General features: G+C 59.1%; 54 protein-coding genes, 1 tRNA gene and 2 rRNA genes (2 of these 57 only partly in view). 24 read left to right on the top strand and 33 right to left on the bottom strand.

What is annotated here, in order from left to right:
* Positions 1-1,157, bottom strand: the 5' portion of a protein-coding gene (locus tag VM554_00790) for a sigma-54 dependent transcriptional regulator (protein ID HVJ06897.1). Its footprint begins 250 nt before the window's first position; 1,157 of the gene's 1,407 nt are visible here — the first part of the coding sequence; the start codon lies at positions 1,155-1,157; the stop codon falls past the left edge of the window.
* 56 nt (positions 1,158-1,213) lie between these two features.
* Complete coding sequence (locus tag VM554_00785; GenBank protein ID HVJ06896.1) at positions 1,214-2,131, bottom strand: HAMP domain-containing sensor histidine kinase; 918 nt, start codon at positions 2,129-2,131, stop codon at positions 1,214-1,216.
* A 407-nt stretch (positions 2,132-2,538) separates the two neighbouring features.
* On the opposite strand from VM554_00785, the gene rph reads away from it, so the two are divergent.
* Together rph and VM554_00775 are read left to right on the top strand one after the other, a co-directional pair.
* On the top strand, positions 2,539-3,309 hold the full coding sequence (gene rph / locus VM554_00780; GenBank protein HVJ06895.1) for a ribonuclease PH: 771 nt from the start codon (positions 2,539-2,541) through the stop codon (positions 3,307-3,309).
* Between the two features lie 883 nt (positions 3,310-4,192).
* A complete protein-coding gene (locus VM554_00775) occupies positions 4,193-4,465 on the top strand; it encodes a helix-turn-helix transcriptional regulator (GenBank protein HVJ06894.1) in 273 nt (90 codons plus the stop codon).
* Positions 4,466-4,752: 287 nt separating this feature from the next.
* Here the strand turns inward: VM554_00775 and fba are convergent, their stop codons facing one another.
* The 5 genes from fba to VM554_00750 form a co-directional block, all read right to left on the bottom strand.
* Entirely contained in the window at positions 4,753-5,784 is a 1,032-nt protein-coding gene (gene fba / locus VM554_00770) for a class II fructose-bisphosphate aldolase (GenBank protein ID HVJ06893.1), read from the bottom strand.
* A 220-nt stretch (positions 5,785-6,004) separates the two neighbouring features.
* The gene (gene guaA / locus VM554_00765; protein HVJ06892.1) at positions 6,005-7,552 is read right to left on the bottom strand and encodes a glutamine-hydrolyzing GMP synthase; all 1,548 of its coding nucleotides are present in this window, start codon (positions 7,550-7,552) and stop codon (positions 6,005-6,007) included.
* 229 nt (positions 7,553-7,781) lie between these two features.
* The gene (locus tag VM554_00760; protein HVJ06891.1) at positions 7,782-8,717 is read right to left on the bottom strand and encodes a hypothetical protein; all 936 of its coding nucleotides are present in this window, start codon (positions 8,715-8,717) and stop codon (positions 7,782-7,784) included.
* Between the two features lie 5 nt (positions 8,718-8,722).
* Positions 8,723-11,425 carry a leucine--tRNA ligase gene (gene leuS / locus VM554_00755; protein ID HVJ06890.1) on the bottom strand — a complete coding sequence of 901 codons (2,703 nt, stop codon included), beginning with the start codon at positions 11,423-11,425 and terminating at the stop codon, positions 8,723-8,725.
* A 49-nt stretch (positions 11,426-11,474) separates the two neighbouring features.
* A complete protein-coding gene (locus VM554_00750) occupies positions 11,475-12,362 on the bottom strand; it encodes a deoxyribonuclease IV (GenBank protein ID HVJ06889.1) in 888 nt (295 codons plus the stop codon).
* A gap of 73 nt (positions 12,363-12,435) precedes the next feature.
* Between VM554_00750 and nagA the strand changes: the two genes are divergently transcribed.
* Positions 12,436-13,593: an N-acetylglucosamine-6-phosphate deacetylase gene (gene nagA, locus VM554_00745; protein HVJ06888.1), complete on the top strand. Its 1,158-nt coding sequence runs from the start codon at positions 12,436-12,438 to the stop codon at positions 13,591-13,593.
* 25 nt (positions 13,594-13,618) lie between these two features.
* Here the strand turns inward: nagA and VM554_00740 are convergent, their stop codons facing one another.
* Positions 13,619-14,554: a BadF/BadG/BcrA/BcrD ATPase family protein gene (locus VM554_00740; GenBank protein ID HVJ06887.1), complete on the bottom strand. Its 936-nt coding sequence runs from the start codon at positions 14,552-14,554 to the stop codon at positions 13,619-13,621.
* Between the two features lie 155 nt (positions 14,555-14,709).
* Here VM554_00740 and VM554_00735 point away from each other — a divergent pair, with 155 nt between their 5' ends.
* Positions 14,710-15,630: a proline dehydrogenase family protein gene (locus VM554_00735; GenBank protein HVJ06886.1), complete on the top strand. Its 921-nt coding sequence runs from the start codon at positions 14,710-14,712 to the stop codon at positions 15,628-15,630.
* A gap of 264 nt (positions 15,631-15,894) precedes the next feature.
* Here VM554_00735 and VM554_00730 read toward each other — a convergent pair whose 3' ends face one another.
* Genes VM554_00730 through VM554_00720 form a run of 3 tightly spaced genes read right to left on the bottom strand, consistent with a single transcriptional unit; the run spans position 15,895 to position 17,867 of the window.
* Positions 15,895-16,674 carry a DUF3106 domain-containing protein gene (locus VM554_00730; GenBank protein HVJ06885.1) on the bottom strand — a complete coding sequence of 260 codons (780 nt, stop codon included), beginning with the start codon at positions 16,672-16,674 and terminating at the stop codon, positions 15,895-15,897.
* Between the two features lie 60 nt (positions 16,675-16,734).
* Positions 16,735-17,217: a hypothetical protein gene (locus VM554_00725; protein ID HVJ06884.1), complete on the bottom strand. Its 483-nt coding sequence runs from the start codon at positions 17,215-17,217 to the stop codon at positions 16,735-16,737.
* A 14-nt stretch (positions 17,218-17,231) separates the two neighbouring features.
* Complete coding sequence (locus tag VM554_00720; protein HVJ06883.1) at positions 17,232-17,867, bottom strand: sigma-70 family RNA polymerase sigma factor; 636 nt, start codon at positions 17,865-17,867, stop codon at positions 17,232-17,234.
* A gap of 431 nt (positions 17,868-18,298) precedes the next feature.
* On the opposite strand from VM554_00720, the gene VM554_00715 reads away from it, so the two are divergent.
* Positions 18,299-18,375 (top strand) — tRNA-Val (locus tag VM554_00715).
* A gap of 129 nt (positions 18,376-18,504) precedes the next feature.
* On the opposite strand, the gene VM554_00710 is transcribed toward VM554_00715, so the two are convergent.
* The 4 genes from VM554_00710 to VM554_00695 all read right to left on the bottom strand — a co-directional run bounded on the left by VM554_00710 (position 18,505) and on the right by VM554_00695 (position 23,581).
* Entirely contained in the window at positions 18,505-18,672 is a 168-nt protein-coding gene (locus VM554_00710; protein ID HVJ06882.1) for a hypothetical protein, read from the bottom strand.
* A gap of 81 nt (positions 18,673-18,753) precedes the next feature.
* Positions 18,754-21,483: a methionine synthase gene (gene metH / locus VM554_00705; protein HVJ06881.1), complete on the bottom strand. Its 2,730-nt coding sequence runs from the start codon at positions 21,481-21,483 to the stop codon at positions 18,754-18,756.
* Complete coding sequence (locus tag VM554_00700) at positions 21,480-22,607, bottom strand: homocysteine S-methyltransferase family protein (GenBank protein HVJ06880.1); 1,128 nt, start codon at positions 22,605-22,607, stop codon at positions 21,480-21,482. Before VM554_00700 ends, metH begins: the two co-directional genes overlap by 4 nt.
* Positions 22,608-22,822: 215 nt before the next feature.
* Positions 22,823-23,581: a hypothetical protein gene (locus tag VM554_00695; protein ID HVJ06879.1), complete on the bottom strand. Its 759-nt coding sequence runs from the start codon at positions 23,579-23,581 to the stop codon at positions 22,823-22,825.
* 118 nt (positions 23,582-23,699) lie between these two features.
* Between VM554_00695 and VM554_00690 the strand changes: the two genes are divergently transcribed.
* The gene (locus VM554_00690) at positions 23,700-24,971 is read left to right on the top strand and encodes an aminopeptidase (GenBank protein ID HVJ06878.1); all 1,272 of its coding nucleotides are present in this window, start codon (positions 23,700-23,702) and stop codon (positions 24,969-24,971) included.
* A gap of 79 nt (positions 24,972-25,050) precedes the next feature.
* On the opposite strand, the gene VM554_00685 is transcribed toward VM554_00690, so the two are convergent.
* Positions 25,051-25,317, bottom strand: coding sequence for a hypothetical protein (locus tag VM554_00685; protein HVJ06877.1), 267 nt, complete (start codon positions 25,315-25,317; stop codon positions 25,051-25,053).
* Positions 25,318-25,507: 190 nt separating this feature from the next.
* On the opposite strand from VM554_00685, the gene VM554_00680 reads away from it, so the two are divergent.
* Positions 25,508-27,010 carry a phospholipase D-like domain-containing protein gene (locus VM554_00680; GenBank protein HVJ06876.1) on the top strand — a complete coding sequence of 501 codons (1,503 nt, stop codon included), beginning with the start codon at positions 25,508-25,510 and terminating at the stop codon, positions 27,008-27,010.
* 27 nt (positions 27,011-27,037) lie between these two features.
* On the opposite strand, the gene VM554_00675 is transcribed toward VM554_00680, so the two are convergent.
* On the bottom strand, positions 27,038-27,634 hold the full coding sequence (locus tag VM554_00675; GenBank protein HVJ06875.1) for an NAD(P)-binding domain-containing protein: 597 nt from the start codon (positions 27,632-27,634) through the stop codon (positions 27,038-27,040).
* A 305-nt stretch (positions 27,635-27,939) separates the two neighbouring features.
* Between VM554_00675 and VM554_00670 the strand changes: the two genes are divergently transcribed.
* Positions 27,940-28,233: a hypothetical protein gene (locus VM554_00670; protein HVJ06874.1), complete on the top strand. Its 294-nt coding sequence runs from the start codon at positions 27,940-27,942 to the stop codon at positions 28,231-28,233.
* 125 nt (positions 28,234-28,358) lie between these two features.
* Here the strand turns inward: VM554_00670 and VM554_00665 are convergent, their stop codons facing one another.
* Complete coding sequence (locus VM554_00665; GenBank protein ID HVJ06873.1) at positions 28,359-29,123, bottom strand: dolichyl-phosphate beta-glucosyltransferase; 765 nt, start codon at positions 29,121-29,123, stop codon at positions 28,359-28,361.
* Between the two features lie 101 nt (positions 29,124-29,224).
* Between VM554_00665 and sppA the strand changes: the two genes are divergently transcribed.
* The gene (gene sppA, locus VM554_00660) at positions 29,225-30,142 is read left to right on the top strand and encodes a signal peptide peptidase SppA (protein HVJ06872.1); all 918 of its coding nucleotides are present in this window, start codon (positions 29,225-29,227) and stop codon (positions 30,140-30,142) included.
* A 76-nt stretch (positions 30,143-30,218) separates the two neighbouring features.
* Positions 30,219-30,530, top strand: coding sequence for an integration host factor subunit beta (locus tag VM554_00655; protein ID HVJ06871.1), 312 nt, complete (start codon positions 30,219-30,221; stop codon positions 30,528-30,530).
* A gap of 68 nt (positions 30,531-30,598) precedes the next feature.
* Here the strand turns inward: VM554_00655 and pgeF are convergent, their stop codons facing one another.
* The 3 genes from pgeF to VM554_00640 all read right to left on the bottom strand — a co-directional run bounded on the left by pgeF (position 30,599) and on the right by VM554_00640 (position 35,563).
* Entirely contained in the window at positions 30,599-31,498 is a 900-nt protein-coding gene (gene pgeF / locus VM554_00650; GenBank protein ID HVJ06870.1) for a peptidoglycan editing factor PgeF, read from the bottom strand.
* A gap of 483 nt (positions 31,499-31,981) precedes the next feature.
* Positions 31,982-33,403, bottom strand: coding sequence for a sigma-54 dependent transcriptional regulator (locus VM554_00645; protein HVJ06869.1), 1,422 nt, complete (start codon positions 33,401-33,403; stop codon positions 31,982-31,984).
* A 171-nt stretch (positions 33,404-33,574) separates the two neighbouring features.
* Entirely contained in the window at positions 33,575-35,563 is a 1,989-nt protein-coding gene (locus tag VM554_00640; protein ID HVJ06868.1) for a M3 family metallopeptidase, read from the bottom strand.
* Positions 35,564-35,754: 191 nt separating this feature from the next.
* Between VM554_00640 and aroE the strand changes: the two genes are divergently transcribed.
* The 3 genes from aroE (at position 35,755) to VM554_00625 (ending at position 39,161) form a co-directional block, all read left to right on the top strand.
* Complete coding sequence (gene aroE / locus VM554_00635; protein ID HVJ06867.1) at positions 35,755-37,326, top strand: shikimate dehydrogenase; 1,572 nt, start codon at positions 35,755-35,757, stop codon at positions 37,324-37,326.
* A gap of 101 nt (positions 37,327-37,427) precedes the next feature.
* Positions 37,428-37,928 (top strand): hypothetical protein, encoded by a 501-nt coding sequence (locus VM554_00630; protein HVJ06866.1) that lies wholly within the window; start codon positions 37,428-37,430, stop codon positions 37,926-37,928.
* A 450-nt stretch (positions 37,929-38,378) separates the two neighbouring features.
* Positions 38,379-39,161 carry a GvpL/GvpF family gas vesicle protein gene (locus VM554_00625; GenBank protein HVJ06865.1) on the top strand — a complete coding sequence of 261 codons (783 nt, stop codon included), beginning with the start codon at positions 38,379-38,381 and terminating at the stop codon, positions 39,159-39,161.
* 84 nt (positions 39,162-39,245) lie between these two features.
* Here VM554_00625 and pgsA read toward each other — a convergent pair whose 3' ends face one another.
* The gene (pgsA, locus tag VM554_00620) at positions 39,246-39,905 is read right to left on the bottom strand and encodes a CDP-diacylglycerol--glycerol-3-phosphate 3-phosphatidyltransferase (GenBank protein ID HVJ06864.1); all 660 of its coding nucleotides are present in this window, start codon (positions 39,903-39,905) and stop codon (positions 39,246-39,248) included.
* Positions 39,906-40,171: 266 nt separating this feature from the next.
* Positions 40,172-41,437 carry a Glu/Leu/Phe/Val dehydrogenase gene (locus tag VM554_00615; protein HVJ06863.1) on the bottom strand — a complete coding sequence of 422 codons (1,266 nt, stop codon included), beginning with the start codon at positions 41,435-41,437 and terminating at the stop codon, positions 40,172-40,174.
* Positions 41,438-42,002: 565 nt separating this feature from the next.
* On the opposite strand from VM554_00615, the gene trpE reads away from it, so the two are divergent.
* Complete coding sequence (gene trpE / locus VM554_00610) at positions 42,003-43,514, top strand: anthranilate synthase component I (GenBank protein ID HVJ06862.1); 1,512 nt, start codon at positions 42,003-42,005, stop codon at positions 43,512-43,514.
* 306 nt (positions 43,515-43,820) lie between these two features.
* On the opposite strand, the gene VM554_00605 is transcribed toward trpE, so the two are convergent.
* Complete coding sequence (locus tag VM554_00605) at positions 43,821-44,438, bottom strand: DUF998 domain-containing protein (protein HVJ06861.1); 618 nt, start codon at positions 44,436-44,438, stop codon at positions 43,821-43,823.
* 229 nt (positions 44,439-44,667) lie between these two features.
* On the opposite strand from VM554_00605, the gene VM554_00600 reads away from it, so the two are divergent.
* The 3 genes from VM554_00600 to VM554_00590 all read left to right on the top strand — a co-directional run bounded on the left by VM554_00600 (position 44,668) and on the right by VM554_00590 (position 47,936).
* Positions 44,668-46,212, top strand: a complete 1,545-nt coding sequence (locus tag VM554_00600) for an alkaline phosphatase family protein (GenBank protein HVJ06860.1) — start codon at positions 44,668-44,670, stop codon at positions 46,210-46,212.
* A gap of 85 nt (positions 46,213-46,297) precedes the next feature.
* The gene (locus VM554_00595; protein ID HVJ06859.1) at positions 46,298-46,873 is read left to right on the top strand and encodes an aminodeoxychorismate/anthranilate synthase component II; all 576 of its coding nucleotides are present in this window, start codon (positions 46,298-46,300) and stop codon (positions 46,871-46,873) included.
* A 52-nt stretch (positions 46,874-46,925) separates the two neighbouring features.
* On the top strand, positions 46,926-47,936 hold the full coding sequence (locus VM554_00590; GenBank protein ID HVJ06858.1) for a hypothetical protein: 1,011 nt from the start codon (positions 46,926-46,928) through the stop codon (positions 47,934-47,936).
* Positions 47,937-48,008: 72 nt separating this feature from the next.
* Here the strand turns inward: VM554_00590 and VM554_00585 are convergent, their stop codons facing one another.
* Positions 48,009-48,278, bottom strand: coding sequence for a hypothetical protein (locus VM554_00585; GenBank protein ID HVJ06857.1), 270 nt, complete (start codon positions 48,276-48,278; stop codon positions 48,009-48,011).
* A 62-nt stretch (positions 48,279-48,340) separates the two neighbouring features.
* Between VM554_00585 and efp the strand changes: the two genes are divergently transcribed.
* The 3 genes from efp (at position 48,341) to VM554_00570 (ending at position 49,955) form a co-directional block, all read left to right on the top strand.
* Complete coding sequence (gene efp, locus VM554_00580; GenBank protein ID HVJ06856.1) at positions 48,341-48,901, top strand: elongation factor P; 561 nt, start codon at positions 48,341-48,343, stop codon at positions 48,899-48,901.
* A gap of 175 nt (positions 48,902-49,076) precedes the next feature.
* A complete protein-coding gene (locus tag VM554_00575; GenBank protein HVJ06855.1) occupies positions 49,077-49,358 on the top strand; it encodes an acylphosphatase in 282 nt (93 codons plus the stop codon).
* A 3-nt stretch (positions 49,359-49,361) separates the two neighbouring features.
* Complete coding sequence (locus VM554_00570) at positions 49,362-49,955, top strand: adenine phosphoribosyltransferase (GenBank protein ID HVJ06854.1); 594 nt, start codon at positions 49,362-49,364, stop codon at positions 49,953-49,955.
* A 328-nt stretch (positions 49,956-50,283) separates the two neighbouring features.
* Here VM554_00570 and VM554_00565 read toward each other — a convergent pair whose 3' ends face one another.
* From VM554_00565 to VM554_00555, 3 genes are all read right to left on the bottom strand, one after another.
* Positions 50,284-50,781, bottom strand: a complete 498-nt coding sequence (locus VM554_00565) for a ferritin-like domain-containing protein (GenBank protein ID HVJ06853.1) — start codon at positions 50,779-50,781, stop codon at positions 50,284-50,286.
* Between the two features lie 189 nt (positions 50,782-50,970).
* Complete coding sequence (locus tag VM554_00560) at positions 50,971-51,237, bottom strand: hypothetical protein (protein HVJ06852.1); 267 nt, start codon at positions 51,235-51,237, stop codon at positions 50,971-50,973.
* A 27-nt stretch (positions 51,238-51,264) separates the two neighbouring features.
* Positions 51,265-51,642, bottom strand: a complete 378-nt coding sequence (locus tag VM554_00555; GenBank protein HVJ06851.1) for a hypothetical protein — start codon at positions 51,640-51,642, stop codon at positions 51,265-51,267.
* 257 nt (positions 51,643-51,899) lie between these two features.
* Here VM554_00555 and VM554_00550 point away from each other — a divergent pair, with 257 nt between their 5' ends.
* From VM554_00550 to VM554_00535, 4 genes are all read left to right on the top strand, one after another.
* Positions 51,900-52,271: a TraR/DksA family transcriptional regulator gene (locus tag VM554_00550; GenBank protein ID HVJ06850.1), complete on the top strand. Its 372-nt coding sequence runs from the start codon at positions 51,900-51,902 to the stop codon at positions 52,269-52,271.
* Between the two features lie 162 nt (positions 52,272-52,433).
* Positions 52,434-53,156 (top strand): tetratricopeptide repeat protein, encoded by a 723-nt coding sequence (locus tag VM554_00545; protein ID HVJ06849.1) that lies wholly within the window; start codon positions 52,434-52,436, stop codon positions 53,154-53,156.
* A 131-nt stretch (positions 53,157-53,287) separates the two neighbouring features.
* Positions 53,288-53,872, top strand: coding sequence for an RNA polymerase sigma factor (locus tag VM554_00540; GenBank protein HVJ06848.1), 585 nt, complete (start codon positions 53,288-53,290; stop codon positions 53,870-53,872).
* Entirely contained in the window at positions 53,869-54,423 is a 555-nt protein-coding gene (locus tag VM554_00535; protein ID HVJ06847.1) for a hypothetical protein, read from the top strand. The genes VM554_00540 and VM554_00535 overlap by 4 nt, the downstream gene beginning before the upstream one ends.
* 50 nt (positions 54,424-54,473) lie before the next feature.
* On the opposite strand, the gene VM554_00530 is transcribed toward VM554_00535, so the two are convergent.
* The 5 genes from VM554_00530 to VM554_00510 form a co-directional block, all read right to left on the bottom strand.
* Positions 54,474-54,821: a phage holin family protein gene (locus VM554_00530; protein HVJ06846.1), complete on the bottom strand. Its 348-nt coding sequence runs from the start codon at positions 54,819-54,821 to the stop codon at positions 54,474-54,476.
* 226 nt (positions 54,822-55,047) lie between these two features.
* Entirely contained in the window at positions 55,048-55,530 is a 483-nt protein-coding gene (locus VM554_00525; GenBank protein ID HVJ06845.1) for a hypothetical protein, read from the bottom strand.
* Between the two features lie 85 nt (positions 55,531-55,615).
* Positions 55,616-55,990, bottom strand: a complete 375-nt coding sequence (locus VM554_00520; protein HVJ06844.1) for a hypothetical protein — start codon at positions 55,988-55,990, stop codon at positions 55,616-55,618.
* A 392-nt stretch (positions 55,991-56,382) separates the two neighbouring features.
* Positions 56,383-56,499 (bottom strand): 5S ribosomal RNA (gene rrf, locus VM554_00515).
* A gap of 150 nt (positions 56,500-56,649) precedes the next feature.
* Positions 56,650-56,667: ribosomal RNA gene (locus tag VM554_00510) — 23S ribosomal RNA — on the bottom strand (it continues 2,933 nt past the right edge of the window).

Raw genomic sequence — 56,667 nt, 5'->3', positions numbered from 1 at the left:
TGCAACTGCGTCGGCAGATCGCCCATGTGCAGCGTCGGACCGGATGAGAGTGCGCAGGCACGTTCAATGGAGTTCTCCAACTCCCGGACATTCCCCGGCCAGTCGTAGGCGATCATCGTACGCAGGGCGTCATCGCTCAACGTGTAAGTGGTCGCGTTCTCCCGGGACAGACGATCCAGAAAGTGGGCTGCCAGCATGGGGATGTCCTGCTTGCGATCGCGCAGAGGAGGGATCCTCAGGTTCACCACATTCAGGCGGTAATACAGATCCTTGCGGAAGCGCCCCTGCTCCACCATTCCCGCCAGGTCGCGGTTCGTCGCTGCCAGCACGCGGACATTGATGGGGATGCGGGTCGTCGATCCAACCGGCCGGATTTCCTTTTCCTGCAGAGCGCGCAGCAGCTTGGCCTGCAGGTCAAGTGGCAACTCGCCAATCTCGTCGAGGAATACGGTGCCACCCTCTGCCGATGCAAGCAGGCCGTCCTTCGAGCGGTTCGCTCCCGTGAAGGCTCCCTTGACATAGCCGAAGAGCTCGCTCTCGATCAGTGTCGGCACCAGCGATCCGCAATCTACCGGGATGAAAGGCTTGCTGGCGTTTGCGCCATTGGCATGGATAGCCCGCGCCACCAGCTCCTTGCCCGTGCCGCTCTCGCCCAGGATCAGGACAGGGTGCGAGCTCTGCGCGACCTTGGAAAGAATTCGATACAGCTTATCCATCTCCGGACTGCGCCCGATGATGTTGCCAAGCCCCTGCTGGTTCCGCAGCCTCTCCCGCAACCGGCGGCTGGATACATCCACCTTCTTCCGCTCCGAGGCGCGTTCCAACACGCCGGAGATTTCATCCAGCGCAAATGGCTTGGTCAGGTAATCGCTCGCGCCGGTGCGCATCGCCTCGACTGCGGAGTTGACCGTGGCGAACGCGGTCATCACCACCACCGAGGTCTGCGGATGCAGAGTCTTCACCTCTTCCAGAAGCTCAAGACCAGCCGCGACCGGAGCCTTCAGATCGAGCAGAAGAATGTCGATGGCATTGCCACGCAGCAGTTCGCGGGCGGCAGCTACGCCGGCAGCGCCCGTCGCAGCATAACCCAGCCGAGTCGCAATTTCGCAACAGGCGGAACGCACCGCAGCGTCTTCATCCACGACGAGAAGGTGCATCCTCCCTGCAACCAATTCAGGAAAAGTCTGCATGGAAAAACTAGTTGGAGCAATTGTTAGCATTGTACTTCGGTTCCTCCCCGCAAGGCGGTATCCTTTCGTGCTACTACTTTGGTGGTACTCAGCTTTCCCCTAACCGCTGGAAACGTAATTTCAAAGCGCGCTCCGTGACCATCACGATTCGAGGCACGCACCATGCCGCCTGCGGCCTCCACCAGCTCCCGCACGATCGCGAGCCCCAGGCCACGAGGCCCACGGCCCGATGCGCTGGTACTGGATACGCTGGTGCCGCGGCATCCTTTGGTCGTAAAACCGCGCTCGAAGATGTGTTCCCGGACAGAAGCGTCCATTCCCGGACCATCATCCTCAACCGAGAGAACAACTCGCTGCGTCACTTCTGGCCCCACCGCCTCCGCCATGCGGACCGCGATCCGGATCTCTCCTCCGCCGCGCGTCATCTCCTGTGGCGTGGCTTGTGCCGTGGCCAGTCTCATGGCCTCGGATGCGTTGCGAACAAGATTGACCAGGATGCGCATAAGGTCTTCGCGGCTGAGGGGCACGGGCCCGGTATACCTGCCAACCTCCAGGTTCACGCGAATGGAAGAACCCGCCAAAGCCTGCAGCAGACCCCGGCAGCTCTCCAACTCCCGGGCCAGGTTCCCTACCGCGGTGCTCCCCGCTTCCTGGGCTGCGACTGGAGCATTGCGCGGCGGAGTTGCCAGATGCTGGAGACGATCGAGAAGATCGCTGCCTGCCTGAACCACCAGCCGCAATTCGTCCGCATAGTGACGGTGGCGAACAGGCAGTACCGCATCCTCGGATAGCAGGTCGCAATAGAGATTCAGAGCCATCAGCATATTCCGCATATCATGCGAAAGACTCGCGCGTTCCTGCGCAGACGAATCCACCCTTGGACCAGCCGCAGGAGCGGTCTTGCCTGGGATCGGGAACGATGCTTGCGCCAGTGACTCCATAACTCTCCTCAACTCTCCCTTTCTGCGAATCTGCTCGGTGCGAATCCCTTTTCAGCGAACCGGTCCCCTGGTAACCCGCAAAACCTTCCCATAGTGAACTCGGTGTCCTTCTCTAGTGCATGCCGTGTACCAAACTGGGACTTCCTGCCGAAACGACAGATTGCACGGCATTTAGCCTCCATAGGACCGTCACATTTCCTGGGCCGCAAATGAGCTGTGGATTTCCCGAAATGGGATATACGTCTAACCAAAAGCAAGACAAGTCGTGTAAAAACATTACGTTAACGCTGATGCCTGATTCGGGACCCCATTCTGGTGAATTCCCGATCTGGTCATGATTCTCTTCTGAACTTGCGCGTCGGCTCTCCCTTTTTGGTCCGGGAATCCGGTGCCTTAGAATGAGAGCAATGACGAATCCTGTTCGACCCGTTTCCTCCCCGTCCGCGTTCTCCTTCTTTCGTTCGGATAACCGCACTGCCTATGAGCTGCGGCCGCTGCGGCTTACCCCGCACTTCGTCCGCACGGCCGAGGGATCGGTATTGATCGAGCTTGGCAACACCCGGGTGCTGTGCAATGCAACCGTCGAACTGGGCGTTCCCGGCTGGATGCGGAACAGCGGACGCGGCTGGGTTACCGCGGAGTATGGAATGCTTCCCCGCGCTACGCTCACGCGCACCGCACGCGAGTCGGAACGGGGCAAGGTTGGCGGTAGAACCCACGAGATTCAGCGGTTGATCGGGCGCTCGTTGCGAGCCGTTGTCGACCGCGCCGCACTCGGCGAACGCACCGTGATTCTGGACTGCGATGTGCTCCAGGCAGACGGAGGAACCCGCACTGCGGCCATCACGGGAGCCTGTGCCGCCATGGCCCTGGCTATGCAGTCGATGGTGAAAGCAGGAACCCTTGCCGCCACTCCCTTGAAGCAGATGGTGGCTGCCGTGAGTGTGGGAGTCGTCGAGAATGCCGTGCTGCTGGATCTTGCCTACGACGAAGATTCCCAGGCCGATGTGGATATGAACGTCGTGATGGCCGCTGATGGAGAGCTTGTGGAAGTGCAGGCCACGGGGGAGCGCTCGACCTTTCCGCGAACCGCACTCGACAGCATGCTCGACCTCGCAGCAACCGGGATCCGCCAGATGCTCCAGGCTACCCAGGCCATGCTGGATGCGGAACGATAGCTGCGCCAGCTTTTTCTTTTTGCAATTAGTGGGAGAGGATTCTGCAAGCTGAACGGCAGCGGCACTCGTCGCCTGCAGGAATGCCAGGGCAGACCTCTTCCCGGCGTCATCGAAGGCATGCCGAGCGGTACGGATCTGCTCGGTAACCTTACTACCGGGTTGCGGGGAAATTCCGAAACGGAACGGATCGATTCCCGGCATCCACACTCGCAACTCAGCACCGTGGCTTTCCCGATGCGAGGTTGGATTGTGGTTCCTCTGGCGCCACGAGTTGAAGTCCTGGCTCAACAATCCGCAGTCCTCCATTCATGTTCTCGTCTCATTAGCCGATACATTTAGTGCGGCCAGCTATAACGGGACGCTCACCTGAGGGCCTCAGAAATATGCAGGAGTCAAGGGCTCCTCGCACTTAGCTTCAGCAGGAGCGGAAGCTTCTGCACGATAGTTCCGTGCGAGGCTTTCTGCTCTTCCATGCAGAAGGAGCAATGCGATGAGAACTCCCAGATTTGCGCCGAGAATGAACGCGCCTATGCCGACAAGATAGATGACCATAGTCAGATCCCTCGTGCTCTGGAGTAACTACTTTCAGAACTTAGCAGGGTTGGCTGTGAGCACGTGTTGACGGCAGACAGAATGAGGACTGCAGGCGGAATGATGACTACAGGCAGAATGTTGCCGGTGGGCGACTGACGACGAGGATAGATTGTGCGACGGTTAAAGTATCAACGCCCCTGAAATTAGGCAGTGCCATCCTGCTTGGAAGCGAAACCCGCCACTTAGCAGGGTGGCGTGCTTTGGCAGCTAAGAAAAGCAGTTATGAACATAAAAAAGGGCCATAGCTCTAAAAGCACTCCAACCACCTTTAGACAGGCAGAGAGAAAATATGAGCCACTTCGACTATGCGCCGACTCACTTGTCTTCTACTTACGTCCTTCAGCAACCACGGCTGGATGTAAGTTATCGCTTTGGTTTGAAATTGAGAGAACTTCGTCACAATCGAAACTGGACACAGCAACAGATGGCTAACTTCCTCGGGATAGATCGTAGCTACATCAGCGAAGTTGAGCGCGGAAGAAAATCCATCTCACTGCCCATGCTTGAAGTAATTGCTCTGGGCTTCGGTATCCACCTGTCGGATCTTCTGACCGACATCTAGACAATCATGGAATGGGACACCATATATAAAACAGTCACAGTCATAGGTACAGATAGAAAACAGTCATAGATACAGCGGTCACGCATTCCCGATCTTTCAGCGGGGGTCCCAATGCGCACCCACCGACAGTCACAGGAAGATCCGCATCATTCGCACTTCCACGCTTGATTTCCGCCTCAGCGGAAAAGCTCCGCAAAGCAGGACGGCAAAAAAGAAATCGGATTGCAGGTGTTTCACCCGCAACCCGATTTCGCTACTTGTCTTTGTAGCTCGTTACTTATGGATTCTTACTTGGTAACGAGTTCTCCAACGGCATACTTCTTCGCCATTTCAGTAAGCGGAATTGCCGTGTAGTCGCCAGCATGTCCCGCCTGTCCAAACTCTCTCATGCGTTGTGCCACAACCTTCTTCATCGCCTCGCGTGCCGGCTTCAGATAATCGCGGGGATCGAACTTCTCCGGCGACTCGGCGAAGACCTTGCGGATCGCGCCCGTGATCGCCAGGCGGTTGTCGGTATCGACGTTGATCTTTCGCACGCCGTTCTTGATGCCAAGCTGGATCTCTTCGATCGGCACGCCCCAGGTCGGCTTCAGCTTTCCGCCGTACTGGTTGACGATGTCCTGCAGATCCTTCGGAACGCTCGATGAGCCGTGCATCACCAGGTGGGTATGCGGCAGCCGCTTGTGGATCTCGATGAGCAGATCCATCTTGAGAACCGAGCCATCCGGCTTCTTGCTGAACTTGTACGCACCATGGCTGGTGCCAATCGCCAGCGCCAACGCGTCGACCCCCGTGCGCTCGGCAAACTCAACTGCCTGGTCGGGATCGGTAACGTGCTCCAGACCCGTGCCACCGGCGCCATGTCCGTCTTCGATGCCGCCCAGAACGCCAATTTCACCTTCCACCGATACGCCCTTTTCGTGAGCGATCTCGACTACGCGGCGGGTGACTTCCACGTTCTCCTCAAAGGTGGTGGGCGTCTTGCCGTCGGTCTTGAGGGATCCGTCCATCATCACGCTGGTGAATCCCAGCTTGATCGCCGACTCACAGGTCTCAAAGCTGTTGCCATGATCCAGGTGCATAACCAGCGGAATATTCGGGTACAGCTCCGCCGCTGCCAGCATCAGATGGTACAGGTAGTTGTCCTGAGAATAGGCGCGAGCACCGCGGCTGGCTTGAATGATGACCGGGGACTTCGTCTCATCGGCGGCTTCCATGATCGCTTGAATCTGTTCCATGTCGTTGACGTTGAAAGCACCAACGCCATAGTTCTTCTTCGATGCTTCATCCAGCACCTGTCGCAACGATACCAGCGGCATACTCGTCTCCTTCAGATCTCGAGATTCTCGTCTTGAGGTTCCCTAATAGAATAAACCAGGACTGCGTCAAAGTCAGTGAGGTGCCTCACCTACAGGGCTTTCCATACTGGCCGGCGGCGATTTGCCTGGCGGGGATCGGAGTCCGGCAACCTGCCTTCCGTCGAACAGGCCCATTTCCCCTTTTGGCCCCGCAACCTGGCCCCTTCGTGCCGACTCGACTTTACTCCCATTCGATGGTGCCCGGCGGCTTGGAGGTGATGTCATAAACAACGCGGTTGATGCCGCGAACCTCGTTGACGATACGGCTGGAGATTGTCTTCAGTACCTCATACGGCAGCGGTACCCAATCCGCGGTCATGCCGTCTTCCGAGTGAACTGCGCGAATCGCGCAAGTGTAGGCATAGGTACGCTGATCGCCCATCACGCCCACGCTTTTCACTGGGAGCAGCACCGCAAAGCTCTGCCAGATCTGCTGATAGAGTCCCGCGGCACGAATCTCCGAAACCACAATCTCGTCGGCCTCCTGCAGCAGAGCTACGCGCTCCGGCGTCACCTCGCCGAGAATGCGCACGGCAAGTCCGGGCCCCGGAAAGGGCTGGCGCTGCAGAATCTCTTCCGGCATCTTGAGATCGCGGCCAATACGCCGCACCTCATCTTTGAAGAGGTCGCGCAGCGGCTCAATCAGCTTCAACTTCATCGTCTCCGGCAGGCCGCCCACGTTGTGGTGGCTCTTGATGGTCTGCGACGGGCCCTTCACCGACGACGACTCAATCACATCGGGGTAGAGCGTTCCCTGCACCAGCCAGTCCACGCCGCCAGATTGCTCCGCGATACGCTTCGCCTCGTCGTCGAAGACCTCGATGAACTCATTGCCGATAATCTTGCGCTTGGTCTCGGGATCGGTCACGCCCGCCAGCTTGCCCAGGAAGCGTCCGCTGGCATCGACCGCGACCACCTTGAGCCCAAGCTTGTCGCGCATGTTCTCCTGCACCTTGAAGAATTCGTGCTTGCGCAGCACGCCGTTGTTCACAAAGATGCAGGTCAACTGATCGCCGATAGCTCGATGCACGAGCACCGCGGCCACCGCGGAGTCGACTCCACCAGAGAGACCACAGATGACGTGGCCGGTGCCTACCTTCTCGCGAATCGCCGCAACCGTCGATTGAATGAAGTGCTCCGGCGTCCAATCCGGGGCTGCCTTACAGATCTTGAAGATGAAGTTGCGCAGCAGCGCAGTGCCCTGGCGAGTGTGGTGCACCTCGGGATGAAACTGCACGGCCCAGATCCGCTTCTCAGGATTCGCGATTCCCGCGACCGCATTCGCCGTCTTGGCCGTCAGGTGAAAGCCCTCTGGAAGCTCCAGAGCCTCGTCGCCATGCGACATCCAAACCTGCTGCGTGCGTTCGAGCCCGTCAAAGAGCGGCGTATTCTCTATCAGGGTTACCTCGGCATGGCCGTACTCGCGCTTCTCCGCCGAACGCACCTTGCCGCCAAGGTGATGGGTAACGAACTGGAGTCCATAGCAGATGCCCAGCACCGGCAGGCCCAGAGCCAGCACCCGGGGATCGCTCGGCGGCGCGTCCGCATCATAAACCGAGCACGGACCGCCCGAGAGGATGATCCCTATCGGCTTCTGTGCCTGGATCTCCGCCAGGGACGCGGTACAGGGCAGGACCACGGAGAAAACATTCTGCTCGCGAATACGCCGCGCAATCAGCTGGGTGTACTGCGAACCAAAGTCGAGAATAACGATCGAAGAGGTGTCCACGCTTCAGTTTTTCAGGGTTGAGGGGAAGCTGTAAAGTTTTGAAAAAAGCTGGAGGCCCGTTGGCTCTATATTCCAGATATTCCAGCCAGCGCTGGAATGCTTTTCCTCTTCTGATGAGGAGGCGAAATGACCTTGAAGCGAATTCGTTCTGTCTTTGGCTTCCAACTCGGGATATGAGTCCTAGCTACAGAGCCTTGCTCGGGAACTCCAGCGGAAAACTTTATCTTACTCAGACACCCATAGATTGAGTTCCGTCCGCCCGTGCGGCCAGCACCTTCCAGAACCGGATGAAGCTGACGAGCCTTGCCACCTGAAAGAAGTCGTTGGCAACAAAGTAGAGCAGGGTAACGATGAGCCACCAGAGGTGGAGCGCGTCGCCGGACATCTGCGCTTCGAACGGAATCGGGGTTGCGGAGAAGACTATGGCGAGCACGATCAGCGCCAGCTTCACGATGCCCATCACTAGATTCACTTCCCTCAGCTTGCCGGTGAACTCGCGCCCCAGGTGCAGGCTGCGATGCAGGCTGGAGAGCGCGCTCCTACGCTCCAGGACAACCAGCAAGGGCGCAACCGAGAAGATCCAGCTCGCCAGTGCCCATAGTGTGAAGAGGCCCAGCGAAAGGCAGATCACCTGCACCAGGTAGGCCAGCAGATTCGGTTCGCCGGGGCCGGACAGCGTAGCGTTGGCCACCCGGTGCAGTCCATAGAACCACCCCGCGAACATTGCTCCGAGCGCGATCACCCGCAGCAGTTGCAGGAAAATCATCGACAGCGGAGCAGCGGGGAGCGAGCGGTCGTAGCGGCGCAGAACGAGCGTTCTCCCCAGGCCGGAAGCAACGGCCCACCCAACCGCCAGCAGCGGCACCAGGGAGAGGGCGGCGTGCAGCACCAGCGGTATCAAAGCCGCAGCCGCATCGGACAACAGCGCCGCAGCCTGCCAGGGATCCTGCAAGGTGAGCTGTTGAACTCCGGTGGACTCAAGCGGCGCCGCCGCGAGAATCTTCACGGCTCCCCGGTAGATCAGCCACAGCGCGGGAGCGCCGAAGAGCCAGCGCCACAGCACCTCCAGCGCAACCAGCGATGGCCGCATCCAGACTTCGTGCAGAGTATGTACAAGCGACTGCGTTCCCCGGACTGTTACCTGCATCTCTGGATTGGCCGGCATTCCACTTACCTGACCACGACATTGACCAGCTTGCCCGGAACCACGATCACCTTGGCAACCTGTTTTCCCGCAACGAAGGTTTGCAGTTTGGCGTCGGCAAGCGCTGCCTTCTCCATATCGACCGCGGTAGCTTCGGCGGCTACGCGGATCAGCGAGCGCAGTTTGCCGTTCACCTGAACAGGAATCTCAATCTCATCTTCCTTCGCCAGCAGTTCGTCGAACTTCGGCCACGGCCTGCGCAGAATCGCGCCCTCCCCGCCAATCTCCTGCCATAGCTCAGCGGCAAGAAACGGCGCGAAGGGAGCCAGTAGCAGCACCAGCGAGTTCAGTATCTCGGCCAGGACCTCGGCGGAGACCTCGCCCTTCGCGAGCGCTGCATCGGCAGCCGTCAGATCGTTGACCAGCTCCATAATGGCAGCGATGCAGGTGTTGAAGTGCCAGCGTCCCTGAAAGTCCTGCGTGATCTTGCGGATGGTCTGGTGCAACTTGCGGAGCAGCGCCTGAGCGGTGGGCGACAGTTGGCCGCGATCCTCTGTACGGGCCACTCCGCGAACGGCGGAGGCATACTTCATCACCAGCCGGTAGACACGTGCCAGAAAGCGGCTGATGCCCGCGACTCCATCCTCCTGCCAATCGAGGTCGCGATCCGGCGGAGCCGCGAAGAGCGCATACATCCGCGTTGCATCCGCTCCATAGCGGGCGATCATGTCGTCCGGCGATACCACGTTGCCCTTGGACTTCGACATCTTCGCGCCGTTCTTGATCACCATTCCCTGCGTGAAGAGCCGGTCTGCGGGTTCGTCGTTCCCGATCAGGCCCAGGTCGCGCATCACTTTCGTCCAGAAGCGCGAATAGATCAAGTGCAGGATGGCGTGTTCCACTCCGCCGATGTATTGATCGATGGGAAACCAATATGCAACCGACGCTGTATCAAATGGGCCTTTGTCGTCTTTCGCACTGGTGTAGCGATAGAAGTACCAGGACGAATCGACAAATGTGTCCATCGTGTCGGTCTCCCGCCGCGCCGGGCCGCCGCATTTGGGGCAGGTGGTGTTGACGAACTCCGGCACTCGACCCAGCGGCGAGCCTCCCTGCTGCGTAATCGTGATCTGCTCCGGCAGCAGAACTGGCAGCTGATCTTCAGGCACAGGAACAATGCCGTCGCGTTCGCAGTAGAGCATGGGAATAGGCGTGCCCCAGTAACGCTGGCGGCTTACACCCCAGTCCTTCAAACGAAACGTGATGGTGGCCTTGCCGAAGCCATGCTGCTCGGCATAAGCGGACATCTTCTCCTGAGCCTCCTGGCAGCCCATAGTGTTGAACTCGCCAGAGTTGATCAGCAGGCTGTCTTCCGCGGTGTAGGGCAGGATCTTCTCGTCTGGCTTCCCGTCCGGCGTCGGTTCTTCGGTTCGACGCGGCAGCACCACAATGCGAATCTCCAGGCCATATTTTTTGGCGAACTCGAAATCCCGCTCGTCATGAGCAGGAACCGACATGATCGCGCCCGTTCCGTAATCCAGAAGAATGTAATTGGCAACCCACACCGGGAGCCGCTCACCGCTAAAGGGATTGATGGCGTAGTGCCCGGTAAAGACGCCATGCTTCTCAATAGCGCCGACATCGCCAGCCTCCCGCGCCTTCCTCTGTTGCTCCTTGAGTGCTGCCACCTGCTCGGCCAGCTTTGCATCGGAATCTGCAAACGCAGCTACCAGGGGATGTTCGGGCGCAAGCTGCAGGCTGGTCGCGCCAAAGATCGTATCAATGCGCGTCGTAAATACGCTGATCTTCTTCGCAGCCGAAGGCGTCTCTGCCTCGGTCTCATCCTTGCGTGCTGCAAGGACGCGTTTGCCCTGCTTGCGGGCAAGCTTCTCTTCCTCGTCGCAGTCGCCGTTCTCCTCGCAGTTCCGCTCGTCCACTGCGAAATCAACCTGAGCGCCTTCGCTGCGGCCAATCCAGTTGCGCTGCATGGTCCGCACCTTCTCCGGCCACCCCTCCAGCTTGTCCAGGCCGTCCAGCAGCTCCTGTGCGTATTTGGTGATGCGGAAGAACCACTGCTCCAGGTCGCGCTGCTCGACGATCGTATCTTCGTGCCGCCAGCAGCAGCCGTTCACTACCTGCTCATTGGCCAGCACGGTGGCGCACTGCGGGCACCAGTTCACGCGGCTCTTGCGGCGATAGGTAAGCCCCGCCTCGTACATCTTCAGGAAGAACCACTGGTTCCAGCGGTAATACTCCGGCAGGCAGGTCGTGACCTCAGTCTGCCAGTCGTAGCTCAGGCCCAGCCGCTTCATCTGGCGGCGCATAGCGGCAATGTTCGCCAGCGTCCATTCGCGCGGCGGAGTGTTGTTCTTGAGCGCGGCATTCTCCGCCGGCAGGCCGAAGGCATCCCACCCCATCGGATGCAGCACGTTCGCGCCTTCCATCCACTTGTACCGCGCCAGCGCATCTCCAATGGAGTAGTTGCGGACGTGGCCCATGTGCAACTGCCCCGAAGGATAGGGCAGCATCTCCAGCACGTAATACTTGTGCTTCCCGCTGGCGGGAGGTTCCGCCGCGTAGAGCGATGGATCGCTGTCCCAACGCTGCTGCCATCGCGGCTCAATCTCGGCTGGGTTGTAGCGTACTTCGGTCGTGGCACCATCGCGGTCTGTGTTCGCGGGCGCGTTCGCCGCAGGGACGTTTACTTCTGTAGGTTTTCCGGCAGACATATCTCTACCAGTGTAACCTTCCCAGCCTAACTTCCCGGGAGCCCGCGCCTCAGCCCTGCAACAGCCCGCGCAACACTCCCAGATTCCGCTGCTCGTCCCCGGGAGCATCCACCGGCGTCTCGGCAATAAAGGCGGCATGGCGGAACCGGGCATCGTTCAGCAGGCGGCGAAAGGGGGCCAGGCCCATCGTGCCCTCGCCAATATGCTCGTGGCGGTCCAGCTTCGATCCCCGTGCAGCCTTGGCGTCGTTGCAGTGCCAGACGCGCACGGTATCGAAGCCCAGCGTCGACTCGATCTGCCGCATCGTGTCTTCATAGCCCGCTTCGCTCACCATGTCGTAGCCGGAGACGTGCGTGTGACAGGTATCCAGGCAAGCGCCAACGGGTGCGGAGGGCCGCAGCCGCTCAATCAGCTCCGCAACATTCTCGAACGAGCCTCCGAGCGAAAACTCCGCTCCGGCCGTGTTCTCGATCAAGACGTGGAAGTTGTGATCCTGCCACTTCAGGCCTTCGAGAGCCCGCTCAATCGACTCCGCTGCCAGCCGCAGCCCCTCTTCCCTCGTCAAACCCCGCCACGAACCCGGATGCAGCACCAGGTACTCCGCTCCCAGATCCAGCGCGCGTTCTACCTCTCCATGGAAGGCGGCAATCGACTTTGCCCGCACGTCTTCGGACTGGCTGCACAGATTGACCAGATAACTGGTATGAATCACCAGCGGCGCAGAGTTGTACTGCTGCCGCAGCGCCTTCATCTTCCCGCAGTGCTCCGGATCAAGCTTTGCAGCACGCCACATGCGCGGGCTGGAGGAAAAGATCTGAAACGTATTCGCGCCGATCTCACGCGCGCGCTCCGCTGCGGTGAAAACCCCGCCGGAGGCGGAGAGGTGAATCCCAACCCGAGTGGGCAGCTTCGTGGTCTGTTGTTCGTTGTCAGCCATCCGCTCCAGTGTAGCTGCTCGCTAACAAAAGTGTTTTCCGCGGGATGCACCTGTTTGCGCGATAATGTTGGCCATGGCCACCGTACTTACTGCCGAAGTATTACTGAGCCCGGAGAAACGAATCCGGGAGCCCATTCTGATCCTTGAAGACGGCATCATCGACGACATCCGCACCCGTGAAGCCAACTCCATCCCCTCCTCCGCTGAACACATCGATTTTCCGGGATGCACTCTGGTCCCGACACTCTTCGATATCCACACGCATGGGGCCATGGGACACGACGTCATGGAGGCAACGCCGGAGGCTCTGACTGCCATTGGCCACTTCCTCGCGAGCCACGGCGTAGGGGCCTTTCTGCCAACGACGATGTCGGCTCCGATGGACACCCTGCTGCATTCGCTCGAAGGCTTGGCAAAGCTCATCGGCAAGAAAACCAACGGATCCCGTCCGCTCGGAATTCACCTGGAGGGCCCATTCCTCTCCCATCCCAAGCGCGGAGCGCACCCGTCGGATTGGCTGCTGCCACCCTCCGTCAAAGTCTTCGACCGCATGTGGCATGCCGCTCAAGGCCACATCAAGGTCTTGACGGTGGCTCCGGAGCTTCCCGGTGCTGCTGAGCTCACAGCTCACGCCACCAAGCTCGGGGTCCGCGTCAGCATCGGCCACAGCGATTCCGGCAGTATCGAAGCGCGAGAGGTAATCGCCGCCGGAGCTTCGAGCGCGACGCATACCTTCAACGCCATGCGCCCCCTCGATCATCGCCATCCCGGAGTTCTGGGCGTGGCGCTCACGACGGACGAAATCTATGCCGAGATCATCAGTGATGGAGTCCATGTCGATCCCGCGGTCGTAAAGCTCTTCTGGAGGGCAAAGGGACCGGACCGCGCCATCCTGGTGACCGATGCGATGAGCGCCACCGGCATGCCGGATGGCACCTACCGCCTGGGCGATCTCCCAGTCGTAGTGGAGAATGGCAAGTGCCTCTATGAAGGAGTGCTGGCGGGCAGCGTGCTCACCCTCGACCGTGCCGTCCGCAACTTCCGCGACTTCACCGGCGCCGAGTGGTCGCAGGCGATAGCGGCTGCCAGCCGCAACCCGGCACGCATGACAGGTCTGGACGACAGGATCGGCTCGCTGCAGCCCGGCCGCTGGGCAGACATCGTCGTGCTCTCCCCGGAAGGCAAGATCGTCGCCACCATGCTCTCCGGGCGGGTCGTCTATCGCGGATAAGACAGGCTGCCGCCGTCCATTCGAATCAATGCATGATGGCGGCAGCCGCGCCCACAGCGTGGCGTGCTCGCCATAATGCGCCTTCGAGCGGGTCAACCGGTTCCTGGGCAATATGCGCCGCAGGCAGGGCCCGGCGAATCTGTTCCGTCATGGTCTCGCGAACCATGGAGATATTTGCCAGCACGCTTCCCGTAAACGCGAAGCCGGGGATTGGCCCATCCGGCTCCGCATGCCGCACCTTGCGGCAGGCCAGCAGCGCAAACTCCGCAAGGTAGCGCCCCGCATCCAGCAGCGTCTGGGTCGCGACCGCATCGCCCGCCTCGGCGCACTCCACCACCAGCGGCGTCAGGCGGGAAAAATCCGGGGCCGGAATCTTGTTCGCATAGGCCACCACCTCGCCCAGCTCCGGCAACGACCAGAAGGCCGTGACCCTCTCCAGCAGCATCGTTGGCTCTCCCCAGTCGTAGGCGCGGAAAGCCGCGCATAGGGCGGTGTGCCCGATCCAATAGCCGGAACCTTCATCGCCCAGCGCCGGACCCCACCCTCCAGCGTTAACCAGTGCGCCGGTGCTCGTACGGCCAGCGATGTTGGAGCCTGTACCCGCGACAACGAGCACGCCCGCTCCACCAGGAAAGGCTGCATCCAGAGCTACTTCGTCATCGCCGCAGACCTCCACTTTGCCGCTTACCAGTTCTTCGAGCGACTGCATAACCCATGCGGCGAATGAAGGAATCCGCGAGCCGGCCGTGCCTACGCAACTGGACGCGATCTGGTCGGCGCGCACTCCGGCTGCCTGCAGCGCCTCGCCTACGACTGCCCGAAGATTCTCGCCCGCCTGCTCCTTGCCCACGCGCATGTGTTTGATGGAGCCGCCCTGCGCGCGTGCCAGGATGCGGGTCTCGTCGCCAATGGCGCATACCGTCTTGGTACCGCCAGCATCAATGCCAAGGAAGAATGCCATGCGAACCATCATAATTGCTGGCTCTGGCTGGCCTTGTCACCGCGGCGCTCGCACCCGGAACGGAGCGCAACCCTCCGCAGCGCAATGGCGGCAAAGACCGGCCGCACCAGCTTCGACTGCTTGTGCGAAAATAGGCGTTAAAAAAAAGAGGGACAATGCCCATCCTGAGATCTACCTTTATTGCGCTTTCGCGCAACTCCTCTGTGCGCAGATTTTCCGAGCAATCCTCTCTTGGCCGCCGCATGTCCTCACGTTTCGTTGCTGGCGTGGAAATCGAAGCCGCCCTGCGCACCGCAGAAACGCTCAACGAGAACGGCATCACCGCATCGCTCGACAGCCTGGGAGAAAGCGTATCGACCGCCGACGAGGCACGCCGGGCCGCTGATACCTATCACCAGCTCCTCGACGCCATCCAGTCCCGCCGCCTCAATGCGAATGTCAGTGTGAAACTGACACAGATGGGTCTGGAGATCGACCAGGCTCTGGCCTACGACATCGTAGCCGGGCTGGTCTCGCATGCGGCTTCCACCAGAAACTTCGTCCGCATTGACATGGAAGGCTCCGAACATACCCAGACCACCATCGACATGGTGCGCAAGCTGCATGACACGAATCCCGGAACCGTCGGCATTGTGATCCAGGCCTACCTCTACCGCAGCGAGCAGGACCTGCACACGCTTCTCAACGAGGGCATCCGCGTGCGCCTATGCAAAGGGGCATATCAGGAGCCTCCTAATATAGCCTTTGCCAGCAAGAAGGATGTGGACGAAAACTACCTGAAGCTGGCGCGCATTCTGCTGAATAGCAACATCTTCCATGGCCTGGCCACCCACGATGAAAAGATCATCGCGGCAACCAAGCACTTCCTTCGCGAGCGCCACTTCGACACCCGGCGGTTCGAGTTCCAGATGCTGTATGGGATTCGCCGCGATCTACAGAAGTCACTGGTACGCGAGGGCTACAACATGCGCGTCTACATTCCCTTTGGAACGGAGTGGTACCCCTACTTCATGCGCCGGCTCGCCGAACGGCCTGCTAATCTGATCTTCCTCGCGAAGAACATCTTCCGCAGTTAGGGCCTATAACAAGGCGGAGAACGACGGCTGGGACGACAACGAAGGATGGCGTTCGCGTTATGAAGCAGATCCTTCGCTTCGCTCAGGATGACAAACCTAAAAGGGGCTCAGAGGCCAAAACTAAATGGTCCTCAGGATGACGAAACCTAGTCGATTTTCCCGATTTCGTCTCTAGCAAATACCCGGTATCCGGCGATCCTCACTCAGAGAATGCGAAACCGCTGGAGCCCGAAAAAAACGGCTCCCGCCGCCGCTCAGGTACGGCTATCGGTAAGCCGGGATCGGCGCCTGGCGCGCCGGTGAGTCCGCAGGGGCGGAGGGATTCGCCTGATAGGGCTCAATCGTCAGCAGGTTGCTGAGGATGCCCCGCTCCTGGGGCGTGAACTGGGATTGATACTCGGGCGAATTCAAGATCGCCTGCCGCTGCCCGGGAGGAACCTCACGCAAATCGCGAAATGCCCTGCGCAGCGGAACCTGGCGCTCCGGCGGCATGGAGCGGAGTTGAGCCGTCGAGTTACTGATCTCGCGCTTCTGCTGCGGCGACAGCCTCTCCCAGACTTCGACCCGGTCGATCGTGCGCTGGCGCTGCTGCGGTGATTTATTGTTCAGATCGCGCAATCGATTCATCAGGCGCTGCTGTTGCTCCTGCGGCAACTTGTTAAAGCCCGGCTCCCGCTGCAGAGCCTTCTCCTGCTCCGCTGGAGCAAGGTTCTGGTGAGTGTGCAGCCAGTCTCCCAGGTGTTGCTGCGATTGCTGGTATTGCGACTGCGGGCGTGGTGCCTGTGCCGGGCGCGGCGCCCCCCGCTGAAAAGAAGGAGCGTTTTGCGCCGGAAAGCGCATGGCTGGCTGCCCGCCGCGGTAGGCAGGAGCATGCTGCTGCGCCAATCCCTGCAAGGGAGCGGCAACAACGAGCGAACCAAGGAATATTCCAGACGCAATCCACGAGCCAATTCGCAAAGACATACCACGTCCATACGGCAAAAACACCGGTCTCTGCTCACCAGACTGCGTGGCCGGGTTCAGGCGATTCCAATGCCGTTTCATCTCTTCGGGGCCTCCCGCCCCGCATTCCAGGCTGCCTTGCATCCAGCGCGCCGCTCCCTGTCAGTTTGCCGAAGGAGCGTTGTCATCGTCGTCATCGAGCGAATCCAGTTGTTGGAACAACTGGTGATTGCTATCGAGTGACTGCAGATCGCGCACCGTGGCAGAGGTCTGTTGCGGTGCACGCCAGTTCACAAAGCCGGCATACGTTGCACCGCCTACCGCCAGCAGAACCGTTAAGGCCGTGGCCGCTATCGGCCGCAGATGCACGCTGCTGTTGTACACAAGACGCGAATACAGCCGCTCAAAAAAACCAGCCGGCGCTGCATTACGCTCCTCCCGCAGCCGGGCCTGGAGCCTGGTATCAAAGAATGGCGATGGCTCCGGAGCCTCCCAGGCGTCCATCAAATCCATCGTCGACCTCAGCTCGGCCAGTTTGCGGCTGCAGTCGGCACACTCCCTGACATGAGCCTGCACCGGCGCTGGAACGGTATCCGGCTCAAAGAGCAGGTCAGCCACGTTCGATTCAATCTTCCGGCAAGTCATGATCTTCCTCACTTCTAAACAAAATCTTTCAGCCGCTCGCGCAGCGTCTGGTAAGCCCGAAACAACAAAGACTTGGTGGCGGATTCGCTCAACTTCAGCACCTCGCCAATCTCCCTATAATCCAGGCCCTGATATTTATGCATCAGCACAGCACTCCTCTGACGCTCCGGCAAAGCCATCACATGCTGGCGAATCGCCCTCATCCGCTCTTCCCGCACCAGGTCCTGCTCCACGCTGGGCGTCTTGTCCGCCAGATCCGGCGTCGTGCCCGTCTCGGGATCCGTTTCATCCAGATACACCGTCTGCGCGGATCGCTCATATTTCGTATCCCGCGCATGGTTCACGCCCAGGTTCGTGGCAATTCGATACAGCCAGGTGCTGAAGCGTGCTTCCGCACGATACGTCTGGCGCGACCGGTATACCCGGAGAAAAGTCTCCTGAGCCAGCTCTTCGGCAACCGCCTGGTTCCTGACCATCCGGAACATGAAGTGAATGATCGGCTGGCGATACTTCTCGATCAGGTAGTTATAAGCAGCATCGTCGCCATCGCGAACGCGGAGCATAAGCTCCGCATCGCTGACCTCGCCCGGCTTGACCGCAACCCCAACCGAACGGGCGGCAGTCGCAAATTGTGCGGGTTCCAGCGCCATGCTCGCCATATCTCTACGAACCCGCGTTGAGCGCGATGGTTGCGGGGAAATACCGTTCTCCCCATTTCCCGCGGAGGGCTGATCCTCCAATGCGCGGAGTTCCGGCGGATCCTCGCCGGAAATTTCGGGGTCGGGTGGTGGAAATCGATCTGGATGCCGCTCTGACATTTGCTCGTCGTTGGATTCTATCGCGTCGAAGGCTTTTGCTTCCGGAAACACTTCCAACCCGGGCAATTGGCAGCCGACTCTCTGGAATGATAACCTTAGGTTACTCCGCAGTTGCGGGCGCTTAACTGGAGCGGTGGAGAGCCACCTTCATATGGCGGCAGCATAATTTAGAATCATCAACTTAGACACGCGTTACTGCAAAGTGGCTTCTTTCTTCAAACCGGTTTCAAAGTATTGAAAGCTGTCGAGTAGAATTTCTTCAGGGTCGCTTAGCTCAGTTGGTTAGAGCGCCTGCTTCACACGCAGGAGGTCGTAGGTTCGAGTCCTACAGCGACCACCAATCCCTTCAACAACTTAGCGACACACCCGAGTGTGCAAGGACCGCGCCCCATTGGCACAGAATTCGCCTTACATGCGTGAGCCATAAGCAGCTCTAAAATTACTCCGTGCCAGGAGCGGACGGAAACCCTCAAGAATTGCTCTGAGTGGCATCCTGGGGCTGCGGCTGCACATCCTGCGCTTCCCCCTGCTTTTTCCGAAGCAAATCCGCAATGGCCTGCGCTCCTCCTCGCCTGTGCGCTTCCAGAAACTCTGCGATCTGTTCCCTGGTCGGGTAATCCAGTTCCTCGTTAGCCATCTGTCTCCTGCCGGCGATGCAAGATTCCTGATACTGTCCATGCACAAGGTGCAGACCAGTGTCACGATTCTTGTTGGCCGCTTATTCCGCGGGGTCGTAGTTCAGGTTTTGCCCCAGCCAACGCTCGACCTCGGCCACGCTCATGCCCTTGCGTTTGTGATAGTCGGCGACCTGATCGCGGTCGATCTTGCCGACGGCGAAGTATCGCGATTCCGGATGGGCAAAGTAGAGTCCGCTCACGCTTGAGCCGGGCCACATGGCAAACGACTCGGTAATCAGCATTCCGGTATTTGCCGTCACGTCGAGCAGGCGCCAGATGGTGCCCTTCTCCGTGTGATCGGGGCATGCCGGATAACCCGGCGCTGGCCGGATTCCCCGGTACTTTTCCTGGATGAGATCCGCGTTGCTCAAGCCTTCTTCACAACCGTAACCCCAATCATCGCGGGCCTGCTTGTGCAGGCATTCGGCGAAGGCCTCGGCCAGGCGGTCGGCAACCGCTTCCGCCATGATCGCGTTGTAGTCGTCATTCTCGGCACGGAACCGGTCGCAAACCTCCTTCAAACCGATGCCGCTGGTCACCGCAAACGCACCGATGTAATCGGACAGCCCGGTCTCCTTCGGCGCTATGAAGTCTACCAGCGACCGGCATGGCTCGCTGCCTTCCCTGTTTGCCTGCTGCCGAAGAAAGTGGAGCCGATCGAGCACCTTTCCACGGGTCTCGTTCGTGTACAGTTCGACATCGTCGCCCACGGCGTTCGCAGGAAAGAAGCCATACACGCCGCGCGCCGTGATCAGGTTCTTCGCAATCATGGTATCCAGCAGCGCATTGGCATCGGTGAAGATCTGGCGGGCCTGCTCCCCTTTCTCCTTGTGTTCCAGAATGGCCGGATAAGAGCCCTTGAGCCCCCATGCGTGGAAGAGCGGCGCCCAGTCAATAAATTCGCGCAGTGTCGCCAGAGAAAAGTTGTCCAGTGCGCGCACCCCGGTAAATGCGGGTGTCGGCACGTCTTCGGCACGCCATTCGATCGGAGTCCGCCTGGCGCGAGCCGTCTCCAGGGGAACGATGCTCTGGCGGGGTGCGGTGTGGGACTTGCGGAGGCTCTCGTATTCGGCGCGATACTTCGTCACGAACTCGGCCTTGCTATCGTCACTCAAAAGGCTGGTCGTCACCGGCACCGCCCGGCTGGCATCCAGCACATGCACCACCGGCTGGCTATAGTTCGGTGCAATCTTGACGGCCGTATGCATCCGTGTTGTGGTTGCGCCACCGATCAGCAGCGGCTGCTTAAAGCCCTGGCGCTCCATCTCGCGGGCCACATGCACCATCTCATCGAGAGAAGGAGTAATCAGGCCGCTGAGGCCGATCACATCCGCCTTCTCCGCTTTGGCACGTTCAAGGATCCTCTCGCAGGGAACCATCACGCCCAGATCAATCACATCAAAGTTGTTGCATGCGAGGACGACGCCAACGATGTTCTTCCCAATGTCGTGAACATCACCCTTGACCGTTGCCAGCAGGATCTTCCCCTGCGCCTTGACCTCTTCACCGGCGGCGACCAACGCAGCCTTCTCGGCCTCCATGAACGGCGTCAGGTGAGCCACCGCTTTTTTCATCACGCGCGCGGATTTGACCACCTGCGGCAGGAACATCTTGCCGGCTCCAAACAGATCTCCCACCACGCCCATGCCGGCCATCAGCGGGCCTTCAATCACCGCGAGCGGGCGGCCCAGTTTGACGCGGGCTTCCTCCGCATCGGCCTCGATATAGGTGTCGATCCCCTTGACCAATGCGTGAGAAAGACGCTCTTCGACCGTGCCGTTGCGCCACTCTTCCGTTTTCTTTTCGGTCACGGTGGCGCTATCTTTCAGTTTTTCGCCGTGCTCCACTAGGCGCTCTGTCGCGTCGGGACGGCGGTTGAGCAGCACGTCCTCAACCAGCACCTTCAACTCGGGATCAATCTCCTCGTATACCTCAAGCATCCCGGCATTCACGATGCCCATGTCCATGCCCGCCGCAATGGCGTGGTAGAGGAAAGCAGCGTGCATGGCCTCGCGAACCTTGTTGTTGCCGCGAAAGCTGAAGGAGATGTTCGAGACGCCGCCGCTGACCTTCGCATGTGGCAGGTTGGCCTTGATCCAGCGCGTGGCGTTGATGAAGTCCAGCGCGTAGTTGTTGTGCTCCTCCATGCCGGTGGCCACGGTGAGGACGTTCGGGTCGAAGATGATGTCTTCCGGCGGGAAGCCGACCTCGTCAACGAGAATGCGGTAGGCGCGCTCGCTGATGCGGATCTTTTCCTCGTAGGTCGCGGCCTGGCCCTTTTCGTCAAAGGCCATGACCACCACGGCCGCGCCATACTTCAGCACTGTGGCGGCGTTCTGGCGGAACTTCTCTTCCCCTTCCTTCAAGGAGATGGAGTTCACGATGCCCTTGCCCTGCATGCATTTGAGCCCGGCCTCGATGACCTCCCACTTCGACGAGTCCACCATGAAGGGAACCTTGGCAACCTCCGGCTCGCTCGCCAGCAATTGCAGGAAGCGCGTCATCGCCGCGACGCCGTCGATCATGCCCTCGTCCATGCAGATGTCGAGGACATTCGCCCCGTTCTCCACCTGCTGACGGGCTACGCTGACCGCTTCCTCGTACTTGCCGGCCTTAATCAGCTTCGCGAACTTGGGCGAACCGGCCACATTCGTCCGCTCGCCGATGATGATGTAGACGCCGGGCTGCTGGGTAAAGGGTTGCGATCCTGACAGGCGGAGAGGCCTGGTCTCCGTGGGCATGGCCACGTTTCCGCTCTCGGAGATGCTCATGCTTTGTCCTCGTTCTGGCGGGCATGGAATTCCGGCGTCGCCGTCTCCCACTTTCGCGGTGGCTTGCCTTCAAGTGCTTTGGCGATCGCCGCAATGTGCTCCGGCGTGTTTCCGCAGCAGCCCCCGGCTATATTGATCAGCCCTCCGCGTGCGAAGTCGCCAAGATAGCGGGCCATGTCCTGCGGCCCCAGATCGAACCCTGTCTGCGAGAGAGGATTCGGCAGGCCGGCATTCGGATAGCACGAAATCGCCACGTTTGCCTTCTCCGAAAGCTCCTCCAGAAACGGATACATCAGGTCCGGACCGAGAGAGCAGTTCAACCCTACCGATAGCGGCTTCACGTGCTTCACCGCGTTCCAGAACGCCTCCGTGGTCTGGGCGGAAATCATCGTCTCGCCGCCACGCCCCACCGCCGCGGAGATCATCACCGGCAGTTGTTTGCCGCCCTCATCGAACACCTCGCGGATAGCAACCAGCGCCGCCTTGGCATTCAACGAATCAAAGATGGTCTCCACCAGAAGCAGATCGACACCGCCCGCAATCAAGGCGCGCACCTGCTCCGCATAGGCATTCTTCACCTGATCGAAGGTGACCACCCGGAAGCCTGCATCGTCGGGATCGGGCGAATTCGAGAGGGACACGGTCAGCGGCCCGATTGCCCCCGCGACAAATCGCGGACGCGAGGTTGCATTCGCAATGCGGTCGGCCCACTCCCGGCATTGACGCGCCGATGTTTCATTGATCTCCCGCGCCAGATTGATGAGAAACGGATCTTCGATGACTCCCTGGTAGAACGCGGGATCCTTTCGGCCGCCATGCTCCCGCGGATCTTCTAGAAAAAACTCACTCTGCGAGATGCTGGTCGCGCCAAAGGTATTCGTCTCGATGATGTCCGCCCCGGCCTCAAGAAACCGGCGGTGGATGTCGCCAATCATCTCCGGCTGCGTCAGGGAGAAGAGGTCTCCGTTGTTCAGCAGATCTTTTGTTGCGTCCTTGAAGCGCTGCCCGCGCATGTCGGCTTCTTTCATGCCGTAAGTGCGGATCGTCGTACCCATCGCTCCATCGATGATGGCAATTCGGCTCTCGAGGATCTTTTCAAGAGGATGTTGGCTGGCTTTCGTCATATCTCCCTTGATGGCCCTGGGGTGTGTTGATGGCCCGGGGTTGGCTGTGGTGTGCGAAGTCCGCGCAAAGCTGTAAGCCACCTGCCCGAATGGGCCAACCGGGCCCGTCGGCGCGACATCCGTGCTCTATGCCAGACTCGGCACCGAGCGCGTCTATTGATTATAGCGATACAGGAAGGCCGGAGACCGGCGCCGGAGGCAGGGGGCGGAGACCGTCAATGGGATTGCATTCGCAAGCGAAGCGAAGCAACCGGACGACTAAGCAGACGCCAAAGGACAAAGGGCAGCGCCTCCAACGTGAGAATCACCAGAGCATGAAGCAGACCGTCGGGAATCCCTTGAACGGAAGGCCCAAGGGCGAAGCCCAGGCTGACGTGTCCGGCTCCTGCGGGGGAGGCCGGTGGGCTGGTGTGAACCTGGACCGTGCCGCCGAGCAATGCGATCAGAACCATGCCGATGGCAGGCCAAAGCATCCGCAGTCTTTGACGGGCGGCCAGGACTCCGATTCCCCAGCCGATGAGGAGTGGCGCGTTGAAATAGAGCAACCTGCCGACACCGAAATAGAAGACCGAGAATCCATCGGTTCGAATGAAGGGCGTCGCCGATCCGGGAAGAAAGATTTTCCAGCCAGACCACAAAATCGAACAGGCAACCAGCCACGCCGCGGCCAGCAAGAGGAGTGGAGCGAGACCAAACATCGCCCACGGCGCCCGGGCACTCCAGGACTGGAGCTGGCGATGTTCGATCCTGCGGCTGGCGAGCTCATCCATCGTGCCAAGCCGGGAGAGCGCTGCAGCTTCGGCATCCGCCCGGCTGCGGCCCGCGCGTTCTTCTTCCGCCGTCAGATCGGCCAGCCTATCTGCAAGTTCGGCGAGATAGCTCCGCACGTGCCGCGGAGCGACGCCAGCCCGCAGCAGGCGCTCGCGCAGTTCATAGAACGCATTTGGGAACGCATTCGGGAACGCATTCGACATATTGCTCTCCCCTCAAATTGCAGCAGCCAGGCCAGCATCGGATTGCCTCTCGCGCCGCCATTGGAGCGCCATGATACCGCGACATTCAAGGCATTTCAAAACGGATTAAACTGGGAGCATGAAGGAAGCTTTGCTGGCTACCCCACAACTCACGCACGCACAGAAACTCGATCGTCTTGCCGAGGTCGCGGTTCGCGTTGGGCTCGGCATCGAACGCGGTCAGGAACTGGTGATGACCGCCTCCCTCGATTCCCTCGCCCTGTCGCGGCGCATCACCGAGCACGCCTACCGGGCCGGTGCATCCCAGGTCACCACGCTCTTTAACGACGACGAAGCGACGCTGATGCGCTATCGTTTTGCGCCGTACGAGAGTTTTGACCGCACTGCAGCGTGGTTGTACGACGGGTTAGCCGCCGCGTTCCAAAGCGGCGCAGCGCGGCTGGCAATCGCCGGCGCCAATCCATCCCTGCTTTCCAGCGAAGACCCGGACAAAGTCAGCCGGGCGAACCGGGCGCTCTCGCAGGCCTACCGCCCTGCACTGGAATTGATCACGCGGCACTCCATCAACTGGACGATTGTTGCCAGCGCCACACCGGCGTGGGCATCCGCCATGTTCCCTGAGGACGCTCCGGAGATCGCCCAGGCCAAGCTATGGGACGCAATCTTCCAGGTATCGCGAATTAATGAAGAGGACCCGGTGGCCTCCTGGAAGCAGCATGATGCGGAGTTGCATCGGAGGGCTGAATATCTCAACCAAAGACGTTATGCCGCGTTACAGTACCGCGGGCCGGGAACCGACTTCCGCCTCGGCCTGGCGGACGACCATCTCTGGCTTGGCGGTGGCACCACTGCCGGCAACGGACTCTACTGCGTTCCCAACATTCCTACGGAAGAGGTCTTCACCACGCCGCACAAGGATCGCGCCGACGGCACGGTGACGGCAACCAAACCGCTCTCCTACCAGGGAACGCTGATTGATGGCATTCAGGTGCGCTTCGAGAAGGGGCGCATCGTCGAAGTGCGCGCCAGCAAAGGGCAGGAGGTTCTGCAGAAGCTCATTGCTACGGACGAAGGCGCCAGCAGATTAGGCGAGGTGGCGCTTGTGCCTCATTCTTCGCCGATTGCCAGCAGCGGCCTGCTGTTTTTCAATACCCTGTTTGACGAGAATGCAGCGAGCCACATCGCTCTTGGGCAGGCGTACAGCTCCTGCCTGCGGGACGGGGACACACTGACTCCGCAACAACTCGCTGCCAAGGGTGCCAATGAGAGCCTGATCCACGTGGACTGGATGATCGGATCGGACAAGCTCGATATTGACGGCATCTCCGCATCCGGCGAGGCGAACCCGTTAATGCGACAGGGCGAGTGGGTTTCGCCGCAGAAATCGTAACCCCATTACGAGACAGGTCACGAGGCATCGCTCTCCGCGCATTCTTCCGAGATGCCGTGCAAGCTAACGCTTGTGCGGCTTACCCGGTGCGGTCGTCATCCAGATACTCTTCCGGGACGTCGTCCTCCGGGAACTCCCGCGTCCTCACCTCGGAGACGTCAGGATCCTTGGCGTACTCCACGCCGCCGACAGCCTCCGCCTCGAACGTGTTTCCCTCCGATTCCAGTTCCTCGATGCTCTCCGAGTCGATGTCCTCGACGTCGGATATCTGTTGAAGATCGCCCGACTGCCCTGCGGAATCGGGTCCGGTTTCCAGGTGCTCCTTGCGCTTGTTTCTAGCAGGCATAGACATTCTCCTCGTCGTGAGTTCTCCGCGTAATGAGATGCGCTTGCCGCCAGAACGGCTGCGGCGAAGCATTGGAGATCTTCCCCTCTTTCTCGCAGCATGAAGGACAATGATTTACGCTCACATGTTCTGCATCGTGACTAGAATCGACATGCACGCGGAACAAGGTATCAACCCCGGGGAACGCAAGATGGCTGTGAGGGACGCAGGAAAACTCGGAGAGCAACAGCAGCGGCAGGAACGCGCGGGCCTAGGCTATATCCGGGCCATCGCGGACCACGCCTTTTCTCGGGCAGCCAGCGCTCCATTGGTCGGGGGCAACCAGGTACGCCTGCTCAAGGATGCGCAGGAGAACTATCCCGCATGGCGCGATGCCATTCGCGCGGCAAAGCATCATGTCCACTTCGAAAACTACATCATCTATGACGATGAGATCGGCCGCAGCCTGGCCCACGAATTGATCGCAAAGGCTCGCGAAGGCATACACGTACGGCTCATCTACGATTGGCTCGGCTGCTTCGGCAAGGCGTCCAGCAACTTCTGGAATCACCTGCGCGCAGGCGGTGTCGAGGTGCGCTGCTACAATCCGCCACACCTCGACAGTCCGTTCGGATGGCTCTCTCGCGATCATCGGAAGACCATCGCAATCGATTCCAACATCGGCTTCATCAGCGGGTTATGCGTCGGCAGCCGGTGGCTCGGCAATCCCAAAAAGAATATCCAGCCGTGGCGCGATACCGGAGTAGAGGTAAGGGGAAATGTCGTCGCGCAACTGGAGCGCGCCTTCGCCCACATCTGGGAGATGCTCGGCGAACCCATCCCCGCCAGCGAACAACTCTGCAGCAGCAACCAGGCAGACGCAGGCCAGATGAATCTGCGCATCGTAGCCGGATTGCCCGAGATGGCCGGAATGTTGCGCCTGGATCTGCTCATCTCCAGCATGGCGCGCAAAAGGCTGTGGCTGACGGATGCTTATTTTGCAGGCACTTCGACCTATGTCGAAGCATTGAAATCGGCGGCTCGCGATGGAGTGGACGTCCGCCTGCTTCTGCCGAGCGGGACAGATATTCCCATCCTTAAACCCCTTTCCCGGGCTGGATACCGTCCTCTGCTGGTGGCAGGAGTCCGCATCTTCGAATGGAACGGCACCATGCTCCACGCCAAGACGTCCGTTGCCGATGGAAATTGGGCCCGCGTCGGCTCTACGAATCTGAACCTTGCGAGTTGGTTTGGAAACTGCGAACTCGATGCCGTCATTGAAGATGCTGCGTTTGCCTCTGAGATGGAGGCGATGTACCTCGACGACCTGGCCAACGCGACAGAAGTCGTGCTGAATAACGCCAACAAAGTCCGCGCTCCGGGCGCGCCTCGCCATGCCCCGCGTGGCCTGAACAGCGGTGGAGGCAGCATAGGACGCGCTGCCGCCGGAACACTCCGCCTCAGCAATACGATCGGCGCTGCCTTCACCAATCATCGTGTGCTGGAGACGGCGGAAGGGAAAATTGTATCCATCGCTGGCGCAGCACTTTTGTGCCTGGCGATTTTTTTCGTCTTTTTTCCACGCTTCCTGGCGTATCCCGTCAGCCTCGTCTGTGCGTGGATCGCTCTCACGCTTCTTTACCGGGGATACCGGCTGCACCGGGAAAGAAGGCGCAGCCTGGCATCCGATAGAAAAGCTGAGGAACCCCAATAACACTCCGCTATTTCTTCTTCGAATCTTTTATTTCTTCTTCGAATCATGGAGCAGCTTGATGCCGATCTGCGTGCCCATACCAACGACATAACCGAGTTGGATATTGAGATATCCAAGAGGTTCGAGCAGACGGGCATTCGTGAGCGGCCCCGCATCCACAGCGTCGAACCCAATATCCCCCGCAATCTCAAGCACGCTCTTTTTCGAATCCGCATCATTGCCGGCGACAAATGCAGTGAGCTGCTGGTTGTTCACTCGCCCCGTGTCCATGTGTACGGCAAAAACCGTGTTGAATGCCTTCACAACACGCGCTTTGGGAATCTTCTTCTGCAACTCCTCCGCACCGCTGGTGGTGAAACCAAGCGCCCACTGCATCTCCGGTCCCAGCGCGTTGGTGGCATCGACCACAGTCTTTCCATCCAGGGAACCTGCTTCCTTCAAGACGCTATCTATTGCGTTAAAAGGAACAGCGAGGATGACAATTTCTGCCCACGAGGCCGTCTCGCGAATCTTCGCCGGCTCGTTGCCCACAGCCCGGACATCATGTTTGGCGTTCGTGAGCCCCCGCGCCAGCGCGCTTCCCACATGACCATTACCAAGAATTCCGATTCTTCTTGCTGTCATTCGTATGTTCCTCTTTTTGGTACCTCTTTTGGGATAGCGGCGGCGGCGGTCGTTGCTCTCAGCAGACGCTATCCGAGGTAAGATGCGTCGGCAGGCGCATCCGCCAGGAGTGATGTTGCCGCACTTTGAAGAGAAATTCACAAAATCCCCTTCACTCTTCCTGTTGAAAAGTGGGAAACTCATCTCGAGTTGGGGTGCATCGTAGTAAACAGCTCGTGGTTTATATGTCAACGGACAGTTTTCCAGAACCTCACCGCCGCGATAAAGAGAGCGGGACGAGGCGACGGAGAGCGCCCAGGGAGAGTATGGAGTCTATGATCAGCAATTGCGCCAATCCCAAGTGCTCGAAACCACTGTTGTACCTGCGTGAGGGACGAATTTTCGTCTTCGACATGCCTGTTCCGCAATCTGCCGGCACCACCTCTGGACGCGGAGCGTATCGTCTGGAGCACTTCTGGCTCTGCGGAGAATGCTCAAAAACTCTGGTCTTGCAGCAAATGGGAGATAAAGGCATCCGCCTTGTGCCGCGTCGCGGCACCACGCCAGTGCGGCCCATCGAGGTTTCTTCCGTTCAGGTGCCGCCTGCTCTGGCCTCCTAAGGCTGCGATGAATCAGCTCGGCGGCAGGTGTTGACGAGCGTAGCGTAGGTGAGGAACAACCGATCGCCGCAATTGAAAAAGGCGCTCCGTGGAGAGCGCCTTTTCCATTGCATCATGCGAATGGTTCAACAGGAGGATGCTTTGCTCGCAGTACCCGGCTCGCGATCATAAACCCCGATCAGCGAGTTCCAGCGAACGTACAGGATATCTTCGAGCATTCTCAGCCCGTCTTTCAGATAGCTGATACGAGAGCGCTCGTCGTGACCCCAGGTAACGGGTACCTCGCGAACTTTATATCCCTTGCGCAACGCGATAAAAAGCAGTTCCGGATCAAATCCCCAGCGCTCGATCCGCTGCAGGCCGAAGACAGTATGTGCGGCGGCCCGGCGAAATGCCTTGAAGCCGCATTGCGTATCCGCAAACGGAAGGCGGATGACCGAGCGCGTCACCAGGTTGAAACATCGCCCAAAGATCTGCCGGTAGAGCGGCTGATGGATCGTCTGCCGGGTGCGCTCTAGCCAGCGGGAACCAATGGCGATATCCGCCCCCTCTGCAATCGCGGCAAAGAGCCTTTCTGCCTCTTGAATGGGTGCGGAGAGATCGGCGTCGGTGAACATCAGGATATCGCCGAGGCCCTCGAGGATTCCGTGGCGCACGCTATAGCCCTTGCCCCGGTTCCCAGGATTCTGCAGGAGCCTCACGGCAGGATCCTTCCTCACAAACTCCTCTACGATCTCTGCGGTTGCGTCTTTCGATCCATCGTTGACCACGATGACCTCAGCCGACCAGTTGCGTCGATGCATGCACTCCAAAACTTCGGTCAGGGCCTTCCCGATGCGAGCTGCCTCGTTATATGCGGGAATAATGATGCTATATTGCGGGTTTGACATTCCGTGCGTCCAGGGAAACTTCCGTACGAATCCTGTGTATCATACGCTATTCCAAATCCTTCCCCGTCCCTCGCATCCCGGGCGGTGCTAAACTCCGGCCTATGGAAGAAGAACGCAAACACTCTGTGGGTTTCTGGCTCCTGATCGGCAGTGGCCTCTTTGCGGCTTTTCTTGTGGTCGTCGCGCTGATCGTCCTTGCCACGCTCCGGAGCATCACCGGCGACGCACAGTTCGCCTCCATTGGGGGAGGCAACATTGGTGTCATCGACATTGATGGCGTCATCCTCAACGCGGACACCCTGGTGGACCAGCTTCGCAAGTTCCAGGACGATAGCTCCATCAAGGCCATCATCCTGCACATCAATTCTCCGGGCGGCGGAGCCGCGGCCTCGCAGGAGATCTACGACGAAGTGCTGCACCTGCGGCGGGAAAAGAAGAAGCCCATCATTGCCTCGATCGAGAGCGAAGGCGCCAGCGGCGCATACTATATCGCCTCCGGCACGGAGAAAATCTATGCCAATCGTGCCAGCGTCGTCGGCAGCATTGGCGTAATCGCCGAGTGGACCAATTACGGCGAGTTGCTGAAGTGGGCAAAGCTTAAGCCTGAGGTGCTGAAGGCCGGCATTTTGAAGGATGCCGGATCGCCGACCCGCGATCTGACGCCGGTTGAGCGAGCCTATATGCAGGGCCTCGTCGATAACATGCATGCCCAGTTCATCAGCGATGTGGCAGCAGGGCGTGGACTCTCCACCGACACGATCCGCCCACTTGCCACAGGCCAGGTCTGGACCGGGGAACAGGCACTCCCGCTGCACCTGATCGATAAAACGGGCAGCTTCCGGGTTGCGCTGCTGGAAACGGCCAAAAGGGTGGGGATCAGCGGCGAACCCCATGTCGTCCGGCCGATTGCGAAACACCCCGGGGTGCTCGATCTGCTCAACGGCGATGCAGGCGAACTCTTCCCCAATCCTGCGAAGTTGCTGGAAAAAAACGCTGGTTTTTATTTTCTTTGGAGATAACCGGACCGGGATTGCATCTAGATTAGATAAGTTATAGATAACTCGGGTTATCCTAGTGTTTGGAGCAGAGCCCACCATGACTAAAGCAGATCTGGTTGAGGAAGTAACGCAGCTGGGCGACCTGACACGGCGCGACGGAGAAGTGATCGTAGATACCATCTTCGAGTCCGTCATCCAGGCGCTTCAGTCGGGCGATAAAATCGAGATCCGCGGATTCGGCAGTTTCCGGATTCGCCAGCGCAAACCCCGCATCGGTCGAAACCCAAAGACCGGCGCAAAGGTCGACGTCCCGGCCAAGCGCGTTCCCTACTTCAAGCCGAGTAAGGAGTTGCGCGACCTGGTGAACCCCAGGAGTCCGGAAACAGGGCGCGAAGGCACTGCCGCATAGAAGCCTTCTGACGGATTGGAGCAGGGGTGCGGCTGAAACGCCACGCCTCTGCCTCTTAAGTCCCTTTGCTACCCGCCTGCCCGCAATCCAACAACGGAGAGCATCCTGCCGGTAAACCCATGCTCGCCGCGATGGGAGAAATACCGCTCCGGCTGGCAACTGGTGCAGTCCGCTACCACGGAGATAGCATCGGGTTGCAACCCTGCATCGAGCAATTGCCGGCAGTTCGCCTCCTTGAGGTCCAGATGCAGCGATGGCCCAAGATTGCTATGCCCTGGCGCTCGCGCCGTGAGGAATAACAGAGGGTACTTCGCTTTAACCGGATCCGAGTCGTATACCTCCCGGAAAAGATCGTCTGCGTATAGAAACTGGGATTGAAACTGGTGCAGCACCTCTTCGCCCACTGAGTAGCAGCACTGCCCGATGCCCGGACCAATTGCGGCCAGGAGATCCTCAGGCCGACTGCCAAACTCAAGCCGCATCCGGCCCACCCCGGCCTCCACGATCCTGCCCAGCGTGCCACGCCAGCCTGCATGGAAGGCAGCCACCACGCCCCGCCTGGGGTCTGCGATAAGAACGGGAATGCAATCCGCCGTCTGGATGCCCAGAATCACACCCGGTTCATCCGTCATCAGCCCATCTCCGGCTAACGAGGCGCGCTCCCCGGCCTGTTCCGAGCCCACCCGGTGCAGCAAGGTGGAGTGGATCTGCTTCAAAGTCACCAGGCTGGACAGAGTAGGCGACTTTTCCCCAACCACTGCCTCCAGGAACAGGCGACGATTCGTGAGGACATTCTCCTCGGTATCCGATGAAGTGAATCCCAGGTTCAGGTCCCTGCGCTCCTTCCCCTCGCCCGGCTGGTAGACGGTCGTCACCCCACCGGTCCGCGTGCTGAAGCCGTGCACCAGCCTGGGGTGCTTCTCCCACGCCGGTATGCGAACTACCTCCAGGGGCGAAGAGGCAGACAACGATTCTGGCTTTTGCGATTGCGGATTTCTTGTAGGGGGCGCCATGAAAACTTATTTTAGAGCAGGCGGGAGAATCCGAGTCTCTGGAATGGAGCCATTTCCTGCAGACGGAACACAGCGGGGTTAGAGCGTATGGGCCCGCTTTCCAGCGGGCCCGCTCAGAGGCATTGAAGGTGGGAAGCCAAGGATTGAGGTGAAGGAGAGAGTCCGTAAACTACGGACGGTACTACAGAGAGTTACACTTCTGAGGTAGGCGGTTTGACGGAAGTAGCCTCTAATTGTTACTTGAATAGATGCATTTCATGGGCCAGAGTTGCCGCCGGGGAAATAATATCCCAATCACTTCTCTATGTGACTGAAAACACTAGAGGCTGTGGAAAACTGGCTCCAAACACCCTCGGGCGACCTAGAGATCGCATAATCCTTAGAAAGAACAATAGTGGTATTCAAATACCACTATATGACATTTCAATACTCTGTCCATTACCCCTTCGATTCAACTTCCATGACGCGGATCTTATTCAAGAGGGCTTTGTAGCTCACCTTGAGGCGTCTTGCTGCCTCCCGGCGATTCCAGCGGGTTTCTACGAGCATCTCACGGATGGCTGCCCGCTCCGCCAACCAGGCGGCACGGTGTCCTATTTCCAGCAGAGAAGGGTCCCCGGCGATTGACGCAGGTGCGGTCTCAGCCGGCTGTGGGGGCTGGACTGGGTTTTCATTCTTCTTGTGGGCGGAGAGTTCGCGGACGATCTGGGTAGGATCGCCAACAATCACATACCGCTTGCAAAGGTTTTCCAGCTCGCGAATATTGCCCGGCCAGGAGTAATCGCAGAGGAAATCCAGGACCTTCGGATCGAGCGGAACGAGGGTGCGCTGATAAACGCGTGCATACCGCTCCAGAAAATACCGGATCAGGATCGGGATCTCCTCGCGCCGCTCGCGCAGCGGGGGGACGCTGATGGTGATGACATTGATGCGGTAGAAGAGGTCTTCGCGGAAGCTGCCCTCGGCTACGCGCTGCTCCAGAATCTGGTTGGTGGCACATATCACGCGAACATCGACGGCGACATCCCCCTTGGCGCCCAGACGTGAAAACTGGCCGTCCTGCAGCACGTGGAGCAGCTTTGCCTGCAGGCGGGGCTCCATCTCGCCGATCTCGTCCAGAAACAACGTTCCCCCATCCGCAAGCTCAAACTTCCCCGGCTTGCTGCGTACCGCTCCCGTAAAAGCGCCGCTTTCGTAGCCAAACAGCTCACTTTCCAGCAGGTCGCCGGGAATGGCCGCGCAATTCAGCTTGATATAGGGGCCGTGGCTGCGTTCGGAGAGGGCATAGATCATGCGTGCCGCAATCTCCTTCCCCACGCCGCTCTCGCCGCGGATCAGGACCGTCGCGCTTGTGTTAGCGACCTTGTTGATGGTGTCGTGAATCTGCATCATGCGCGGAGACGAACTGAAGATGCGGGGAAAATCCTCCAGAACCTCATTGCTGGGATTGCCGGCATTGCGGCTGGGCGCGGCATCACGCGACGGAGCGTCGGCCAGCCTGGCGGTCACACGATTCAGTTTGCTGGCAAGCTCGTCACTGCCGAGGGGGAAACTGAGAATTTCAACTGCGCCCAGCCGGGCAGCGGCAAAGGCAATCTCGGGCGACGTGGGCGCAAAGACAACAACCGGCAGGGTGCGAAAGCAGCGGTGCATCGTCTCAAGCGCCTCGATGCTGCCGTCCAGCTCGAGCACAACCAGATCGGGACGCAAGACAGAGACCCGCTCCACTACCGGGTCAACGGGAGATGGCGAAACCTCCTCAACACTGTCACCCCGCGCGTGGAAATACGCACGGAGAGGTCCGCTGACGGCCGGACGCGAGACGGCCAGCAGCGCCTTGATCTGCTTATGTTCGGGCATTTGCAGAGTATTGTAGCCCGAAAATCTCTTATTTTTCCCGGCCGATTCCACAAACTATTCGAAGCCGGGATTGGCAGGAGAAAAGTGGGAATACCAGGTTTTCGCTATGACAGCATCACATCTCGTTGCAGCAATATCATCGTAGCTGGCGCAAGGTGGATCCAGCCGCCACTATGCAGGAGCGAATTCTTCTCCCATCCAATGCTCGAAGGCCGAGAAGTTCTGTTCGCGGTCAAGGAAGTCGAGCACCAGCAGGTTGCCGGGCCGGGAACCGCCGGGCTCCAGAACCGTGCGGCGGTAGCGCATGGCTGTAGGGCCATCCAGCAGGTTCTCTGGATCGAACTGTTTGAAGAAATCGAGTGCGATTACCTTGTCGAAGAGATACGTGTAGTAGTTGGACGAATACCCGACCAGGTGGGTAAAGGCGCTATACATGCGGTTGCCTTCGATCCATCGATAGGGCAAAAAGCGCTGATAGTCACTCTTGAGCAGCGCGTCCGGGTTCAGCCCCTCGGGGTGCTGGCTGTGCATATCCAGTGCATAGCTGGTATAGAAGAGCTGGGTACGAACCCAGTCGGCGCGACCAAAAGCGCTGGCACGATTCATGCGCCCGACGAGCTTCGGCGGCAGCGGTTCGTTGGTCTGGTAGTGCAGCGCGAAGGTGTCCAATAGCCGCGCATCGTGGAAGAACTCCTCCAGCATCTGCGAGGGCACCTCGACAAAATCTCCCTCCGTGGCAATACCGCTCAGGCCGGCCCACTTCTGCTGTCCGCCAAGAATGGCGTGCATCAGGTGGCCGAACTCGTGGAAGAAGGTCACGACGTCACTGAACTGCATCAGGCCCGGATCCTCGGATTTGCCACCGGGAAAGTTACAGATCAGCGCGACGACCGGAAGCTGCCCGCCTGCGACTCCGGGAACCATAGGCGCTGCGCTGAACCACTTATCCTTACCCTCGCGGGGATGCATGTCGAGGAAGAAGCGGCCAATCTTCTTCTCGCCGTCATAGACATCCCAGGCGGTTACAGATGGATCCCATACCGGCACCTGAACGCGCTCAAAGCTGACCTGGAAGAGGCGCTCCGCCGTCTCCAGTATGCCCTTCTGTACGCGCTTATAAGCGAAGTAGGGGCGGACGGATTGGGAATCGAAATCGAAGGCCGCGCGGCGATACTGCTCCAGCCAATAGCCACGGCTGGCGGCATCCAGCTCCTGGATTTCGGGCTGCTTCGTGCGCGCAAATTCGAGCACCATTTTGTACTCCTGCGCAGCGCCGGAACGGGAAACGCGCTCCAGGTCGTCGATCAGCTTTTTCATATTTGCCGCCGACTGCATCATCTGGTTGGCCGTGGCCAGATCGGCCCAGCTCTCGTATCCCAAGATGGTGGCAATCTCCTGCCGCGTGCTCATCAGGTCGAGCAGAATGCTCTTATTCTGCGGATACGCGCGGGTGTTGTAGGCCAGGAACATGCGGTTGCGCAGCGCGTCGCTCGTGGCAAAGGTCATGACCGGCATGTAGTCGGGAAAGTCAGTCGTCAGAACAATGGTTCCATCGGCGGATGGGCGATGGCTCTCCAGAAAATCCGTAGGTAGTCCCGCAAGCTCTGCCGCGTCTTCCACGATGACCTGCTTGGCGCCCTCCTGCACGTTGCGGCTGAAGGCGAGGGAGAGCATGGTGGCCTTGTCGTGCAGCTCCCGGAGATGGGTCCGTGTGGCGTCGTCCTTATCGACACCAGCGAGACGGTAGTCGAGCAGCGTGCGGTGCACGTAATGACGAGTCGCCTCGTCTTCGAATGTGACATCCATGGCGCGTAATGCGAGGTAGACCTCGCGATTCAAAGACAGCGCTGTGCCGACCTCGGCGATCTTCTGCGTCATCGCCTCGGCGGTGTCGCGGATCTCCTTTTTCGGGTGAACGCTGTTAAGCACACCAGTCTGCGAGGCGGCGGAGCTCAACACCGCAACCGCCTTATCAAAAGGGCGCAAGGTGTTGTCGGCAGTACGGCTGCCAGAGACCTGGAGCAGATCGGCGATCGACTGATGATGTTCCGCCAACTTTTCCTCTACCCAGGTGGTGAGGCTGGACGCGGTCATCCCGCCCTGATCCGGAGTCTGCCACGGGTGCACCATTGCAGGGTGCACCGAATTCTTTATTGCCATTTTGCTTGTCCTCGCTGCTGCGCTCAAGAATAGCTCATCGGCAAACTGCCCCGGGAATTCAGCGGCTCACCGAAGATCTTTGCGCCAGGAGCGCAGGATATTTGCACTCTCGAAGATAAGTGATTTAAATCACACATGAGACATATGTTGCATCCTGGCGCAGACGCCTATAAGATGCCGCAATCGTAGCCATGAATCTTCCTACATCGAGTTCCTCGCCAAACTACCGCCGCTTCCGAGTAGGAAAGGTGTGCGTTGCCATTATCGGATCCACTCCAGCTGAACTGGTGGAAAAGGCGCAGGCCTGCCTCGCCGACAGCACATTTCTCGAATTTCGCCTGGATTATCTAGCCACCCCGCAGACGGCGCTGCCCAAACTGAAGCACTTCTTTGCGGAGCACGGTGAAGTTACCGCTATCGCGACATGCCGTAGGGCCGCCAATGGCGGCAAATTCAAGGGCACGGTTGCAGCCGAGATCGAGATTCTGCAGAAGGCAGCAGGCTCGGGGTTTCACCTGGTGGATGTGGAGTTGGAGACCGCCGAGAGCCTGAAGCCGCAGGAGCTGGAAAAGCTGCGGAGTAAGGTTGGGCTGGTCCTCTCCTATCACGACTTTGTGGCGACGGTGAAGCTGGATAGCGTGTTCGAGCGCATGCAGAAGTTCGGGGCGGATTTCTACAAAGTTGTCTCGACCGCGAAGTCGCTCTCCGACAACGTGACAATGATGCGCTTTCTGGAGCGGACGCGGGACCAGGCAAACGTGGTAGGCATCTGCATGGGAGAAGAAGGGGTTATCAGCCGGGTTCTGGGGCTGCGGGCCGGCAGTGCCTTCACCTTTGCCTCGGCCACGGTGGGCGAAGAGACGGCTCCCGGACAGATTGCTGCCCGCACGCTGGTGGATACCTATCGTATCGATCAGTTGGACGCGGCGACGCGCGTCTTTGGCGTAGCGGGGAATCCGGTGAAGCATTCGCTGTCTCCTCTGATGCTGAACTCCGCCTTCCGCCGGGAGAGGGTGAACGCGATTTACCTGGCGCTCCAGACCACCAGGATCGACGATCTGCTGAAGCTGGTGCGCGAGGTGCCGATCAGCGGACTCAGCGTCACCATGCCGTTTAAGGAAGAGATCCTGCAGCATCTGGAGAAGACCGATCCGTTATCCAGTAAGATCGGCGCCTGCAATACGGTCGTGCGGGCGCAGGATGGCAAGCTCTATGGATTCAACACCGATGTGACCGCCGTGGTGCGTCCCCTGGAAAAACGCCTGCGGTTGAAGGATGCCAAAATCCTGGTGCTGGGCGCCGGAGGCGCGGCGCGGGCTGCTGTCTTCGGCCTGCGGGAGAAGGGGGCGGAGGTCTTTATCCTGAATCGCACACCGCAGCCAGCCCAGAAGCTGGCGCGGGAAGCGAAGGCCAAGACCTTCCGGCGGGAGAATCTCACCAAGACCCAGTTCGACGTGATCGTAAACGCGACACCGGTGGGCATGCACGGGGTGAAGCCGAACCATATTCTCGAACCAAAAGAAATCAATGCCCGCTTGGTTTTCGATCTCGTCTACAATCCCATTGAGACACCTCTGATTCGCATGGCGCGCGAAAAGGGCATTCCCGTCGTAACCGGCGTGGAGATGTTTGTTCATCAGGGTGCCCGGCAGTTTGAGATCTGGACCGGGAAACCGGCTCCGGAAGAAGAGATGCTCCGCGTCGTGGTCCATGCGCTCCGCCAGCGCGCGGAAGCGGCGACGGAAGCCCGCACGAAGTCCTGATAGCTGGCTGATCGCCACAGGTGCACGCAACAGGTTTGGCTTCAGTGGCTTCTACTTTCCCCCGTCTGCCTTGATCCCTGCATCAAGGAATTGGAGTCCCGATGACGACCGAAGAACTCGCTGTTGAAGAGTTGCGTGCGCGCGTTAAGGCACTGGATAACCCGATCGAATCCCCGCAGGAAGAGCCTGCGATCAAGGATTTGACTCACAAGGAAGACAAGAATCCCTCTATGTGGAGAAGCTTGCTACAACTTCGCGTTCTGCTGCCCTATCTTTCCCGGCTGGTTCCTCTGCTGGATGGGACGGCCCACCAGCCAAGCACCCAGAGCCATGAATTGCAGCATGGTCTCGCCGAGGTCCAGTCCGGGCACAAGGAGATTCGCGGGCAATTGCTGGAGCAGACGGTGCAGTTGAAGCGCGTGGAGGAACAACTGGAGCGCCTGCGGGAGACTACGGAGCGCAACACGCTGGAACAGCAGGAACTGATCGAAGATCTGAAGTCCTTCGGCGGAACCCTGAAGGCAGTGACGATCGCGGCCATGCTGCTGCTGCTGGCCAATGGCGGCCTGGTTGTCTATTTACTGGTGCGACTCCGCCACTAGCGCCCTGGGCTCGCCCCTGGATCCGCCCCGATCTACCCAATCCCACGCCATCAGTTGAGGTGTGCCCGGAACGCTCATGGGCACACCTCCAAGACGCTCCCATTGCGACGAGCCTGGCCCTCCGCAGAACCTTCGCCACTCCAAATTTCACAAAATAAAAGGCTTATTGGCGGTAGCGATGCTGCTGCGAGGTCAAAAAGCCGTCGCTCCCTGCCGATTCCGGCCGCAGGATTCACCCGCCGAGGTAAACCGATTTCCTGTGAAGCGAAAGCGCGGTATCTAGTGGCCAATATTTGAGATTGCCACTTGTTAGTGTGCGGGACTACTATTTGCGGTAGTTCGGCGCAGTCTGCTTAAGTGGACGCGCTCAGAAGCCTGTAATGAAGTCGTTCCCCAAGAACAAAGTAGTAAAAACAGTTCGGGAATCTCCCGGACGTGGAGTGACTCTCTATGGCATGGTATGCCTATTGTATTGGTGAAAAACAGTCCTTTCCTGAATTAGCCCGGCACCGTAAGCCTATACCTTTTGCATCTGTTACAGGTGTTTCCGGAAATCAGGTTTTTCTTTATCCCGCCAGTGATCTAGCCCTTATCGTCAGCGAGCACAATCCAGAAGAGCAGTATGACCAGAAAGCTGGAGTAGATCATGCTCGCGTCATCGCCGACTGCTTCAAGCTATCGACGGTTCTTCCCTTCCGCTTCGGAACCGTTTTCCACGACGACGAAGCGCTGAGACGGTCCATCCGTTCCAACCAAAGGCAATTTCTCGCGAATATGGAAAGGCTTCGCGGAAAGGCCGAGATGCACTTGAAGGTAGTAGTGGACGATTCCTGCCGCGAGATAACACGGCCGGTGGCGCAGGACTGCGTAGGCAAGGAATACCTGACCAGTCTGCGCGAGAACGCAACCCGCCAACGGGAACGCCAGACCAAGGCACGCGCGATTTCCGTGCAATTGCATCGCATGTTCGCGCCCCTGGATGAGGAGATTTCCTGCCGTCGGATCGATACCGGGAAGATGTTGCTCGACATCGCCCACCTGATCGACTCGAAATCCGTGGAACGCTACCAGAACAAGTACGTCAGCGCTATGCAGATCCTGAAGGATTGCAAACTGCAACTCTCCGGCCCCTGGCCACCTTACCACTTTGTCCACAAGCTGATCCGGCCCTGCCATCAGCCTGTCGCGGCTGCACCGGTCGCGGTGACTCGTGAGGTTGCGGCAATTGTCTGACACCCCCGCAGCCGGCCTGTAAAGAGAAAGCCCCTGCCAAAGGGGCTTTTTTATTAAGGGAGCAGCGTCTTCAAGATCAATCCACTAAAGGTTTTTTGCGGTGGCCGGAATCTCTTTTTTGCGTCGGCTGAGGACAAAGCTGGACTTGCGGCGCGTATCCGCCGAGGCATGATCGATCTTCTTCCAGAAGGCTACAAAGTAATCTACGGCGGAGATGATGGAGACCAACACCATGAAGTAGATCGCGACGATCGCGGTCCACTCGACGGGAAGAATGAACCAGCCGAAGTGCCACTCAAACCAGCCATGCGCCAGGATGGCAGCGACAACTGAGACGATCTGGATAACGGTCTTCAACTTGCCCAGGTCGCTGGCTTCGATGGTGAAGCCCTCGGTAGTCGCAATTGATCGCAACCCGCTCACCAGAAACTCCCGCCCGATCACCAGAACCGCAATCCACGGCTTGACGATGTGCGGATTGTAGGCCACAAGGCAGATAAAAGCGGCGGAGACCATCAGCTTGTCTGCCACCGGATCGAGCAGCATACCCATGGTCGTGATCTGGCCTCGTCGCCGGGCAAGATAGCCATCCACTCCATCCGTGATGGAGGCCAGGATAAAGACGATTGAAGCACAGATTTCCTGCTCGCCATGTCCCCGGAAAGGAAAGACGGGCGACAACATCCAGATAAGCACTGGCACCGAGAAGATGCGGCTCATCGTGATGGAATTTGGCAGGTTCACAGCTCAGCTCTGAGGGAGATTTAGGCCCCCGGGTCGGGGGTCGATACGCCTTTATTATGCACTATCAAGATGAGCGCCGTGCGAATTGGCTTTCGTAACCTTACCTCGTGGAAGCATCGCCCGCCGCTCCACAAAAGGGTGCGGTACTTCACTTCGCGCACGGATCGGCGCGCGGCTGGGAAAAGCCGCACCCCGTTATCCGGCTGCATCTCATCCTTGCACCTGAGCTCTTTACACATCCGGCCACAGCAGGCCGCAAACCATCGCTATGCGTAAAAGCCCCGCTGCTTAATCGTAGAAGCGACGCGATCGATGGACAGCATGTACGCGGCAATACGATTATTCACGCCGTGCGCTTCCGCATAGCGCAACACATCGTCGAAGCTGGCTGCCAGAATCGCTTCCAGTTGATCGTTAATAGTCGCCTCCTTCCAGAAATATCCTTGCCGATCCTGCACCCATTCAAAATAGGACGCCGTGACTCCGCCGGCATTCGCCAGAATGTCGGGAATCACGAATATCTTCTTATCGGCGAGAATTTCGTCTGCCACCGCGGTGGTTGGCCCATTCGCGCCTTCGCAGACAATGCGCGCCTTGATGCGATCCGCATTGCGGCTGGTGATGACATTCTCCGTTGCGGCGGGGATCAGGATGTCGCAGTCGGCGATGATCAGCTCCTGAGAATCGAAGGGCTCCGCACCCTTGAATCCCAGAACGCTGCCGTTTCGTCTGCGGTAATCCATCAGCATTCCGACATCGATGCCGTTGGGGTTGTACAGGCCGCCGTCATATTCGGCGATGCCGACGATTTTGTAGCCCTTGTCGGCGATCAGCTTGGCTGCGTTGGACCCCACATTTCCGAAGCCCTGGATGATGACCCTGCAGCCTTCGCGGGGAAGATGCAGGTATTTAAGAGCCTCATCGCAAACGACGCTGATGCCGCGTCCGGTGGCTTCGCGGCGTCCACGCGATCCGCCAAGGCTGAGCGGCTTGCCGGTCACGACGCTGGTCACCGTCTGGCGCATGTGCATGGAGTAGGTGTCCATGATCCAGGCCATCGTCTGCTCATTGGTGTTCATATCGGGGGCGGGAACGTCTTTTTCCGGTCCCAGGAACTCGATCAGCTCCGAAGTGTAGCGGCGTGTCATCCGCTCCAACTCTCCCTGGGACATCTTCTTCGGATCGCAGATCACTCCCCCCTTGGCACCACCAAAGGGAATATTCACCACAGCGCACTTCCAGGTCATCCAGCTTGCGAGCGCGCGTACTTCATCCAGCGTCACATCGGGAGAGTAGCGGATGCCGCCTTTGCAGGGGCCACGAGCGATGGAATGCTGCACGCGAAAACCGGTAAAGACCTCCACGCGGCCGTCATCCATGCTGATGGGAAAGTGAACGATAATCTCTCGCGACGGGTAGCGAAGCACCTTCCAAAGCCCTTCGTCGAGGTTGAGTTTACGAGCGGCAAAATCAAATCGAGCAGCCTGTGCTTCCCAGGGATTGATCTCCTGCTCGAGGGTCATGGTTGCCATAAACAAATTCTCCAGGTTTCGGGTTCACTTGTGGACCGAACATCCCTCGATGGCGAATCGTCGCAATCGCCGAGATGAGCGGCAGGAACTAGACTCACACGAAACATCCTCACTTTCGCGCCGGACTTTGCGGTCTCTATCGCATTTTCCGGCAGGGTTTGACGAGGGCCAGCCACCCTCGGGCCAAACTCACAGAGTATAGGCCCGCCAGAGAAAACAGAGCAACAAGGTAAATCCCTGGATCCTGCCACAAACGGGTCACTCTTGAGGTACCGGACGAACTGTACCCAACGCGGAAATGAGCCATGCAGTCCACGCCATCGCCGCTCCTCATAGACGCAACGGATATTAGATATGCCGGAGACTCCCCGGGTGAGCCACGGGAATTGGAGCAGATCAAAAAGCATCATCCGCCGCGATTCCTTTTCGATCCTGTCGATAGAACATGCCACAGAATCCGTCTCTTTCCCACGGACCACGCGAGTGCAATCCCTGCTGCATGATTGGCATCCCGAGGAAGGAGCGTCTTTTGGATTGCGCTGGACCGTTGTAACATTGGCTCCAGATGCAGCACAGCAATTTCATCCATCCAACACGCACGGATTTTCTGCGCCTCGCTCGTACGCACACCCTGGTTCCTGTCTATCGCACCCTGACGGCAGACCTGGAGACGCCGGTTTCCGCCTTTCTGCGCATCGCCGCGGACGAGCCGAATTGCTTTCTGCTGGAGTCAGTGGAAGGCGGCGAGAAGGTGGGCCGCTACACCTTCATTGGAATCCGGCCATTCCGCAAGATGGTTTCGTACGGCACCTCGGTGCGGATTACAGAGGGCAAGCGTACCCGTACCGTTGAGGGCGATATCTTCGAGTTGCTCAAGGAATCGTTGAGCGGCCACAAGCCGGCGAGAATCAGCGCGCTGCCTCCCTTCACGGCGGGCGCGGTCGGCTTTTTCTCCTATGACGTCGTGCGCCAGATTGAGAAATTGCCTTCGCTCGCGGAAGACGACCTGGGGCTGCCCGATGCCTGCTTCCTGTTCTTCGACGAGGTGCTGGCATTCGATCATGTGAAGAAACAAATTCTGCTGGTGGTGACGGCGGATCTGACCCGCACGAAGCCGCTGGCGGCATATGCCCAGGCCATCACACGTCTGAAGCGGCTGGAGCGCAGCCTGGCCAGGCCTTTGCCACGGGCGCCGCGCACCCGCTCGAAGGGCAAGCTCAAGATTGTTCATCGCACGCCGAAGAAGCAGTTCCTCTCCGCGATCGCGAAAACGAAAGAATATATTGCGGCAGGCGACATCTTTCAGGCCGTGCTTTCGCAGCGCTTTGACGTGCAGCCGGATGTGGACCCTTTCTCGGTGTATCGCTCGCTGCGCATCGTCAATCCCTCTCCTTACATGTACTTCCTGCGGCTCGATCTCAATGGGAAAGCCGGAAAGGCTGCGCAGCCGACCCATATTCTGGGCTCGTCGCCAGAGCTGCTTGTGCGCGTGCATGACCGTACCGTCGAGTATCGGCCAATTGCCGGAACACGTCCGCGATCCGAGGAAGAAGAGGAGGACCGCCGCATTGAGGCGGAGATGCTGGGCGACGAGAAGGAATGCGCCGAGCACGTCATGCTGGTGGACCTGGGGCGCAACGATGTCGGCCGCGTCAGCGAGTACGGCAGCGTCAAAGTAAAGGACCTGATGTTTGTCGAGCGCTACTCCCACGTGATGCACATGGTGAGCAGCATCGAAGGCGAGCTGCGCCGGGACCTGACACCGGTCGACGCCTTCCGCGCATGCTTTCCCGCGGGGACTCTCTCCGGCGCGCCCAAGATCCGCGCGATGGAGATCATCGAAGAACTGGAGCCGACGCGGCGCGGCGTCTACGGCGGCGCGATCCTCTATGCCGACTACTCCGGCAACCTCGACTCCTGCATCGCCATCCGCTCGATGCTGCTGCAGGGGAAGAAGGGGTATATCCAGGCCGGAGCCGGAATCGTCGCCGACTCCTCCCCGGAGAATGAGTACCAGGAATCCGTCAATAAGGCCCAGGCCGTAGTGCGAGCTATTGAGCGGGCGCGCGGCAACTAGATTAAGAAATAGTAACTGCTACAGATACAAAAACAACATACGGGGCGCGGGCAGAGCACACTCTCTCCCCGCGCTTTCTTTTGCTGACCGGCGCATTAGGTCCACTGCGCAGAGCTCTCTGCCAGAGATACCGGGTTAGAAGTCGCCGCCATCGGAGTTGTGGTTATGGCCTGAGTTGTGGGTAGCCCAGAGGATGAGCGTAAAGAAGACGGCGAACAGCGAAAGAATCACGGTAATAGCCATATCTCTTCTCCATTCAGCGCTGTGGTCGCTCAGACCGGAGGCGATTGCGCGTGTGAACGCGTCCTAGTCACTCGACTGTACCAGAGCATACCCTGCCACCCCGATCGGTACAAATACCAGCAACGCAAATAACCGCCGCATCGTTCCTTCCGCAAAAATCGGAGCCACCCTGTGCATCATCATCGGCAAAATCAATCCGAGCGCGACGATGTTACAAAGCAGATATGTCCTTAGAGTAGCGCCCTGCCACCATAAGGCGATCAGCAACAGCAGTGGCGCAATGAGGATCACTGGCATTAGAAATTGCCACGAAGCGTGCCGTGGATCGGGCATAGGAAACATTCCGGCCTTCAATGAAAGGACGCCATTGGCTACAACGGATAGTGCTACAAGCGCCGCCAGCGCCGTCCAGGTCTTTGTCTTTAAGGCCTGGAAAAGCCCAAGCGCTCCGGCCAATCCAGCCACTCCGGTCAGCACCGCCCCCAGGTTGAATATCCAGGGATGCTGAGAGTCCGTCGTTCCCAGCATGCTCGCCGTGTCCCGCGAGAAGCTATATCCCGGGTAATAGGGCGCGGCAACCAACTGCGTCCCAAAGTACACAACGGGCATAGCGATGGCTGCGTACAACGCCCATTTCGTCGCCTGCCGGAAAGTGGCAGGGTACAAGCGCAGATTTTCCATTTCCTCTCATACGCAACTGCCCGTGGGAAGTTCCCGTAATTCGATAGTTGCAATTGGCATGGGTTCGTGTGCATTTCACGAGGTTTCTCCATGTGGGGTTCCGCAATTCTATTTATTCACTATGTATTAACAACATTGAAAACATGGAGAACCTAGAGTTCCATCTGGCTGACCTGCGCAGAAGATCTTCGCGGGCTGCATCGCTTCTTCAGAAAAAGGAGTTTTCCCCATGATGGTGCCCTTTTCTTCCTGGAAACAGATCGCTTCCGCCGCAGCCCTCGGAGCTATGCTCCTAGCCGCGGCTCACACGCCGGCGCTGGCAGACGAGAACGAGTCCGGCGCTTCAACTGAGGTCAAGCACGTGCTGGTGCTGAGCTTCGATGGGCTGCACGCCATCGATCTTGCCAACTACATCCAGTCTCACCCGGCGTCGGCGTTCGCCGATCTGGCGCGGCATGGGGTTCGCTACTCCAATGCCTCTACTTCGAAGCCTTCCGATAGCTTCCCCGGAATTCTTGCGCCTCTGACCGGCGGTTCGCCGAACTCAACCGGTGTCTGGTATGACGACGCTTATGACCGCAAGTACTCCCCGCCGCTGGTGGATGCCGATGGCAATCCCCTGGGCGACAAGAACTGCACGGTGATCGGCACCGAAGTCGTAATGGACGAAAGCATCGATAAGAACATGAATGCCATCGATGGCGGTGGCGGCATCAACGAAGACCGCTTGCCCCGCGATCCGGCGAATGGCTGCGCGCCCGTCTATCCCTGGCAGTACAGCCGCGTAAACAACGTGTTTGAGGTGGTCAAGGCGCACGGCGGATTGACGGCATGGTCCGACAAGCATGTGGGTGCCTACACAATCCTCTATGGCCCCAGCGGCAAAGGTCTGGACGAGTATTACAGCCCGGAGGTTGCAGCCAACAACTCCATCGCGACCTCCAGCGTGGACGAGTGCATCAAGTACGACGATCTGAAGCGCGATGCGGTGCTGAACTGGATTCGCGGCTACGACTACACCGGCAAGAACTGGGTGGGTGTGCCGACTGTTTTCGGATCGAACTTCCAGGAGATCAGCGTCGGCCAGAAGGTGATCAACGGCGGCTACATCGACGAAATTGGAACGCCGAGCGCGGAGCTGGGCAAAGCGCTGGCGCACGCAGACAGCGATCTGGGGATGTTCATCAATGCCCTGAAGACACAGGGAATTTACCAGAACACGGCGATCATCCTCGCGACCAAGCACGGCCAGAGCCCGATCGATAAGAGCCGCCTGCAAACGAGGAACACCGGGGTCAAGGTTCCGGGCAGCTTCCTCGGCAGCACCGTTGCGCAGGAGACGACCGACGATATTTCGCTCATCTGGCTGACCGACGCGAGCCAGACGGAAACCGACGCCGATATCCTGCAACAGAACCAGGCAGCCATCCACGCGGAGAAGATCTACTCCGGCAACACGCTTCAGTTGATGTTCAACGACCCCAGCAAGGACAGCCGCACGCCGGACATCATCGTGCAGCCGGAACTGGGCGTTATCTACACCAAGAGCACGTCGAAGATCGCCGAGCATGGCGGCTTTTCACTCGACGATACGAGCATTGGCCTGCTGGTCTCGTACCCCGGACTTGCGCCGCGGGTGATCAAGGAAGCCGTCGATACCCGCCAGGTAGCGCCGACGATCCTGCGTTCGCTGGGCCTGAACCCTTATGAATTGAAGGCGGTGCAGATGGAGAGCACTCCATCGCTGCCGGGACTCTCGCATCTGTACCACTGAGCCCGTTTCCCGAGGGCGATACGCGGGCGGCCAACCAGCCGCCCGTTTTGCGTTTCCGGGCTCTCGCCGCGCTACACTGAAGGGGATGGTCTTCGTCCTCGACAATTACGATTCGTTTACCTACAACCTTGTGCAGTACATGGGGGAGATGGGCGCTGAGATGGTCATCCGCCGTAACGATGAGTTGACGGTGGAGGACGTAGAAGCGCTCGCGCCGGAGCGCATCCTGCTGTCGCCAGGACCGTGCACTCCGCAGGAGGCGGGCATCAGCATTCCGCTCATCCGTCACTTTGCCGGCAAGGTTCCGATTCTTGGGGTGTGCCTGGGGCATCAGGCGATTGGCGCTGCCTTCGGGGGCAAGGTGGTTCGCGCTCCGCAATTAATGCACGGCAAGACCAGCGAAGTGGAGCACGACAGCAGAACAATCTTCGCCGGAATCCCCAGCCCGATGACCTGCACCCGGTACCACTCGCTGATTGTGGCAGAAGAAGGATTGCCTGCTGAGCTGGAGATCTCCGCACGCACGGCATCGCCGGATGGCAGCTCGATCATCATGGGCCTGCGCCATCGCAAATATCCGGTGGAGGGAGTGCAGTTCCACCCGGAGAGCGTGCTGACGGCAAACGGCAAGCAGTTGATCCGAAATTTTCTGGAGCTATGACGTCTTCGTGAAGCGATAGGGAGCGACAGGAAGCGATAGGAGCAATAGTCCATTGCATATTTCGCGAGCATGCATGCTTGGAGCACTAGCTGCTGCCTCCTCTTTACTCGGAGAGGCGCAGCAGCCTATTGGCCGCACGACGGCGCGCGAGGTCAAGGTCTCCGGCGCGATGGATATGCATGCAGGCGAGATGCTGCTGGGCAACGGCAGCACGGTTTCCGCAGGCGAGGACACCGTCACAATCTCCCTCACGCGCGGCGGCGAGCTTCGTCTGTGCCCGACGACGACTGTGCACCTCTCCAAAGACAGCAGCGTGGAAAAAGCAGACTCGTCAGCCCTGATGATGGCCCTGGATCGCGGCGCGCTGGAGGCAAACTACATCACCGGCAAGTATTCCGATGTGCTGATGACTCCCGACTTCCGCATCCTGCTCTCGGGCCCGGGAACGGCCAACGTGAGTGTGCGGGTGAATACCAAGGGCGACACCTGCGTGGACAATCATGGCGACAGCGCTCCCTACGTGACCGTGAGCAGCCTGTTCGATAACGGGGTATATCGCGTACAGCCCAACCAGCGGGTATTGTTCGAGCATGGCAGCCTGCGCGACGTGGTGGACAACGAAAAGGAAGCCTGTGGGTGTCCCCCAGAGGTTTCGCTCGCCAGCGCCGGAACCAGCAGCGACACACCGGCAACTCCGGGCGCACGCGTGGGAGGTCCCTCGTCCACACCGGCGGATACAGCGTTTCCCCTGGCCGTCAGCGAGGGCCTGGCCGCACCTCCCGCCAAAGCAGCACCGCCAACCGGAGAAGTGCATGCAATGGTTACAGTTCCTCTGACCTATAACGGCACTACAGGCAAGGCGGGCGATCCGGCAGACCTGGCAGCCGCAGGCGCGGCGGGAGCGGAGACGCAGCCACCGGGTACAGGATTGGTGGCAACCCCCGTCGAGTCCAAGACAACGGAGACGGCCCGGGCCGTTGCTCCGGAAAAGAAGTCGCCCGCGGAAAATGGCGGCTTCTTCCATCGTGTCGGCCACTTCTTCTCGCACATCTTCGGCAAGTAGGCGCTTCCGCGAAGAGGCCGTACCTACGCGTTCCCCCTACGCGAGAAGATATGGGCCGGGCCTGCGATGAAGCTAGTCGGCCCGCTTGCCGCTCACTCGCCGGGGCTTCGGCTTGCTCTTGCCACTGAGATTGAGCGCCACAGCAGCGCAGATGAGTTCCTTCAAGGCCGCCTCATCGACCTTGTCGTCCTCCTGGATGTCGATGGCGCGCCTGACATTCCCGTCCAGGCTGGAGCTGCGCCCGACGTAACCTGCAACCTCCGTAAGTGGGAAGCCTCTTCGGGTTCGATAGCTCTGCGATACAATCAAGATTGGGCCATAGGTCCCCCTGAGAGCAGACACATTCCCTGCTGTGGACCGGCATTCGAATCCTAAGAGCAGCAAAATCAAGGAGCTTTCTTTTTATGGCGATTCCCGCCACACAAATGCGTCCGGGCATGATCATCAAGCACAACAACCAACTCCACCTGGTTTTTTCCGTGGAGCACCGGACCCCCGGAAACCTGCGCGCCTTTATCCAGGCCAAGCTGCGCAACCTGCGCACTGGAGCCATGTTCGAGCACCGCTTCCGTTCGCCTGACCCCATCGAGCGCGTGATCGTCGACGAAGTCGCCATGGAGTTTCTCTACGCGGATGGCGAAGACTACTACTTCATGAATCCGGAGAACTACGAGCAGACGCCGCTGAAGCACGCCACGCTCGGCGATGCGGTCGAGTACCTGATTCCGAATCTGCAGATCAAAGTCTCGTTCATCGATGGCGTCGCCGTCGGCGTCGAGTTGCCGCAGACAGTGGAGCTGAAGGTCATTGAGACTGAGCCTGGGTTGAAATCGGCAACGGCGTCCTCCGTGACCAAGCCTGCAAAGCTCGAAACCGGCCTGGTCGTGCAGGTGCCACCGTTCATCAACGAGGGCGAGACGATCCGCGTGGATACTGCGGAAGGCGCCTACATGTCGCGCGCGTAGAGCCGGTCTGCGAGACTCCGTCAGAGGTCCCGCTCCGGGACCTCTTTCTCTTTCTCCTGGATTGCAGCCAGCGCTGGGTTGCAGGCAGCCGCGGTTTGCTTGCGTGGAGCGCGAGCATCTGCAACACTGACAAAGTTTTCGGAAACACGATACTGAGCTTCACTGAACTGCTTTTATGGTCCGTCGATTTCTCATACAGGGACGAGTGCAGGGCGTCGGCTTTCGCTGGTTTGTTCACCGGGAAGCTGGTGCGCTTGGCCTGCGCGGCTGGGTAAAGAACACCGAGGACGGCGACGTGGAAGTTGTCGCCGCGGGCAGTCATGAAGAACTCTCCGCACTGCGATCGGCGCTGCACCGCGGGTCACGCGGCAGCCGTGTCGATCGAGTGATAGAGCAGCCGCTTTCCGACGAGGAAGCCAAGGGACTTGGTTCGTTTCAGATTGAAGGAGCGTGGTAACGAATGAGCAAAGATAGCCAGACGAAATTATCGAGTGCGGATCCCGTGATCGATGCAGAGTTCAACGACATTGATTGTGGACCGCTGAAGAAGCTGGTGCGAACCGTTCCGGATTTCCCCAAGCCGGGAATCCTCTTTTACGACATCACCACGCTGTTGAAGGACAAGAAGGGCTTTGCGGAGCTCATCGATGCGCTGGCCGCGCACTACATCGGCAAGGAGATTGACCTGGTGCTGGGCATTGAGGCGCGTGGTTTTATCTTTGGTCCCGCGTTGGCCTACCGGCTGAATGCCGGATTTGTGCCGGTACGCAAGCCACGCAAGCTGCCGGCATCGACCGCGCGCGTCACCTACGATCTGGAGTATGGCAGCGACTCGCTGGAGATTCACCTCGACGCGATCGCACCGGGAGAGCGTGTGGTGATTGTCGATGATCTGCTGGCCACTGGCGGCACCATGGAGGCCACGGTGAAGCTGGTACGCCAGCTAGGCGGCCAGATCGCAGGACTGGGCTTTGCCGTCGAACTGGACTTCCTGAAAGGCCGCGACCGCTTCCCGGACTTTGACGTCTTCAGCCTGCTGCACTATGACGAATAACTCCGCGGACGAATAACTCCGCCGAAGCATAACTCCACAGGCGCGCGGCTCTTCCTGGCGAAGAGCCGCGCCGACGCCCGAAGAAATCAAGCGGCGCGCGCACCACGCAGAAAATGGAAGATTAGAGACACGACGGCAAGAATGAGCAGTATGTGAATCAGGAATCCCGCAGTGTGAAACATCAGAAATCCGCCTATCCATAGCAACAACAAAAGAATTCCGAGTCCAAGAAACATATACGTTTCTCCCTTCTTAAAAAACTAAATCTCGTTCAAGGCGAGCACCGGATTCAGGGGGCAGGCTTCCATTTACCCTGCCCATTGCGGTCCTATGCTGCCCGATTGTTCGCTTCCACGTTGATCCTGATGGCGACCTGGCCGAACCGTGCATCGGCCGCCTTTTCCTCCTGGAGCGTCTCCTCCAGAAGCTCGACGGCATTCTCGTCGCCGAGCAGTTCTGCATGGGTGCGAACTGTTCCGTAACCCGATATCTCGTAGTGCTCCACGCGCTGCGCGGCGGAGATAAGCCCTGCATCCATCACGTCCGGCTCGGCATCCTCGTCCATCCACTCGTCGGCTTCCTTCAGGAGTCCCTTCATCCCCTCGCACGTCCTGCCCTTCGGAGTTGCGCCAACGATGGCAAAGATCTGTTCAAGCCGCTGAACCTGCTCTTCGGTTTCATGCAGATGGCTTTGAAATGCTTCTTTCAGATGTACATTGTTTGCCGCGCGCACCATCCTTGGCAGCGCCTTGAGGCTCTGCGTCTCTGCGGAGTACAGATCCCTGAGCTCCTCGACATACAACTCTTTTAAAGTATCGATCTTCATCGCGCTCCCTCCATCCCCACGCATTGACTAGACTCCCGCGATCGATAGCAGCGCAGTCTTTGAGAAGTTCAGAGCCCGGAGACGCCGTGGGCGCCTCTCCCTGCTGTTGCAGCAGGTAAGAGCGTGTAAGGTGGGAATCTGTTGCCCGTATGACGGAAGAAAGACAGGCGTAAGGAGAGAACCGAGCGATCAGCTCGCAAGCTCGGTGATGCGAAGTGTTTCCTGGTGTTTGAGATACCCCTTGCGGCGAAACCAGTCTTCCATTGCGGAGTTCAGGCGGTCCAGCGGAACATGGTAGCCCGCTTCCAGCAGCCCATCCCCGGCGGGCAGGGTGTCGTCGAAGATGGCATCGTTGGTGAAGTTGCGCATCGCGAAGTTGTCAATCCATTGAATCGGACAAAGGGAGAGAGCACCGGTACCATCGACCTTCTCCACTCGAAGGCGGCGCGCAAACATCGCTTCTCCCATCCGCTGGCTTGCGCGTTAGCTGAGGACCGGGAGGGTCGGCAGCCAGTGCGTCTGCTGCAGTTCCGCCAGCACGGCGTCCAGATGCTCCAGCACTTCCTCCACGCTCATCGTGTACATCTCGCGTGTGCTATCGAAGCCCTGTTCAACCACGGCTTTCAAATAGCGGCCGGCAATCTGCGCAGCCAGGCCATCGGTGATCACCTTGCCGGTGCGCCTTTTCTGCTCTACCCAGGCTTGATTCGGCATGGCGATCCACATAGGCCTACCGTTCACGTCAAAGCGGATATCGACAGCGTCGGCATGGCGGGTCGCAATCGCCACAACCGTGCCCTTCCAGGTGCAATGAAGGTCTTCGCCAGTCCAACGGTCGGTTACGTGAAAGTCTTCGTACATGACATCTCTAGCCTAACGGTCCGAACCCCGTACCGCAAGCCCGGATGCTGAAATCCCCGGGTGCGCCTTCCCATATTCCGGGGAAAGTGCCTGCTGTCATCCTGATCGAAACGAAGGATCTGCTCGAATGATTCCGGGAATTCGTCAGGAAATATCTTGCCGCCAAGACAAATGAGAGGCAGCTTTCTGCGTCCAAGGTTAAGAGTCAGCCATGGCTCAAGTAAATCGGCCGCGTAGTGTTCCATAAGGAGGTCCAAGTGCCGACACCCCCCCGATCCCTCCAGAAATTTGAGACCAGATTACGCCAGCAAGCGGAAACCCTGGAGAACGCCGCTCTCCTGCTGCTGGCGCAAGGCCGCGAAGTTCAACCCCTGATAACTCCGGACATGGCCGACCAGGCTGTTCTTTCCTATGAGAAAGAGATGTTGTTCAGCCAGGGCACTCAGGGACGCTCCCACCTGATGCTTGTCCAAAAGGCGCTGGACCGAATTGCCAATGGAACCTTCGGCGATTGCGTGAACTGCGGCAAGGCTATTGGGCAGAAGCGCCTGGAGGCGTTGCCCTGGACGCCGCGGTGCATCGACTGCCAGGAGCGGATCGAACGCGGGGAACTGGACGCGGCGGCCTAGGTTTACTGGAGGCTTGTCCATGATTCCGCCCTGGGGCTGACTCGCCACACGCGGTTTGACCAGCGAAACCGCGCGCTGCTACACTTTTGCTATCTCTACGCAGACCCAGTACAGCTGTGCTCGACTGCGAGCTCCCGCCCATAAGGAATCTGAAGGAAATCCGTGGATACACAGACACGTCACGCACTGAAGCAGGACAGTTTTGTACAGGCCACCACCAGCGGCATCGGCTGGGCACAGGTCCATCGCAACCAGATCCTGAGGATCGCCCTGCCCACGGTAGTGGCGCTGATCGTCATCGTCGCCGGAATCGCTGTCTACAACCAGCGCTCGGAGGCAGCGGATATCGCTCTGGGCAAAGGGCTGACAACCTATAGCGCGCCCCTGCGCCAGGCAGGTATGCCGGAAGCCATGGCTGCCAGCTCGTTCGCTACCGCGGCGGATCGCGCGAAGGCTGCGAACAAGCAGTTTGTAGAGGCGGCAGACCGCTACGGCTGGCTCGCGGCGGGCAAGAATGCCCTCTACTTCGCCGGGGTTACCTATATCGAGATGGGCCAGACGGCAGATGCGGAAAAGGCCCTGAAGAAGACCGCCGACTCCAGCGATAGCAACCTGGCCTCTCTTGGCAAGCTGGCGCTGGCTGGCCTGTACCGGCAGACGAACCGGGATTCCGAAGCGATCAGCCTGTACAAGGAGCTCATCGCCAAGCCCACCGTAGCCGTTCCGGCAGCAACCGCCCAGTTGCAACTGGCGAGCCTGTACGAGACCACGCAACCGGAAGAAGCCAAGAAGATCTACGCCGAACTGAAGGATAAGGATAAGACCGGAGCCGCCGGACAGATCGCGGCAGCGAAGTTGAACGGACCTGCTCCGGCCGCGCGCTAGTTGGCAAGAGCTCTGAGGCAGCCCGTACCGGCGACCGCTGGTGCGGGCTTTTCTTACAGCAGAGGCCTGAACGCTCTTGGATATTTCGAGCGTTTTGGCCAACTTCAACGTCTTAAAAGGTAGCCGGATCTATGAGCATATCGGAGGCACAAGCCGCGAGTTGGGTAGGCACATCGGCCCTCCCCGCTGCGTCATCGGCGGCAGCAGACACCTCGACGATGATTAGTGCGCTGGTTGAGGAATACTCCGCCTCGCTCTATCGCGTCGCCTACTCCGTCAGCCGCAATGCAGCCGAGGCAGAAGATGCGGTCCAGGAGACCTTTCTGCGGGTACTGCGCCATCAGGAGCAGTTGGGCGAGATTCGTGACCTCCGCGTCTGGCTGGTTCGCATCACCTGGAATGTCGTGCTGGACCGGAAGCGCCGCACCAAGACCCGGCCCGAAACTGAGGATATTGCCGATCTCGCGCATATGCTGCCCGCTGACGGTCTGAAGGCGGATGAACGCGTCATCGCTGCGCAACAGCATGCTCATGTGCTGGCGTTGATTGAGCGGCTGCCCCGGAAAGAGCGCGAGGTGCTGCTGCTTTCAGCCTTCGAGGAACTATCGACTCCGCAGATCGCTGCGGTGGTGGGAACAACGGACTCCTCGGTTCGCTCCCGGCTGTTCCGCGCACGCCGCCTGCTGGCGGGATGGATGGAGAAGAATCGCACATGACGGATCCCGGCACAGGACGCAATCCGAACCCGCAGGAGCGCGGGGAACGAGCGTCTGTGTCCAAAACGGATATCAACAGCACCCTCCATCTCCTGCGCCAGGTACACGTGCCATCCGGACTGGAAGACCGCATCGAAGCCCGCTTGAACGCTGCGAAATCTCCTTACAGCTCAGCGAACATCCACTGGCCCTGGAACCGGATCGCCGCTTCGTTGCTGGTGGTTGGCCTTGCCGGGCTCGGTGTGGCAACCCACCGCTCCGGCGGAACTCCTGCAGCAACGCCCATACCCGTAGCACCCATTCCGTTGGCAGCTCATCATGCTGCCTCGTCCGGAATGGAGCCAGCCAACGCGATTCGCGTTCCCACGCGAGCAATTGGCCCCGTAAGGCTCAATGAGGGGCGCTCCGCTCGTCCCACAGGCATTGGGCGCCACACCATAGAGCGGCATGTCATCCTGCCCCACGGTGTCGCCGTGCCGCACCATCCCGCAGCCACTGACCCGAGCAGAGGAAGTGCGGGTCTCGCCCTGCAAGACTCCACAATCCCCTAGGCCTTCCCTACCTCAAGCTCGTGCCCGCAGGTTGCCGTAGATCAGGCGGACTACGCCGCCGCCCGGCTTGCGATGGCATGAAACAACATGCTGATCAGAGCCAAGGCAATGGCGCCAATCAGCGCCGGCAGAAAGCCGTGGATCGCAAAACCTGGTGTGAGCTTGCTGGCGAGGAGGAGGATGACCGCGTTGATAATCACCGAGAAGACGCCCAGCGTCAAAATATTGATCGGCAAGGTAATGAGTTTGAGCAGCAGCCCGATTGTGGCATTCAATAGGCCGATGATAACTACGGCCAGCAGGGCGTATCCAAAGCTCCTGACTTCAAAGCCAGGTACGAAGCGACTGACGATCAGCAACGCTATGGCACTCAGCAGCCAATGCAAAAGCAGCATCATGGAAACCTCCAGTATCCCTTCAGATATTGAGCGGCCTCTCCAGCCAATTAGTACCGGAGAGAAACCGGCAACCGGATCAGGCTTAATAGCCTAACCTAACCCGGGCAAACCTGCTGAAGATCCACACGTTTCCCCCAGGAACCGCTGTTTTCGTTGTTCCTCCAAACATAAATCGGCCACCACATAAATCTGTGGTGGCCGATTCGCTGCGAGTCTAATCGAGCTGCTATTGGGCCGGTGGCGCTGGCGGTGGTGTGCCGGGCGCCATCCCGCCTTCGTGATGCTGCTTCATTCGCTTTTCCATCATCTCGTGCTGGTGGTCCCTCATCTCCGCGAACTTCTTTTTCTGCTCGTCGTTCAGAACGGCTTCGATCTTGGAGTGAGTGTCCTCCTGGATCCTCTTCATCTTCGCCATCCTATCCTGCCGCGTCAGAGTGCTATCGGCATGCAGAGCTTCCATCTGCTGATTGCGGCTTTCGAGAATAGGCTTGATCTGGGTCTGCTGATCGGCGCTGAGATTCAATTTCTGGGTCATATGCGCGAGCTGTTTCGCAGGATCGGGAGGCTGCATCTGGTGGTGCGTGCCTGCCATAGGAGGTGGCGCCGCCTCCTGAGAAGCAGGTGCGTTGCTTTGTGCCAGAACGGCACTGGTCGAGGCCCCAAGAACGAGCAGGCTGGCCAGCGCGAAGCTAGTAGCGGATCTACGCATAAGGAATTCCTCCAACAGACGTATAGACGTGCTCCCCGGCAGGAAGTTCCGTCAGCCGGACAGATCTTCCAGACTCGCTTGGCTCTTATCGAATGGGAGGCATCTCGACCGGAGAGGAGCGGATCCCGCAGGGGAGAAGACCAATGGACCGGTCTTGCGGGTGGGGCAGGTAGGCGTATGCGAAAATCGCGCGGAACTCGCGATCTTCCGGATGGTTACACAACGCACAGCCGGGCTTGAATTCCAACGCAGGATTGTCGTGCGGCCCCTGCTCCCATTCCACCTGGGAGTGTGGCGGCACCCGGAGAAGCTGGCTCGCATCGATTCGCCTGGTGGCCCGGTATGCGAACATCCTGCCGTTGGGCGACATAGCATCGACCAGGGAACCGCCACCGCCCGCCGAGGCACGCCAGTACCAATGCTCACCGTCCCGAGTGAACCAGTGTGCACTGGTCGGCACCGGGCGCGCCAGCGTTATCGCATGATCAGTACCGTTCCAGAGACGAAAATGATAGCTGGGACCCGCACCCGGATGCGCCTCTGCTAGATAGCTGGCGGAAAGAGCAATATGGGAGCAGGGCGGAACCTGAGATTCCGCACGAATAGAGCTTGCCCCGCCGCCATGGGTGACAGAGAAGAAGAGAAGCAGCAGCGCAAATGCAGAAATTTTCCGGGGTAGACGATAGGAAATCACAAGCCTCAGCCTACCTGAAAACATGAAAATCCTGAATGGCTCCTTTGAGGAATTTCACCGTGAGATAGTACCAGGGACTTTAGGAAGCCGTGGGCAGAGTGTTTTGCGAGCGCAATAGAAAAGGCCATCCAGGTTGACTGGATGGCCTTTTAGATTAATGCCGGCGATCACCTAATCTCCCACACACTTACGCGTGCAGTACCATCGGCCCAACGAGGCTTAACTTCCGTGTTCGGGATGGGAACGGGTGTGACCCTCGCGGTATGGTCACCGGCAAACTTGAGAAGGGTGCTTGTACCCACAGGTACGCACCGTTCAACTCGATCTTTCACAACGAAACCGATTGGGCATGTTTCTCTTACTCATTACGCGGCTGTGTCTAGTTGAATGCTCTAGCGCGGCTTTTACTGCGCAGAGTTAATTCTATGGACAAGCCGAACGGG

The organism is Acidisarcina sp., from assembly GCA_035539175.1.
Taxonomy (GTDB): domain Bacteria; phylum Acidobacteriota; class Terriglobia; order Terriglobales; family Acidobacteriaceae; genus JANXZS01.
This window is presented reverse-complemented; position numbering and strand designations above follow the sequence as displayed.

Bases quoted from the DNA above. Each gene is read 5' to 3' on its own strand.
- VM554_00680 (HVJ06876.1), top strand. From the start codon at position 25,508: ATGGCTGTGAGGGACGCAGGAAAACTCGGAGAGCAACAGCAGCGGCAG.
- aroE (HVJ06867.1), top strand. From the start codon at position 35,755: ATGAATCTTCCTACATCGAGTTCCTCGCCAAACTACCGCCGCTTCCGA.
- VM554_00640 (HVJ06868.1), bottom strand. From the start codon at position 35,563: ATGGCAATAAAGAATTCGGTGCACCCTGCAATGGTGCACCCGTGGCAG.
- VM554_00740 (HVJ06887.1), bottom strand. From the start codon at position 14,554: ATGGCATTCTTCCTTGGCATTGATGCTGGCGGTACCAAGACGGTATGC.
- VM554_00675 (HVJ06875.1), bottom strand. From the start codon at position 27,634: ATGACAGCAAGAAGAATCGGAATTCTTGGTAATGGTCATGTGGGAAGC.
- VM554_00530 (HVJ06846.1), bottom strand. From the start codon at position 54,821: ATGATGCTGCTTTTGCATTGGCTGCTGAGTGCCATAGCGTTGCTGATC.
- VM554_00605 (HVJ06861.1), bottom strand. From the start codon at position 44,438: ATGGAAAATCTGCGCTTGTACCCTGCCACTTTCCGGCAGGCGACGAAA.
- fba (HVJ06893.1), bottom strand. From the start codon at position 5,784: ATGCCGCTGGTATCGTTGCGACAGGTGCTGGATGAAGCATCGAAGAAG.
- sppA (HVJ06872.1), top strand. From the start codon at position 29,225: ATGGAAGAAGAACGCAAACACTCTGTGGGTTTCTGGCTCCTGATCGGC.
- VM554_00750 (HVJ06889.1), bottom strand. From the start codon at position 12,362: ATGGCTGACAACGAACAACAGACCACGAAGCTGCCCACTCGGGTTGGG.
- VM554_00575 (HVJ06855.1), top strand. From the start codon at position 49,077: ATGGTCCGTCGATTTCTCATACAGGGACGAGTGCAGGGCGTCGGCTTT.
- VM554_00775 (HVJ06894.1), top strand. From the start codon at position 4,193: ATGAGCCACTTCGACTATGCGCCGACTCACTTGTCTTCTACTTACGTC.
- VM554_00560 (HVJ06852.1), bottom strand. From the start codon at position 51,237: ATGTTTGCGCGCCGCCTTCGAGTGGAGAAGGTCGATGGTACCGGTGCT.
- VM554_00525 (HVJ06845.1), bottom strand. From the start codon at position 55,530: ATGCGTAGATCCGCTACTAGCTTCGCGCTGGCCAGCCTGCTCGTTCTT.
- rph (HVJ06895.1), top strand. From the start codon at position 2,539: ATGACGAATCCTGTTCGACCCGTTTCCTCCCCGTCCGCGTTCTCCTTC.
- VM554_00655 (HVJ06871.1), top strand. From the start codon at position 30,219: ATGACTAAAGCAGATCTGGTTGAGGAAGTAACGCAGCTGGGCGACCTG.
- VM554_00710 (HVJ06882.1), bottom strand. From the start codon at position 18,672: ATGGCTAACGAGGAACTGGATTACCCGACCAGGGAACAGATCGCAGAG.
- VM554_00600 (HVJ06860.1), top strand. From the start codon at position 44,668: ATGATGGTGCCCTTTTCTTCCTGGAAACAGATCGCTTCCGCCGCAGCC.
- VM554_00735 (HVJ06886.1), top strand. From the start codon at position 14,710: ATGCCCATCCTGAGATCTACCTTTATTGCGCTTTCGCGCAACTCCTCT.
- efp (HVJ06856.1), top strand. From the start codon at position 48,341: ATGGCGATTCCCGCCACACAAATGCGTCCGGGCATGATCATCAAGCAC.
- VM554_00700 (HVJ06880.1), bottom strand. From the start codon at position 22,607: ATGACGAAAGCCAGCCAACATCCTCTTGAAAAGATCCTCGAGAGCCGA.
- VM554_00785 (HVJ06896.1), bottom strand. From the start codon at position 2,131: ATGGAGTCACTGGCGCAAGCATCGTTCCCGATCCCAGGCAAGACCGCT.
- VM554_00695 (HVJ06879.1), bottom strand. From the start codon at position 23,581: ATGTCGAATGCGTTCCCGAATGCGTTCCCAAATGCGTTCTATGAACTG.
- nagA (HVJ06888.1), top strand. From the start codon at position 12,436: ATGGCCACCGTACTTACTGCCGAAGTATTACTGAGCCCGGAGAAACGA.
- VM554_00595 (HVJ06859.1), top strand. From the start codon at position 46,298: ATGGTCTTCGTCCTCGACAATTACGATTCGTTTACCTACAACCTTGTG.
- VM554_00540 (HVJ06848.1), top strand. From the start codon at position 53,288: ATGAGCATATCGGAGGCACAAGCCGCGAGTTGGGTAGGCACATCGGCC.
- VM554_00535 (HVJ06847.1), top strand. From the start codon at position 53,869: ATGACGGATCCCGGCACAGGACGCAATCCGAACCCGCAGGAGCGCGGG.
- VM554_00630 (HVJ06866.1), top strand. From the start codon at position 37,428: ATGACGACCGAAGAACTCGCTGTTGAAGAGTTGCGTGCGCGCGTTAAG.
- VM554_00555 (HVJ06851.1), bottom strand. From the start codon at position 51,642: ATGTACGAAGACTTTCACGTAACCGACCGTTGGACTGGCGAAGACCTT.
- VM554_00570 (HVJ06854.1), top strand. From the start codon at position 49,362: ATGAGCAAAGATAGCCAGACGAAATTATCGAGTGCGGATCCCGTGATC.
- metH (HVJ06881.1), bottom strand. From the start codon at position 21,483: ATGAGCATCTCCGAGAGCGGAAACGTGGCCATGCCCACGGAGACCAGG.
- VM554_00720 (HVJ06883.1), bottom strand. From the start codon at position 17,867: ATGGCGCTGGAACCCGCACAATTTGCGACTGCCGCCCGTTCGGTTGGG.
- VM554_00725 (HVJ06884.1), bottom strand. From the start codon at position 17,217: ATGACTTGCCGGAAGATTGAATCGAACGTGGCTGACCTGCTCTTTGAG.
- VM554_00615 (HVJ06863.1), bottom strand. From the start codon at position 41,437: ATGGCAACCATGACCCTCGAGCAGGAGATCAATCCCTGGGAAGCACAG.
- VM554_00730 (HVJ06885.1), bottom strand. From the start codon at position 16,674: ATGAAACGGCATTGGAATCGCCTGAACCCGGCCACGCAGTCTGGTGAG.
- VM554_00645 (HVJ06869.1), bottom strand. From the start codon at position 33,403: ATGCCCGAACATAAGCAGATCAAGGCGCTGCTGGCCGTCTCGCGTCCG.
- VM554_00690 (HVJ06878.1), top strand. From the start codon at position 23,700: ATGAAGGAAGCTTTGCTGGCTACCCCACAACTCACGCACGCACAGAAA.
- VM554_00665 (HVJ06873.1), bottom strand. From the start codon at position 29,123: ATGTCAAACCCGCAATATAGCATCATTATTCCCGCATATAACGAGGCA.
- VM554_00565 (HVJ06853.1), bottom strand. From the start codon at position 50,781: ATGAAGATCGATACTTTAAAAGAGTTGTATGTCGAGGAGCTCAGGGAT.
- VM554_00685 (HVJ06877.1), bottom strand. From the start codon at position 25,317: ATGCCTGCTAGAAACAAGCGCAAGGAGCACCTGGAAACCGGACCCGAT.
- VM554_00760 (HVJ06891.1), bottom strand. From the start codon at position 8,717: ATGCCGGCCAATCCAGAGATGCAGGTAACAGTCCGGGGAACGCAGTCG.
- VM554_00625 (HVJ06865.1), top strand. From the start codon at position 38,379: ATGGCATGGTATGCCTATTGTATTGGTGAAAAACAGTCCTTTCCTGAA.
- trpE (HVJ06862.1), top strand. From the start codon at position 42,003: ATGCAGCACAGCAATTTCATCCATCCAACACGCACGGATTTTCTGCGC.
- leuS (HVJ06890.1), bottom strand. From the start codon at position 11,425: ATGTCTGCCGGAAAACCTACAGAAGTAAACGTCCCTGCGGCGAACGCG.
- VM554_00670 (HVJ06874.1), top strand. From the start codon at position 27,940: ATGGAGTCTATGATCAGCAATTGCGCCAATCCCAAGTGCTCGAAACCA.